At 65.3% G+C, this 47,489-nt stretch carries 35 protein-coding genes; 15 read left to right on the top strand and 20 right to left on the bottom strand.

Annotation, left to right across the window (positions count from 1 at the left end; genetic code table 11):
- Window positions 1-493 precede the first annotated feature (493 nt).
- Window positions 494-15,541, top strand: coding sequence for an Ig-like domain-containing protein (locus FYB76_RS25185; RefSeq protein ID WP_154135436.1), 15,048 nt, complete (start codon window positions 494-496; stop codon window positions 15,539-15,541).
- Window positions 15,542-15,785: 244 nt separating this feature from the next.
- On the opposite strand, the gene FYB76_RS25180 is transcribed toward FYB76_RS25185, so the two are convergent.
- Window positions 15,786-16,883, bottom strand: a complete 1,098-nt coding sequence (locus tag FYB76_RS25180; RefSeq protein ID WP_154135435.1) for a hypothetical protein — start codon at window positions 16,881-16,883, stop codon at window positions 15,786-15,788.
- A gap of 322 nt (window positions 16,884-17,205) precedes the next feature.
- Here FYB76_RS25180 and FYB76_RS25175 point away from each other — a divergent pair, with 322 nt between their 5' ends.
- Window positions 17,206-17,868, top strand: coding sequence for an HAD family phosphatase (locus FYB76_RS25175; protein ID WP_154135438.1), 663 nt, complete (start codon window positions 17,206-17,208; stop codon window positions 17,866-17,868).
- A 10-nt stretch (window positions 17,869-17,878) separates the two neighbouring features.
- Here FYB76_RS25175 and FYB76_RS25170 read toward each other — a convergent pair whose 3' ends face one another.
- Complete coding sequence (locus FYB76_RS25170; RefSeq protein ID WP_370516416.1) at window positions 17,879-18,454, bottom strand: TMEM175 family protein; 576 nt, start codon at window positions 18,452-18,454, stop codon at window positions 17,879-17,881.
- Entirely contained in the window at window positions 18,451-19,149 is a 699-nt protein-coding gene (locus FYB76_RS25165; RefSeq protein WP_088756597.1) for a YoaK family protein, read from the bottom strand. The genes FYB76_RS25170 and FYB76_RS25165 overlap by 4 nt, the downstream gene beginning before the upstream one ends.
- Window positions 19,150-19,465: 316 nt before the next feature.
- Between FYB76_RS25165 and FYB76_RS27050 the strand changes: the two genes are divergently transcribed.
- From FYB76_RS27050 to FYB76_RS25150, 3 genes are all read left to right on the top strand, one after another.
- A complete protein-coding gene (locus FYB76_RS27050) occupies window positions 19,466-20,086 on the top strand; it encodes a response regulator transcription factor (RefSeq protein WP_088756598.1) in 621 nt (206 codons plus the stop codon).
- 209 nt (window positions 20,087-20,295) lie between these two features.
- Window positions 20,296-20,823 (top strand): hypothetical protein, encoded by a 528-nt coding sequence (locus FYB76_RS25155; RefSeq protein WP_154135433.1) that lies wholly within the window; start codon window positions 20,296-20,298, stop codon window positions 20,821-20,823.
- Between the two features lie 9 nt (window positions 20,824-20,832).
- Window positions 20,833-21,261 carry a hypothetical protein gene (locus tag FYB76_RS25150; RefSeq protein ID WP_154135432.1) on the top strand — a complete coding sequence of 143 codons (429 nt, stop codon included), beginning with the start codon at window positions 20,833-20,835 and terminating at the stop codon, window positions 21,259-21,261.
- Between the two features lie 64 nt (window positions 21,262-21,325).
- Here the strand turns inward: FYB76_RS25150 and FYB76_RS25145 are convergent, their stop codons facing one another.
- The 5 genes from FYB76_RS25145 to FYB76_RS25125 form a co-directional block, all read right to left on the bottom strand.
- Window positions 21,326-22,156, bottom strand: coding sequence for an AraC family transcriptional regulator (locus FYB76_RS25145; protein ID WP_154135431.1), 831 nt, complete (start codon window positions 22,154-22,156; stop codon window positions 21,326-21,328).
- A 176-nt stretch (window positions 22,157-22,332) separates the two neighbouring features.
- Window positions 22,333-22,866 (bottom strand): Dps family protein, encoded by a 534-nt coding sequence (locus FYB76_RS25140; RefSeq protein WP_088756631.1) that lies wholly within the window; start codon window positions 22,864-22,866, stop codon window positions 22,333-22,335.
- A gap of 5 nt (window positions 22,867-22,871) precedes the next feature.
- On the bottom strand, window positions 22,872-23,699 hold the full coding sequence (locus FYB76_RS25135) for an alpha/beta fold hydrolase (protein WP_088756602.1): 828 nt from the start codon (window positions 23,697-23,699) through the stop codon (window positions 22,872-22,874).
- 123 nt (window positions 23,700-23,822) lie between these two features.
- The gene (locus FYB76_RS25130) at window positions 23,823-24,245 is read right to left on the bottom strand and encodes a DoxX family protein (protein ID WP_088756603.1); all 423 of its coding nucleotides are present in this window, start codon (window positions 24,243-24,245) and stop codon (window positions 23,823-23,825) included.
- 12 nt (window positions 24,246-24,257) lie between these two features.
- Window positions 24,258-26,141 carry an amidohydrolase gene (locus tag FYB76_RS25125; protein ID WP_154135430.1) on the bottom strand — a complete coding sequence of 628 codons (1,884 nt, stop codon included), beginning with the start codon at window positions 26,139-26,141 and terminating at the stop codon, window positions 24,258-24,260.
- Between the two features lie 296 nt (window positions 26,142-26,437).
- On the opposite strand from FYB76_RS25125, the gene FYB76_RS25120 reads away from it, so the two are divergent.
- The 5 genes from FYB76_RS25120 to FYB76_RS25100 all read left to right on the top strand — a co-directional run bounded on the left by FYB76_RS25120 (window position 26,438) and on the right by FYB76_RS25100 (window position 29,676).
- On the top strand, window positions 26,438-27,127 hold the full coding sequence (locus tag FYB76_RS25120) for a hydrolase (protein WP_088756605.1): 690 nt from the start codon (window positions 26,438-26,440) through the stop codon (window positions 27,125-27,127).
- Between the two features lie 84 nt (window positions 27,128-27,211).
- The gene (locus FYB76_RS25115; RefSeq protein WP_088756606.1) at window positions 27,212-27,379 is read left to right on the top strand and encodes a DUF1427 family protein; all 168 of its coding nucleotides are present in this window, start codon (window positions 27,212-27,214) and stop codon (window positions 27,377-27,379) included.
- Window positions 27,380-27,392: 13 nt separating this feature from the next.
- Window positions 27,393-27,635 (top strand): DUF1427 family protein, encoded by a 243-nt coding sequence (locus tag FYB76_RS25110; RefSeq protein ID WP_088756607.1) that lies wholly within the window; start codon window positions 27,393-27,395, stop codon window positions 27,633-27,635.
- Between the two features lie 18 nt (window positions 27,636-27,653).
- A complete protein-coding gene (locus tag FYB76_RS25105; protein WP_229297095.1) occupies window positions 27,654-28,049 on the top strand; it encodes a response regulator transcription factor in 396 nt (131 codons plus the stop codon).
- Between the two features lie 67 nt (window positions 28,050-28,116).
- Entirely contained in the window at window positions 28,117-29,676 is a 1,560-nt protein-coding gene (locus tag FYB76_RS25100; RefSeq protein ID WP_154135428.1) for a sensor histidine kinase, read from the top strand.
- 9 nt (window positions 29,677-29,685) lie between these two features.
- On the opposite strand, the gene FYB76_RS25095 is transcribed toward FYB76_RS25100, so the two are convergent.
- The 4 genes from FYB76_RS25095 to FYB76_RS25080 form a co-directional block, all read right to left on the bottom strand.
- Window positions 29,686-30,588 carry an AraC family transcriptional regulator gene (locus FYB76_RS25095; protein ID WP_154135427.1) on the bottom strand — a complete coding sequence of 301 codons (903 nt, stop codon included), beginning with the start codon at window positions 30,586-30,588 and terminating at the stop codon, window positions 29,686-29,688.
- A gap of 115 nt (window positions 30,589-30,703) precedes the next feature.
- Entirely contained in the window at window positions 30,704-31,342 is a 639-nt protein-coding gene (locus tag FYB76_RS25090; RefSeq protein WP_154135426.1) for an FMN-binding negative transcriptional regulator, read from the bottom strand.
- Window positions 31,343-31,373: 31 nt separating this feature from the next.
- On the bottom strand, window positions 31,374-31,958 hold the full coding sequence (locus FYB76_RS25085) for a nucleotidyltransferase family protein (protein WP_154135425.1): 585 nt from the start codon (window positions 31,956-31,958) through the stop codon (window positions 31,374-31,376).
- A gap of 7 nt (window positions 31,959-31,965) precedes the next feature.
- Window positions 31,966-32,415, bottom strand: coding sequence for a PACE efflux transporter (locus FYB76_RS25080; protein WP_088756612.1), 450 nt, complete (start codon window positions 32,413-32,415; stop codon window positions 31,966-31,968).
- 139 nt (window positions 32,416-32,554) lie between these two features.
- On the opposite strand from FYB76_RS25080, the gene FYB76_RS25075 reads away from it, so the two are divergent.
- Window positions 32,555-33,460, top strand: a complete 906-nt coding sequence (locus tag FYB76_RS25075; RefSeq protein ID WP_088756613.1) for a LysR family transcriptional regulator — start codon at window positions 32,555-32,557, stop codon at window positions 33,458-33,460.
- Between the two features lie 174 nt (window positions 33,461-33,634).
- On the opposite strand, the gene FYB76_RS25070 is transcribed toward FYB76_RS25075, so the two are convergent.
- Window positions 33,635-34,606 (bottom strand): 3-hydroxyacyl-CoA dehydrogenase NAD-binding domain-containing protein, encoded by a 972-nt coding sequence (locus FYB76_RS25070; RefSeq protein ID WP_154135424.1) that lies wholly within the window; start codon window positions 34,604-34,606, stop codon window positions 33,635-33,637.
- Window positions 34,607-34,784: 178 nt separating this feature from the next.
- Here FYB76_RS25070 and FYB76_RS26745 point away from each other — a divergent pair, with 178 nt between their 5' ends.
- Both FYB76_RS26745 and FYB76_RS25065 read left to right on the top strand, forming a co-directional pair.
- Window positions 34,785-34,943: a hypothetical protein gene (locus FYB76_RS26745; RefSeq protein ID WP_167386317.1), complete on the top strand. Its 159-nt coding sequence runs from the start codon at window positions 34,785-34,787 to the stop codon at window positions 34,941-34,943.
- A 12-nt stretch (window positions 34,944-34,955) separates the two neighbouring features.
- Window positions 34,956-35,588 carry a hypothetical protein gene (locus FYB76_RS25065; RefSeq protein ID WP_088756615.1) on the top strand — a complete coding sequence of 211 codons (633 nt, stop codon included), beginning with the start codon at window positions 34,956-34,958 and terminating at the stop codon, window positions 35,586-35,588.
- Window positions 35,589-35,697: 109 nt separating this feature from the next.
- Here FYB76_RS25065 and FYB76_RS25060 read toward each other — a convergent pair whose 3' ends face one another.
- From FYB76_RS25060 to FYB76_RS25040, 5 genes are all read right to left on the bottom strand, one after another.
- The gene (locus tag FYB76_RS25060) at window positions 35,698-36,768 is read right to left on the bottom strand and encodes a porin (RefSeq protein ID WP_088756616.1); all 1,071 of its coding nucleotides are present in this window, start codon (window positions 36,766-36,768) and stop codon (window positions 35,698-35,700) included.
- A 217-nt stretch (window positions 36,769-36,985) separates the two neighbouring features.
- Window positions 36,986-38,074 carry an ABC transporter ATP-binding protein gene (locus tag FYB76_RS25055; protein ID WP_088756617.1) on the bottom strand — a complete coding sequence of 363 codons (1,089 nt, stop codon included), beginning with the start codon at window positions 38,072-38,074 and terminating at the stop codon, window positions 36,986-36,988.
- A 72-nt stretch (window positions 38,075-38,146) separates the two neighbouring features.
- Complete coding sequence (locus FYB76_RS25050; protein WP_154135423.1) at window positions 38,147-39,958, bottom strand: iron ABC transporter permease; 1,812 nt, start codon at window positions 39,956-39,958, stop codon at window positions 38,147-38,149.
- Between the two features lie 178 nt (window positions 39,959-40,136).
- Entirely contained in the window at window positions 40,137-41,243 is a 1,107-nt protein-coding gene (locus FYB76_RS25045) for an ABC transporter substrate-binding protein (protein WP_088756619.1), read from the bottom strand.
- Between the two features lie 79 nt (window positions 41,244-41,322).
- Window positions 41,323-42,303, bottom strand: coding sequence for a tripartite tricarboxylate transporter substrate binding protein (locus FYB76_RS25040; protein WP_154135422.1), 981 nt, complete (start codon window positions 42,301-42,303; stop codon window positions 41,323-41,325).
- A 290-nt stretch (window positions 42,304-42,593) separates the two neighbouring features.
- Between FYB76_RS25040 and FYB76_RS25035 the strand changes: the two genes are divergently transcribed.
- Together FYB76_RS25035 and FYB76_RS25030 are read left to right on the top strand one after the other, a co-directional pair.
- The gene (locus FYB76_RS25035) at window positions 42,594-43,268 is read left to right on the top strand and encodes a response regulator (RefSeq protein WP_088756621.1); all 675 of its coding nucleotides are present in this window, start codon (window positions 42,594-42,596) and stop codon (window positions 43,266-43,268) included.
- Window positions 43,268-44,725: a sensor histidine kinase gene (locus FYB76_RS25030; protein WP_088756622.1), complete on the top strand. Its 1,458-nt coding sequence runs from the start codon at window positions 43,268-43,270 to the stop codon at window positions 44,723-44,725. Before FYB76_RS25035 ends, FYB76_RS25030 begins: the two co-directional genes overlap by 1 nt.
- Before the next feature lie 16 nt (window positions 44,726-44,741).
- Here the strand turns inward: FYB76_RS25030 and FYB76_RS25025 are convergent, their stop codons facing one another.
- Window positions 44,742-46,511, bottom strand: a complete 1,770-nt coding sequence (locus FYB76_RS25025; protein ID WP_154135421.1) for a methyl-accepting chemotaxis protein — start codon at window positions 46,509-46,511, stop codon at window positions 44,742-44,744.
- A gap of 240 nt (window positions 46,512-46,751) precedes the next feature.
- Window positions 46,752-47,489: aromatic amino acid ammonia-lyase (locus tag FYB76_RS25020; protein WP_195724719.1), on the bottom strand; the 738-nt coding region annotated here is incomplete at its 5' end.

Below are 47,489 nucleotides of genomic sequence, written 5' to 3'. Positions count from 1 at the left end.
CACCGCCCCCCGATGCGCCCCGCCTTGCCCCCAAGGCCAGTATTTCTGATCGCTCGTCATCTTGTTTTGACGGGTTGCAGGCATGGTTCGGCGCACTTTTGGAAGCGCCCAAAACATATGCTTCTAGGCCAAATAAATCGAATTTCTTCGAGAGTCCGGCGACGACTCGCCACGGATAATTTCCGCCGTTAATCTACGCCGTGGCGGAAGTACAGGTCATGCGCAGCGTTCGCGGTCAGCTCAAAAGAACATGAGACAAGGCTGGCCGGCCGCTGCAAAAAACTGCTTCAGCTCCCTCCACCGGGACAGGCTTCGCCCCACTGATCCGAGAGCAGACCCTTGGTCCGGACAGTCCTGTCCCGGCCGCAATGATCGTCATGCCTGCCCACCGGGCGGTAGCGTGGCCTCTGCCGTCCTGCGGCCGGCGTAGTCGTGATCAACATGCATGCCCGATGACGCGATCAGGCATGTCTTCAACGACAGAACAGCCAACATGAGCATTACCGTATTGAACCTGACCGAAGCCAGCACCCTGCTGCGCACCATCAACCGGCGCGACATCAAGGACGTGCGCGCCATCGACCTGGACCTGGCACTGGTCCTGGAGAACGGCCACAAGATCATCATCAGCCGGGGCGCCGTGGCGGCGGTTAACTCGCCGCAGCTGGTCCTGGAATTCGCCGATGGCGACGTGATCCTGGGCGAGGTCTTCGAGAAACTGAACCACATCGAAGTCCCGCCCGATGCCGCCGTTACCGTCACCTCCAAGGAGATCAAGCGCTATGGCATCAAGCGCGTGGTCAAGGCCAAGGACGCCAGCAAAGACAACAGCGAGGAGCAAGCCGACGCCAGGCCGGAGATCGAGGACGGCAAGCCGGCAGCCGCGCTGGCCGATGAGGGCGCCCTCAAGCAGCCGGCCGACATCGGCGGGATGATCCAGAAATCCGACCTCACATCGTCCTCGCTGAACGATTCGGGTAACGACAAGGCAGGCCAGGCCGGCAGCGGCGGGGTCTCCTGGCCGCTGGTGGCCGGCGGACTGGGCCTGCTGGCGGCAGCCGCCGGAGGCGGTGGTGGCGGCGGCGGTAGTGGTGGCGGAGCTGGCAGTGGCAGCACCGGCAACGCTGCCACGCCCGCCAAACCGCCCGCCACGCTCTCCGGTGCGACGGCCCTGGGCCCGCTCAACAATGCCACCATCACCGCCTACGATAGCCAGGGCAACGTGATCGGCAAACCGGTTCAGATCGTCAATGGCCGCTATTCGCTGGTGCTGGATCAGTCCGACTACAAGGGCCTGATCCTGCTGGCCGTGCGCGACAACACGCCCGGCGTGGCCGACAACTTTGCCGACGAAGCCACGCTGCGCGTGGCTGACCTCGGCAAAACCGTGCTGCGCTCGGTGGTGCTGGCCGACGGCAGCAGCCAGACCATCAACGTCACGGCGCTGACCGAACTGGCGGTGCTCAAGGCCGGCCTGGCATCGGGCCAGACCAACCTGGCCGCCAGCCAGATCGGCGCGCCCATCGTGGCCGCCGCCAACGCGGCAGTGAGCGCCCTGTTCAAGGTCAATGTCACCTCCGGCGCGCTGATCACCACCAGCATCACCGATGCGCAGGGCGCGGCCGTGGTCAACCCGGACTTCGCCAGCAACGCCAGCGTGACCGCCCGCAACTACGGCGCCGCCTTGAAGGCCATCGCCAATCTCCAGCAAACCGACCAGACCCGCTATGCCGATCAGGGCGCGGCCATCCAGAAGCTGGCCGACAGCCTGCAGTTCACCGACGCCCTGGCGACCCGGCTGCGCTGGAGCGATCCGGTCACCCAGGCCGATCTCTTCAACGAACGGCTCAACGCACTCGCCAACGACGTCACCCGGAACGCCGAGCAGCGCCAGCAGGCGCGCACCCTGCTGGATTCCTTGCAGAAGCTGCCCGACGGCAGCAGCGTGACCGACTATCTGCTGCAGAACCACGTGGGCATCCTCGAACCGACCATCCTGATCCGCAACACCACGCCGGGCGCTGCGCCGTGGCAGGCACCTGCGGCCGGTGGCACGCAGGTCCTGGACCAGGACGACCTCATCAACGGCAACCTGGCAGTGAAAGCGCCGCCCCAATCCAAGGTCGAAGTGACCCTGGTCGGTCGCGATGCGCAAGGGCAGGAGATCACCGTCAAGCTGCCTCCCAGCACTGCCGACAGCAACGGCATCGCCGTGCTCAGGCCGCCCCAGGCTGCCATCGACCTGTTCAAGCGGGTGACGCTGGAGCAGCCGGTCTCGGCACGGGTCACGGTGAGCGATGGCGACAACAGCCGCGTCAACGACAATGTGTGGAAGGGCAATACCGATGTACGTGTGGACCTCACCACCCCGCCCGGCCTGACCGACTTTGCCGTCAACAGGATCACGCTGGTCAACGACACCTTCTACAACGGCACCGAGTCGCTGCCCACCGCGTCCCCGGGCAATGACGACCAGGTCACCAGCGACGCCGCCGTGCGCGTGGTGCTCAGCCGCGTACTCAAGTTTGGCGAGCGCCTGGAGTTCCAGGTCGCCACCGGCCTCGACCCCGACAACGCACCACGTTACGGCGACTGGTTCTCCCCCACCGACCTCACCGCCGCTGCGCCGGACAGCAACGGCCGGGTCCGCTACACCGCGCCCAAGCTCACCAACAGCGAGGGACCGGTCTGGATCAAGGCGCGCATCCTGCGCACCGCCGCCCAATCGGGTGTCGCCCAGGGCAGCGCACGCGAACTGGAAACGCCCCTGCGCCTGACGCTGGACAAGACCGCCCCCGCCCAGGTGCAACTGGCCATGGCCGCCAACCGCGACGATGGCGTGAGCAATGACGATGGCATTGCCATCCAGAGCGGCGTCACCCTCACCCCGCGCCTGCCCTTCGAGAGCGGCGCCGAAGTCCATCTGCGCCTGCTGGCCGGCAGCGGCACCGATGGAACCACGCTGCAACTGGTGCATGCCAACGGTGATCAGGTCGCGCTCACGCCGGGCAGCTGGTTCCGCTGGCAAAGCGGCGACCAGCTGCGACTGCTGGGCCAGACCCCGCAGGGCAACGGCAAGGCGCGCCTGCAGGTGCGCCAGATCGACGCGGCCGGCAACTTCACCGACAGTACCCAGACTTTCATCGCCGACAGCACCCGCGTGATCGAGCAGATCGTGCTGGTGGCCAGTCGCGAACAGGCGCTCAACCAGGCCAAAGCCGCCGTCATCGCAGCACAGGAAGCGTTTGACAAGGCCAGCGCGGCGGACAAGGCGGCCCGTCAAACCGCGTTGACGGCCGCCCAGACCCGACTGCAGGAAGCGCAGGTTGCGCGCGACCTGGCGCCGGAACAAGCCATGCTCGGCCTGCGCAAGAGCGACGGCACCACCCGGCTGTCGGACCTCCTGGGAACCCCTGTCGATACGGCGCTGCTGCCGGCCATCCTGCGTGCCGTGGCCGCCACCGGGGACCCGGAGCAGGTCAATGACACCGCCAGCCTGAGAACTTTGGTCAACAACGTGGTCACCGCCGCCACGGCCGTCCTGACCAAGGCCTCGGTCTTTGGCGAGAACGACACCAACCCGGCGCTGACCACGGCCGACTTCGAGCGCCTGGCCATCCCCGGCACCGATCAGCCGGCCACCCTCACGCTCGCCAACGCCGCCCTGAAGACCCTGCCGGCCAGCCGCAGCAATACCGTGGCCGCACTGCACGCCATCGTGGAGGCCGCCGCGCGCGTAGCTGCGGTGGCCGATGGCACCCCCGGCAACACCGCCGATGCCGCCCTGCCCACCGGGGCCGATTACACCGTACTGGGCGTGAGCACGGCGCTCAGCCCAGCCGCCGCGCGCGTGGTGGGCCAGGTCATCGATGGCCGGCCGCTCAATGACGTGGCCACCACGGCTGCGCTGGAGGCCATCGCCGCAGCCGCCCAGCGGGTGACGCAGCATGCGGCCGGCATCAACCTGCCCACGCCGCTGACGGCGCAGGACTTCAGCGCCCTGGGCGTTCTCGGGGTCACCGCTGACAATGTGGCGCGCCTGGCCGACGCCTTGCGCGATGTGCCGGCTTCGCTGCGCCCGGGCAAGGTCGATGGCCTGGTCGATACCCTGGCCGAGATCCGCGCCGTGGTCGCGTTCGACCTGGGCACGCTGCAAGTGCTGATGAACTACGCCCAGCACCTGAGCCCCATCGACCCGACCAATCCGTCGCTGACCCAGCCCACGCTGGCGCAGTACAACCATGCGCTGCTGCAGGTCGCCGGCAATGAGGTCACGGCCGTCAACCTGGCCTCGATCAACGATGCCGTCTTCAAGGTCGGGGTGGCAGCGGTCGATTCCTGGAGCAAGATCGCCGCCCTGGTCAAGTCGTACAACCTGATCCTGGGTGCCGCCGATGGCGTGGCCAACAGTACCGCACTGCCCGTGGAGGCCGACTACAGCCGGGTTGGTGTCACGAGCCTGAAAAACCGATTCCCGGGTCCGGCCGATGCGCCCGCGCAAAGCAATGCCATCACCCTGCTGGGCAATGTCATCGACCGCAGCAACCGCGATGAGGTCGACACCGTGGCCAAGCTCGACAGCCTGGCCGACATCGTCAGCCGTGTCATCCGCATTGCCGCCGGCAAGACCGATACCTTGAGCGCGGACGAGTGGAAACGCCTGCACGTGAGCCCGGAACTGTCGGCCGACCAGTTGCGCATCGTCCTGCCGGCCATTGCCGCCACCGCCGATGACGGCAGCGAAGTCACTACCCTGGCCACCTTGGCGACCCGCGCCACCAATGCCCTGGCCAGTGCCGGCCGGATCGCCGACTATGCCGCCGACGACAGCGCCAGCCCTCCGCTGCTGGCCGACTACAAGAACATCGGCGTGAGCGGCGTGGACGACACCCTGCTGGTGGGTGCCATCAATTCCGCCCTGGCCAGCCCGACCATCGGCGCCGAGCAGGTGCGTCTGCCGTCGCAGGTGCAGGGCATCGTCAACGCCTATCGCGTCATCCTGGGGCAGATCGGCAATGCCAATGGCACCCGGCCGACGCCGCAGGCAGCCCACTATGAAGCCCTTGGCGTCACTGCGCCGCAAGGCGCCGCCAGCCTGGGCCTGCTCAACTCCGCCCTGGCCGCCAATGGCAGGCAACGTGAAGAAATTGACACGGTCAGCAAGTTGCTGCCCTTCATCCGCGCCAGCGACACCATCCTCCACATCGCCGCCGACAACCTCGGCGACCTGCCCGCCACCGCCGCCGGCCGCGCCACGGCCTTGCAGGCGGCCCTGGCACAACTGGGCGTGGGCAGCTTGCAAACCGACAGCATGGCCGCCGTCCTGGCCGCGCTGCGGGCCAGCCCGGATGATGGCAGCGGCGTCGATACTCTGGCCGAACTGCAGACCCTGGCCGATACCGCCCGCATCGCCCAAACCCGCATCAAGGCCTATGCCGAGGATGCCACGCAGACCGCGCCGACCCTGGCCGATTACGCCGCCATGGGCATCACCGGCGCGGACCAGGTCGGCGTGAGCGCCCTCAATTCCATCCTGGCCGGCCCCCGCATCGGCGCAGCGAAGGTGGCCAGCCCCGAGCTGCTGCAGGGGATTGTCGATGCCTACGCCCGCATCCTGGCCGAGGCCAACGAAACCGCGGCCAACGGGCTGGACCTGGTGCCCGATGCCACGCCCGGCAGCGATCCGCTGGCAGAGCATTACATCACCGTAGGCGCGACCATCTGGGGCATCAGCGATCCGGCTGGCCCCAGCGACAAGGTGGCGCCACACCTGAGCCTGCTCAATGACGTCCTCAAGCGCAAGAGCCGCGACCAGGTCGACAGCCTCGCCAAGCTGGAGGCGCTGGGCGCGGCGGTGGCCGTGTTCCTGGACCAGCATGGCGTGGACACGCTGGACGCCGCCGGCCGCCAGGCATGGGCCGACGCTGCGCGCCTGCTGGGCCTGCGCAATCTGGTGGTCAACACCGAGAGCGGCAACCTGGAGGCGCTGCTGCAGGCCCTGCGCAGCAAGCCCGCCGACCAGATCGATACGGTGGCCGAACTGCAAGCCTTGATTGATGGCAGCAACGACGCGCTCGCCGCCATCGTCGCCTACGCCAACGACAGCAACGCCAATCCGCCGCCGAGCCTGGCCGACTATGCCGCCACCGGCATCGCGGCCGGCGCGGACGGGGTAACGGTGGATGTGAACAATCTTTCCAGCATCAATGCCGCCGTGGCCAAACTGAACGGACCCGATGTCAATACGCGCAGCAAGCTCAAGACCGTGGTCCAGTCCTACAACGCCATCCTGGCCGCTGCCGACGGCACCCGCGGCGACGACTCCGGCGCCAACTTGCAGGCCAGCCATTACCGCGCCATCGGCGTGAGCCTGGACAACCTGGCCAGCACCACCCCGAGCAGCCCCATCGATCCCGACAAGCTGGCCTTGTTCAACAGCGTGGTCGGTGCGCAGAGCAAAACGGGCGTGGGCACGCCGGAACGACTGGAGAAACTGGCCGCCACCGCCGGCGACCTGATCCGCCTGGCCCGCGAGAGCGCGGCCGATCCGGTCTCGGCCCAATCCGGCCTGACCCTGGGCCTGGCCTGGCTGCAGAAGCTGGGGCTGGACGTGCTCATCGATGAGCCCACGCGGCAGGCTTTCCTGGACGCGGTACGGGTCAAGGGCAATGCCGTCGATCCGGCCACCCGTGCCCCGCGCTCGGATGACAGCGCCGCGACCCATGATGTGAGTGGCGTAAACAGCATCGAGAAGCTGGCCGCCATCGCCAGCGGCTACGCCAAGGTGCTGGGCCATGCGCGCAATGCCACCGGCCCCGCGCCGCTGGCCGCGGATTACCAGGCCATCGGCGTGCAGCTGCCGGCCGTCAATGCGCCCCAGGCCCTGCAATTGTTGAACAGCGTCATCCACGCCCAGCCGGATACGGCCAAGATCAACACCATCGCCGGACTGAACCGGCTGGCGCTGACGGTGGAGCAGTTGATGCAGGTGGCGGCCGTAGCGCCGCTGCCCAACACCGCACCGCCGCACTATCCGGCACCGGCCAGCCCGCTCACCGTGGCCGAGCTGCAATGGCTGGGGGTCGGCGCAGTCAATGTCGACAACCTCGCGTTCCTGCTCAACAAGCTGCAGAGCACCGCTGACGACGGCAGTGCCCTGGTTTCGCTGGCTGCCCTGCAAAGCCTGGCCGATGCCGCCGCCAGCGCGCGCAACCGCATCGTCAAGCTGGCCCAGGACAACAGCGGCGAGCAGGTCACGGCCGCCGATCTGCAGGCCATCGGCCTGAGCCTGCCGGTCAATGGCAGCAACAGCAACGCCGAATACCTCAAGCTCTTCAACGAGGCCCTGCAATCGGCGGCCATCGACGGCAGCCGTGCCAACACACCGGCGCTGCTGCAGACCATCATCGATGCCGCCCAGCGCGTGGTCGACAGCACAGCCGGCCACACACCACAATCGGCCACGCCGCCCACCGCTGCCGACCTGGTGGCGCTGGGCCTGCCGCAGAGTGAAGTACAGGGAGCCGGTCCGGCTGCCATGAGCCTGCTCATCGACAGCATCACCGCCCGCCCCTTCGTCGAACTGGGCCGCGACCATGCCGGTACTGCCCTGCCCTTGCCGGGCAAGCTGCGCCACCTGCTGGGCGTGATCGGTACGCTGCGCACGCTGGCCGCCACCGGCACGATCAGCACCGGCCTGGACGCCGCCGAGCTGCAGGAACTGGGCGTGACCCTGACCACCTATACCGATGCCAGCGGCATCGCCGGTCACCACTTGCCGGCCGTGCTCTCGGCCATTGCCGCCAGCCGCAGCGACGGCAGCGAAGTCGCTCGCCTGGCCAGCCTGCAAACCCTGGCCACACGCGCCGGCGCAGCCCAGGAAAAGATCCGGCAATACGCCGACGAAACAAGTCTGCCCAATGCCCCTGCCCCCACCGCCGAGGACTACCGCGCCATCGGCCTGGTCCACAGCGACGCCGATGCCAGCGGCGTGCGCGCCGCGCTGGTCAGCGCCGAGCGCGTCGGTGCCATCAATGCCGCCCTGCACGGGGCCGGCATCACGGCCGCCCAGGCCGATACCCCGGCCGAAGTCAAACGCGTCGTGCTGGCCTACAACGCCATCCTCGACAGCGCCAACGGCCATGCCGGCGACACCGGCGTGGCCCTCACCGCCCAGCAGTTCCGCGATATCGGCGTCAGCATTGCCGGGGTGACCCAGCCCGGCGGCGGTGGCAATGCCAAGGATGCGGCCATCTTCTCGCTGCTCACATCACTCATCGACAGCGTGCAGGCAGACGCGGTCGCCACGCCCGCCAAAATCGAGGCGCTGGGTGCTACCGTGGGCAAATTCATCGGCCTGGCCGGCGCGCAGAACCAGGCGGCCAGCAATACGCCTGGCATCGCCGAGTTCAACACCATGGGGGTGACTGCCCTCAGTGCGGAAGAACGCGATGTCCTGGTGACCGTGCTGCAGACCAAGGCGCTGGTCGACATCGACACCCTGGCTGAACTGCAGGGCATAGCCACCAGCGTACGCGCCGCCTACGGCCGCGTGATCAGCTACGCCAACACCAATAGTGGCGATGCCCCCACCCTGGCCGACTACCAGGCACTGGCCATCACCGGCATCAGTGACAGCGCCGGCCACCGCGAGGCCGTCAATGCCGCGCTGGCCAGCAGCATAGTCACCGGCACCACCATCGCCAGGCTCCCTGCGCTGCAAGCTGTGGTCGATTCCTACCGGCTGCTGTTGCAGCAAGCCGATGGCACCGCCGACAACACCCCGACGGCCAACCTGGCCAAGCTGGCCGACTTCGAGCGTATCGGCGTGGACATGAGCACGCTCAAGGCGCTCGACAGCAGCAACCCGGGCGCTACCGCCAATGCAGTACAGCTGCTCAGTTCCCTGGTCGACAGCCGCAGCGCCAGCGCGGTCGACACGCCACTGGAAATCCAACAGTTAGTTGCATTGGTAAACAAACTCGCGCTGGCTGAACAAGGCGTGAACACGGCGCCGCTGCAGGCCGCCGACTTTGCCCTGATCGGCCTGACCGTGGACGCCGCCGCCCTCGCGCAGATCAGCCAGATGCTGCAGGCCCTGCCCGACAGCGGCAGCGCGCTCAACACCTTCAGCCAGTTGCGCACCCTGGTGCTGAGCGTGACCGGCGTGCCGAGCTGGAACGTGGTGGCCGGCGACGACATGATCAACCTGGCCGAGCGCCAGGCCGGCGTGACCCTCAGTGGCAGCGCCGGACAGCATGACGTACTTACGCTGTTCTATCCGGATGGCACGGTCATGAGGAGCGGCATCACCGTGACCAGCGCAGGAAACGGCCGGTGGAGCTGGAGCTACACCCTCACCAACGCGGACTGGGCGCGCCTGAACGCCGACAACGCCGATGGCGTGGAGAAGGTCTTGCAACTGCAGGCCCGCAACACCATGACCAACGTGGAGTCGATCAAGGTGGCGCACAAGGTGGTCATCGACACCGTGGCCCCGCCCGCCAACCTGCAGATCAGGCTGGATCAGGACACCGGCAGCTCTGCCACCGATGGCATCACCAGCCAGGGCAAGGTCAATGTCAGCAATCTGGCTGCGGGTGCGCAGTGGGAATACCGGATCGACAATGGTCCCTTCCAGACCGGCTCAGGCAACAGCTTCCAGGTCACGCAACAGGGCGCACACACCCTGACCGTGCGCCAGTTCGACAGCGCCGGCAACCGCAGTGCCGGACAAACCCTGGGCATGACGCTGGACACGATGGCCCCGCCCGCACCGGCCATCACCCTGGCTACGGTGGGCGGCACCGTCAACGAGCTGCCGGTGACCAACAACGACACCATCCGCCTCACCGGCCTGGAAGCCAACGCCACCTGGCAATGGCGCCTGAACCGCAACGACTTCACCGACAACCCGGACTGGACCAACGGCAGCGGCAGCAACTTCAACCCGGTCGGCACGGCTGCCAACCAGAACCGCAACGTGTACCTGGAAGTGCGCCAGCTGGACCAGGCCGGCAATGCCAGCAGCGTCAGCCGCCTGAGCTTCACGCTCGATACCACGCCACCTGCGGCGCCCCGGCTGGTCCTGGCCGGTGCGCGCGGCGACGCGGCCAGCGGTCTGTTCAGCAACAACCGTACGATCGATATCGAAGGCCTGGAAGCGCTGGGACGCTGGGAGTATTCGCTCAACGGCGGCACCAGCTTCACTGCCGGCAGCGGCACCCGCCTGACCCTGCCGGCCGGCGATGGCCAGAAGAGCGTGATCGTGCGCCAGTACGACCTGGCGGGCAACCGTACCGACAGCGCAGCGCTGAACTTCACGCTGGATACGGCCAGGCCCAACGCACCCACGGCGCGCCTGCGCAGCGACACCGGCAGCAGCGCCACGGATGGCCTCACCAACGATGGCACGATCCGCATCGAAGGACTGGAGCCCGGTGCCACCTGGGAGTACAGCCTGGACAACGGCCAGAACTGGTCGGCCCAGGGCATCGCCAGCGACAACACGCTCAGCTTCACCGACAACGGTAGCGCCCGAAGCCTGCTGGTGCGCCAGACCGACCGCGCCGGCAACGTCAGCGCGCCCAGCAGCAAGCTGGACTTCACGGTCGATACCACGCTGCCGCGTGTGCCGCGCCTGGCCCTGGTCAACAACACCAGCGGTGACGAAGTGCTGCGCCTGACCAAGGACGGTGGCGTCAACGTGCTGGACCTGGATGCAGGCAACGCCTGGCAATACAGCACCGACGGCGGCACCACCTGGACCAATGGCAGCGGCAACAGGTTCACCGTCACCGGTGATGGCGACAAGCAGTTGCGGGTACGGCAGACCGATGCGGCAGGCAATACCAGTACCAGCGCGGTACTGACCATGCGGCTGGACACCACCGCCCCGGTCAAGCCGGGCGTGGCCTCGCTGGTCAGCGACAGCGGCACGCTCGGCACTGACCTGCTCACCAACGATGGACGCCTGCGGGCCCCGGTCGCCAGCGAAGCCGGTCTGCGCTTCGAGTACAGTGTCGACAGCGGCCTCACCTGGAACGACATCAGCCAGCCCGTCAAGGGCACGCGGGACGGCGGCAGCGATGGCGAGAAGAGCGTGCTGCTGCGCAGCCGCGATGCCGCCGGCAATGTCAGCGTGTCCAGCGACGTGTTCCGCTTCACGCTCGATACGCGCGCACCGGACAAGCCGCAGGCCCCAAGACTGGCGAGCGACACGGGCGAATCCAACAGCGATGGCATCACCAGCAATGGCCAGATCGTGCCGAGCGGTCCGGTCGAACCGACGGCGAGTTTCGAATACAGCGTCGACGGCAGCGAATGGCTCAGTCTGTCCACCCCCATCAAGGGCAGGAAGGACGGCGGCATGGACGGCCTCAAGAACGTGCGCCTGCGGGTCAAGGACACCGCCGGCAACACCAGCGAGCCCAGCAATGCCTTCAGCTTCACGCTGGACACGACTCCGCCTCCCAAGGCGACCCTGGCGCTGGCCAAGCCCCCGGTCGGTGGCAGCACCGATGATGGCACGGTGCGCGTGGCCAACCTCGAAGCCGGGTCGCGCTGGGAATACAGTGCCGATGGCGGTTCCACCTGGAGCGTCGGCACGGGCGACAGCTTCAAGGTCAAGGGTGCCATTGATGGCGGCGGCAATACCGATGGCGCCAAGAGCGTGAAGGTGCGGCAGACCGACAAGGCCGGCAACACCAGCGAGAGCGATGTGCTGCAACTGAACCTGGTCACCCGTATCGAAGCCCCGACCGTGAGCGTGGTCTCGCCATTGAAGACACTGGCCGATGGCACGGTGCTGGTGGATGCGGCCAGCGGCCCCAACAAGACGGTGACGCTGGAGCTTGCCGGACGGCGCGGCAGCGTGGCGATATTGACACGCGAGGACGGCACCGAGATCGAGCGCAAGAACTTCGACAACTTCGGCAAGGCCAGCTTCAATCTCAATCGCAGCCTCACCGTGAGCGGCCTGAAAACCGTGACCGGTGGCAGCACCGCGGCCAATGCGGTCTATACCCTGCTGTCCTCGGATGAAGTGCTGGCCCTGCGCAATGGCGGCGGCCTTCCCTTCAGCGCGGCCTACCTGGCCACGGGCGCTGCGCTCATCGATCTGAGCAAGCCGGTCTACAGCAGCGGCAGCGGCGCCTCTGACTGGTTCGTCTGGTCGGCCATCGGTGGCGGCTACGTGATCTCGCGCAAGAACGACAGCAGCCAATGGTTCCGCGAAGCGCCATCGAGCCAGCCGGCCCAGACACCGGAAGCAGTCGCCAGTTGGCTGGCCGTCGACAGCAGCGCCAGCCTGGTGGCCTCGGAGATGCTGCGCAACAATGGCGTCAGCAGCCACCAGACCCGGATCGACGGGGTGAGCCTGGTCAATGCCAACGGCACGCGCGATGCGGCCTGGGGTTACAAGGTCAAACAGATCGATGCCCAGGGCAGGAGCAGCGAAGTGGCCGACCTCAAGCTGCGCATGGTCACCAATCTGCCGCCGCAACTGGACCTGGACGCCGTCACCGAGGGCGTACAGGCCAGCCGCAGCATCACCGTTACCAGTGCCGAAGTGGCCACCGGCAACGGCGTGTCCCTGATGCCGCAACTGGCCGCCGTGAAGGCCAACGACATCCGCTTCATCGAACTGGTCTCCGACAATGCCGGTGCCTCGCCGGTGGACTCGCTGATCCTGGATCGCGCGGTCGGCATCAACAACAACCTGGCACAGGTCGACAACAGGAGCATTGGCGGGGTAGCGGGCCTGAGCTACAAGTTCGTGACGATCGCCAACAAGAGCACGGTGACCATCACCAAGACCGATGGCAGCGCCTTCACCGGTGACCAGGTGCACGATGTTCTGCAAGCCCTGCGCCTGCAGAACATCGGCTTGAGCAACGAAGTGAGGAGCCGCAGCATCGACATCGCGCTGGGTGACGGCAGCGGTCATCGCAGCGTGGACCTGAACCGGGTGACGGTGCGCACCGATGGCACCGGATTGTCGGTCGACCTGAACCCCCTTCAGGCTGGCGTGCAGACGGCCGGGACCCGGTATGTCAACTCGAGCGCCAAGCTCCTCTCCGATATGGCCGGGGGCGAGCGTTTCGTGGAGAACATGGTGGCGCCCTCGGCAGCCAACACGGCCGAGATCCAGTTGCGTTTCCCCGACTTCAATGGCAGTACGGATCGCGTGATCTTCGCCAACTTCTTCGAGAGCAGTCCGGCTCAGCCCAATGTCTTCTTCGGCGACATCGGCGGAGTGACGGGCATCCTCTGGTTCCTGCCAGCCGACAAACCCGGACTGACCGTGATCAGAAAGCGACAGAACGGCGCCACGCTCAGCGGGGCCGAGGTCAAGGCCATCCTGGAAGCCATCAAGATCCGCAGCCTCAACCCGGAAAACGGCCTGGAACGCAGCATGGACATCACCCTGGTCAGTGCCACCTCGAGCGGAGCTGCATTGGGAGGCACGACATCGCGCGCCACGCTGGTGCTCGATACCGCCGCCCCGGTGCTGGACCTGGACGCCAACACTCCCGGCATCCAGGGGCAGCGCAGCCAGTCCGTCACGCTGGACCAGGCCACCAGCGGCGTGCCGCTGATCAAGGGCGCGATGGCGGCGCCCGTTGCCAACGACATCGCCATGGTGCGCCTGACCCTGCCGGGCGGCAACGATGCCAGCAACGACAACCTGATCCTGGGCGGTACGCGCTTCACCACGCGCAGCAACATCGACTTCAGCGGCAGCCTGGGCGGGGTGAACGGGGTGGAACTGCATTACGTGGCCGGCACGCGCCTGGCCACCATCAGCCGCACCGGAGGGGGAGCGCTTGATGGCCTGCAGGTCAAGGCCATCCTCGAATCGCTCAGGTACAGCTTCGCGCCGCCGGCCGTGGGACGCGTCATACCCATCGAAGTGGTGGACCGGGCCAGCAACGTGGGTCGGGCCGAAGTGGTGCTGTCGCTGGACAATATCGTGCCGACCCAGCTGAGCACGACCTTGCTGCCGGGGTCGCAGAAAGCCTACGGGGTGGCGAAGATGGAAGATGTCTTCGGCAATCCCAACTTCCCGCCCACCACCCCGCATAACCTGAACCGTTTGGAAGGCGCGGCCTTGCTTCCCCTGCCCAGCGGTTTTGCCAACGCAGCCAGCTTCCTGGCGGCGATCCGGGGCATCTCGGCCGAATGGGGCGGCACCCTCATCATCGACGATGCCAACCGTAGCAACCCCAACCTGAAGAGCTACCAGCGCTTCAATCAATCCATCGCTCCCGGTCAAGAAGTGGCCGTCATGCAGCAAGGCGCGGGCAGCAACGTGCTGGGGACCTGGCTCAACTTCACGCTGGTCCGGCAAGCGGGCAAGGCGAGCGATGATGTCTTCATCAACCACCGGGGCAGCTTCATACTGGACCGCAAGGACTTGTATGAAGCCACACCCGCGCAGGACAAGAGCCGCGCCGGCATCGACCTGGCCAATATCGGCCTGCTCTACCAGATCGACACCAACGCACCCAACCGGACCCCGACCATCCAGGTCGGCTACGACGGCAGCCGCGCCGCCGTGGGTGACGTGGTGGCGCTGTTCGAGGGCAATACGGTACTGGCCCGCAAGGTACTGACCAGTGACGACATCGGCCCCGGCAACAAGACCGTGAACCTGACCGTGGCACAAAGCCTGGCAGCGGGCGAGCATGACATCGTGACACGCTATGTCGATACGGCGGGCAATACGGTCGTCGGCGCCACGCAGCGTGTCTCGGTGGCGGCCGGCAGCAACCCGGTCACGCTCACCGAGCTGTCGGTACGCGGCAGCAAGCAGGCCCCGGCCGCAAGCCAGGCGCTCAATGGGTCGGACAACGGCTATGCGGTCGTCAACGATCTCGATACCACGCAAGCCTCCGGGCATGCAGCGAGCGGTCCGGTGATCTCCGGCAAGGTGGGTGGCGGAAGCGCCAGCGACCGCTACGTGGTGACCATCGAAATGGGCGGCAAGGTGCTGGCCTTCGGCGAGGCCGCTGCAGGCGACTTCTCCATCACCCTGCCGGCCGGGGCGCTGGCACCGGGCCTGTACCGTGACCTCACCGTCACGGCCTCACGCTCGGGCGGTGCAGCGCTCGGCCAGAGCGCCGTCGTGCAGGGACTCAAGCTGGGCTGGTACTGGGCCGCGCAATCGAGCGGGGATATCCTGGGGGGCAACGGCAACGATGAGATCGCACTCGGTTCGACCCGCTCCAGCACGGCTACCTTCGTGCAGACGGGCGCCGGTCAGGACAAGATCATCGTCGGTTCCTACGGCCGCACCGAGAACCTGGCGGCGACCGTGAGCGACTTCACGGTGGGGGTGGACAAGGTGGAGGTCTTCAACCAGACCCTCACCCAGGCCAACCTGTCCAGTTTCGTCAGGGCCTCGGCCGGTGCCAATCCGAACGACACGCGCCTGGTGATCGATCTGGATGGCGCCGGACCGGGTACGCTGACCTATACCCTGATGTTGCAGAACGTGGTGTACAACAACCTCAATACGGCCAGCATCTTCGGCCTGTAAGCGGACCCGGGGCGGGTGTCGCCATTTGACAGATGCTTCACCCGTCCTGAGCCTTCTCCTTCCAACCCATGACAAAGGGCGGCCCTCCGGCCGCCCTTTGTCATTTCCTTCACCGAAGCCCTCAGAACAGCAGGATCAGCAGCAGGATGATGGGGATGGGAATCCCCAAGAGCCAGAGCAGAATGGCGCCCATGTCAGTCTCCTATGAAAGTTGGGATGCGGATGTGTGGCCGGTTGCGCCGCTTCAGCGCAGTTCCGGTTCGGCGACGCGGTGAGCGTGGAGCTCGTGATGCAGGACCGGTTCGCCGTAGAGTTCGTTGCGGTCACGCAGGCGGCCGCCGTAGGTAGCCAGCAGGCTGGCCACGAAGGCACCGCACAACAGCGCCAGGAACATCCACAGCGAGGCATAGGCGGCAGCCTTGCGGGCAGCATCAGCGGCTTCCTTGGCCTTGGTAGCGGCCTGCTCCAGGTTGCGCTGGTAGGCGGCGAAGGTGTCGGCCACACGCTTCTCGGCATCGGCTTGCGACAGGCCCGTGTGGCGTGCTACCAGCTGGCCCAGGTAGCGCTTGTCGTTGTCGGCCAGCTGCTGGTTGGCCAGCGAATAACCGAAGACGCGGACCACTTCCATGCGCTGGGCCGAGGTCAGCTCACGGCCATCGGCGGGAGTCGGTGCGGCCAGCGGGGCGGCCGGGGCGGCGGTGCCGGCATCGCTGCCGGCAGCTGGGGGCACCGGTGCGGCAGGCGCTGCACTGGTGCTGGCAGTGCCGCTGGTGGTGCCGCTGCGGAACATCGAATCGATGAAGTAACCCGAAGCACGGTCAGCCAGGTTGCCGGCCTGTTGCGCACCCTCAGGGCCCATGGCCGCGGCCGTCGCTGCAGCGCCGGTACCCAGTACGCCACCGGCGGCACCCAGGGTCTTGGCCCCGCCCGAGATCACGCTGCCCACGGCCGAGCCCAGCAGGGCGGCGGTGGCCAGCGAGGCCACGGCCCAGGCCAGCAGACCATGTGCGGTATCGCGGAAATAGACTTCACGGGTATGCAGGCCAGCCCATTTCACGCGCAGGCGGCCGGCCAGGAAACCACCGATGGCCGAGGCTGCGATCTGGGTGAAGAGCAGCCACCCCGCCGTGGAGTAACCGATGGCCTTGGCCGAAACGCCCTCGCCGGACCACGGCGAGATCGACGAGAAGCCCAGGCCAAAGCCCAGCATCACCAGGATGAAGGACAAGGCCGCCGCTGCGAAAGCGCCGGCCAGGATGGCGCCCCACGAGACGCCGGAGCCGTTGTTGTTGACGGCCTCGATGCTGGCCGGTGGAAGGGGGTGGATGGTTGAGGTGGTCATGAGTCTCCTCGCGATTCTTGATGGATTGATCTCTGCGACGTGCGCAGGGCTGGGGGCATTGCCACGCACAGACTGTAGGCGCGCACCAGCGGCGGCGCCATCGGCGGAGTTCGGCAGGTGGCGTAGGAGAGCAGGAGCAGTGCGAGTCGGCGTGCAGGAAAGCAGTCAGAACCGCGGGCAGAAATCCGTGCAGAAACGCGTAACGAACAAGTTGCAGAAAGGCGGACCGGAAACTGCACAGCAGCGGCCCCCCGGGTCTTATAGAATGAGCGCCTCACTCAACGGCGCCAGCTCGCGCTACCCGACCTTGCTACGGATTACCATGGCCAACACTGCGATCACCCATTTCCTGTTCGACCTCGACGGCACCCTCATGGACAGCGATGCCCTGCATCACGCGGCCTTCAACACCATCCTGTCGCGCTGGAACCGTTCGGTCGATGTGGAGTACTACAAGACCCACATCATGGGTGCCTCCAACGCCATGATCTTCAACCACCTGTTCCCCGGCATGCCGGCCTCGGAGTACCAGCCGCTGGCCGAAGAAAAGGAACAGCTGTTCCGCTCGCAGCTGGACCAGCAGGTCGCGCCCACGCCCGGCATCGAACGCCTGCTTGACCATATCGCCCGCATCGGCGGCCGTTCGGCAGTCGTCACCAATGCCCCGCGCGCCAATGCCGAGCTGATGTTGAAGGCCACCGGCCTGGCCGGCCGCTTCGATACGCTGGTCATCGGCGATGAACTGGAACGCGCCAAACCCGATCCCCTGCCCTACCTGACCGCGCTGCAACTGCTGGGCGGCAAACCTGGGCAGGCAGTGGCCTTCGAGGATTCGAGTTCGGGGGTGAAAGCCGCCAGCAGTGCGCAGGTCTGGACCTTCGGCATGCTGGGTGGACTGGATGAGGCGCGCTTGCGCGCCGCCGGCGCCCACGCGGTGATCCGCGACTTCAACGGCCAGGCGCTGTGGGACAAGATAGGCGGATAAGTCCGCGCCCTCAGCGCGGGCGGGCCGCCTCGAAGTGATGGTCCGGCAGGAACCACAGCAGGGCCAGCAACACGTAGATGGCGGTGGCCCCCAGCGGGGTGGCCAGTGACAGCGGAATGGCCACCGCATAGAGCAGGATGGAGAGCGCATTCTTGCGGCCATGACCCAGCAAAGCGGCCAGCGAAGGATGCGCCGCCTCGCTGTGGCGCAGCGCGCGTTTCAACAGCAGGAAAGCTATCGAACACATCAGCAGCACCACGCCGTAGCAGGCCACGGGTGCGCTCTGGCGATGATGGTTGGCCACCCACGAAGTCACGAAGGGCAGCAGCGACAGCCAGAACAGCAGGTGCAGGTTGGCCCACAGCACGCGCCGGTCGACCTGCGTGGCCAGCTGCAGCAGGTGATGGTGGTTGACCCAGTAGATGCCGATGTAGACGAAGCTCAATACATAGCTCAGCAGCGGCGGCATGAGCGGGGCCAGGTCGGCCAGGCTGGCGCCCTGCGGTGTCTGCAAGCCCAGCACCATGATGGTGATGGCAATGGCGATGACGCCATCGCTGAAGGCTTCCAGGCGCGACTTGTTCACGGGGCCGCCTTGGCCGGCAGGGGCTGGCGCCATTCCCACACCACCATCGCCACCAGGATCAGCACCGGCACGATCAGCCCGGCGAAGCCGACCAGGTGATAGGCGAACGCGGCGGCGATGGCACCGATGCCGAAGGAGAGTACCGGCCACACGAACTTGATGCAGCGCTCGGTGGTACCGGCATCGGCCGCGCCGCGCAGCATGTCCACCACGTCGATCACCACTTGCGTGACGTTGCCCGTCATCAGCGAGGTCGGTGCCAGGTGCGCCAGCAGCAGGCGGCTGATGGCGCTGTGTACGCCCATGGAGGCGGTACCCAGCAGGCCGGAAGCCATCACCCAGCCCGCCGTGGGCGACTGCACCGGGGTGGCGGCGATGCCGCAGAGCATGAATCCGATCAGCAAAACCAACTGCAGCAGCAGCGACCAGCCCAGTGCCCGGCCATTGCGGCGCTGGATGGAAGCGATGAAGACGCGCGCCACCGCCACACCGAGGATGAAGGCCGGGAAGGCCAGGAATTTCAGGAGGATGGACATCTGCCCGCTATCGGCCAGGGCCGCACCGATGAGGATGAAGTTGCCCGTCACGTGTGCCGTGAACAGGCCAAACAGGGCGATGAAACCCAGCGTATCGACATAGGCGGCGAGAAAGGCCAGTCCCGAGGACTGGAGGCGGTTGCGTTGTGCGGCATTCATGAGGTGTATCGCTTCAGAGGGGCGGGCCTGTGACCTTAGCACCGCAGCGGCCGTGCGCCCATTATCCCTGTGGATAAGACAGCGCTTGCGAAACGCGCTAAATCATTGCCGGATCAGCAACGAGAAGACCTTGATGTATGCAACAAAGGCATTTTTTACAAAAAACAGCACATTTGTACAATCCAAAGCCGGGCTGAATGCAGATCATGGCAGCACTGCAAGGCCAAGGATGCCCGCGCTTTCCGGAGCGTGCGGAGTTCGCCATGAACGGCCCTGCTGGTGCAAGCATTTTCTCAACTGGCAGACGGATTTCAATATGGAAAGCACCGTATACGTCGTCGACGACGACGGGATGGTCAGGACCGCCCTGTTGAGACTCTTGGCCTCGGCCGGCATGAAGGCGCGGGGCTTTGCCTCGGCCGAAGAATTCCTGCAGGAAGCCCTGCCCGGCGAGCCCTGCTGCCTGCTGCTGGACATGAAGATGCCGGGTTCGGACGGCTTCGAGGTTGTGCGGCGGCTGGAGCACCGTGGCGATGCGATTCCGATCATCTTCATTTCCGGCTACGGCACCATTCCCGCCACGGTACAGGCGATGAAAGCGGGCGCCCATGAATTCCTGACCAAGCCTGTCGAGGAGGAGCGTCTGCTGGGCGCGGTACGGGAGGCCCTGGCGCTGGCCAGCCGCCAGTTGCACCTGCGGGTGGAGCATGCGGCCAATGCCTCGCGCCTGGAAACGCTGACCCCACGTGAGCGCGAAGTCCTGGAACTGGCCATCGGCGGCCTGCTCAACAAGCAGATCGCCACCGAGCTGGGCATCAGCGAAATCACCGTCAAGGTCCACAAGCGCCGCGTGATGGACAAGATGCAGACCAAGACCCTGGCCGACCTGGTGCGGGCGGCCGAGCGCTTGCAGATTCATTCGGCGCGGCAGCGGTGAGCCGGCATTCTGAAGGGCTGGCCGGTAGCCGCCTGTACCAGACCCAGGCAGACCGTATGGGCACGCATGCCGGGAGGCGATTGCCTTCGAAGGCCTTCGAAACTGACCCGCTTTTGCCGCGCTCCTGAACACATCGCATCTTCCCATCAGTAACCTGTGCGGCTCTGATAGCAGCCCGGGCGGTCTCCAGCACCGCCCGCACAACCACGATGGGCAATCTCAAGAACATCATTGGCGCGAGCGGTGAATACCTGTGCGGCATTGAACTCATGCGTCCGGTCATTGCATCGGCTTGCCTTCCTCGCGGCTTCCTGCCCGGAGAAGGCGGCTGCTTGTTCGAGGCGCTTCATTTCGGCGGAAAGGAACCGACCTATGACTATGTCGTGTATCTGCTGGATGCGACTGCACGCCGTCTCGGGCCCTTCTTTTTCCTCCAGGTCAAAACTACGCTCAAGCCTCCCGACATCACCGGCGCCTATGCCATGCGTTTCAGTGCGGCAGCAGTAGCACGTGCGCACGCCATGAAGACACCTTTCTTCGTGGGCCTCGTTGATCGCAGTAGCGCACGGCGGGAAAAGATCTATGTAAAGGGGATAGCCGCGCGCCAATCAAAGGGGATCGCAAGTCTTGCTCCACTGCATGACCTGGCCGAAGACGCAGTCAAGATCGCCATCTACAACGAGGTCTGCCGCGTCTGGGCGCTTCGCAACAATCCGTCCCTGACACAGCTCATCTGAGGAGTCGCCATGCCACGTTCGCGTCGTCATCAAATCGCACACCAATTTGCCGAGGGGCTTGTTGCGCAAATGCTGCAGCGTTCCGGCAGTGAATTTTTCCACGTGACACCTTCCCGATCGGCGGGGCATGCAGACCTTCTGGTAAGCCACGGTGACGGACTATGCGGCATCGAGGTGAGGTATGAAGAGCACGCCGAAGGTATCGAGCGAATCTGGACCGAATGGAAAGACGTCGTCCGCACGTCCGGCATCAAGCAGCGCTCTGCGCTAGCGCGAACGATGAAGGCGATACGAGGGGAGACCAAGACAAATCAGTCGCATCCCGATGTCCATCTGGTCATCGTGACCGGCACGGGAGACAGGATCTATGCGGAGCAGATCATCGCGCCACTGTTGACGCCGGATGATCGTAGCCATATTTCCATCCTGGGCGAATGAGCCTGGCATGGCCCTAGGGCCTGTTCACATTCAATCTGCGAGTGCGGTTGATTGTGAACAGGCCCTAGCCTTGCGCCCTCACCCACCTCATCGGCCCCACCCCCATCACCTGCTTGAACACCCGGCTGAAATGACTCTGGTCCGAAAAGCCGCATTCCAGCGCGATGACTGACATGCCCTTGCCGCTCTCGCGCAGCAGGCGGCAGGCCAGGGCAATGCGCTGGCGCTGCAGCCAAGCGTGCGGCGGCAGGCCGAAGCTGAGCTTGAAGGCGCGCGAGAAATGCGCCCGCGACAAGCCGCATTGCGCCGCCAGCTCGGCCAGCGTCAGGCGCTGTCCCAGGTGCGCCAGCATGTAGTCGCGCACCCGCGCCTGCTGCCATCCGGCCAAGCGGCCGCTGCTGCGCGGCGCGGGCTGGCCGCCGTAGTGCTGCGCCAGGTGCGTGTGCAGGGCCAGCGTGACGGTGTCGACAAAGACCGTGTCGCCATCGTTGGCGGCCTCCCCCAGCATGGGCAACATCGCCTGCACCAGGTGCCAGACCACCGGATCGCGTACCGCCTGCCGCGGCTGCAAGGCGCTGATGCGGCGCCCGCCCTCCTCGCTCCACTGTTCAATGGTGGCGCGCGGCAACTGCAGGCGCACGTTGTCGTAGGACGAGAGATGCTGGCAGCGCCACTGCTCGCGCAGGTCGGTGATGGCCATGTCGCCCACGCGGTGGCCGCCCGCATGTACCAGCTGCTGGCCGCGCCAGAGCTTGTGGTGGCGAAAATCCTGCAACTGCACGATGACCGAAAAGGCCTCATCGCCCGGGATGTCGAGCACCGGCGGCTGCGCTGGCGCAACCGGCTGGGCTGCACGGGCCAGCATGATGTCGTCCTGCAGGCGGAGGCGCTTCATGAAAGGAGACGGCAAGGGGTGGATCCGACAAAAAAAGATTGGAAATGAACGGAAATATGGCGACCCGCTTCGCTGCCCGGCAGCCGGCCGGCCCATCGGCAACGGGGTGAAGGAAAACGCAAAAAAGGCAGAGCCGTCAAGCTCTGCCTTCCGCCACCAGCTTCAACGCTGGCCACTTACATCGAGGTCCGCCCCGACTCGAACAGGAACCAGGCACGTTGCTCGGCCTCATCGATCCAGTTCTCCAGCAGGCTGGCGGTGGCCACGTCGCCGTGCTCATCGCACAGCGCATGGGTGGCCATCATGAAACCGACCAGGCGCAGGTTGTCCTCGCGCAGTTCGGCCAGCATGTCGGAGGGCGTGACGAAGTCGGCATCGTTGTCGGCCAGCCGCTGCAGTCGGCCGACATGACCGGTGGAACGCAAGGTGGTCGCGCCAATCTTGCGGACCCGCTCGGCCACCGCATCGGTGATGGCGATGATCTGCCCGGACTGGTCGTCCAGCAGCAGGTGGTAGTCACGGAAATGCGGTCCCGACATGTGCCAGTGGAAATTCTTCGTCTTCAGGTACAGCGCGAAGATGTCCGCCAGCAGCATGGTCAGGGCGCCACCGATTTCCTGCGTGGCCAGCTCCGAGAGTGCACCGGGCGTGGCCAGCGGTGCCAGCCGGCGCTTTTCCAGCTGCTGGCGTTGGGTTGCGTCCAGGCTCATGGTGCTCACCCCTTCAGGAAGGCCAGCAGGTCTTCATTGATCTGGTCCTTGTGGGTGGCGCACAGGGCGTGCGGAGCGCCGCCATAGATCTTCAGCTGCGCGCCCGGCACCATCTCGGCCACCAGCTTGCCGGTGGTCTGGAAGGGGACGATCTGGTCGTCGTCACCGTGGATCACCAGGGTGGGGAAGTTGAATTTCTTGATGTCTTCACGGAAGTCGGTGCCGGAGAAGGCGGTCACGCAATCCAGCGTGCCCTTGAGCGAAGCCAGCATGGCGATGTTGAAGGTCTGCGCGAGCACGCCGGCGCTGACCGCATTGGCCTTGCCCGGACGATTGGTGCCGAAGAAGACGGCGGCGAAATCGCTGATGAATTGCGCGCGGTCCTTGAGCAGGCCCTCATTGATGCCGGCAAAGACTTCGGCCGGCACGCCCTGCGGGAAGTCCGGCGCCTGGCCGAAGATCGGGGTCACCGCGCCCAGCAGCGCGGCCTTGGCCACGCGCTTGGTGCCATGGCGGCCGATGTAGCGGGCCACGTCGCCGCCGCCCATGGAGAAGCCGACCAGGGTCGCACCCTGCAGGTCCAGCTTGTCCATCAGCTCGGCCAGGTCATCGGCGAAGGTGTCGTAGTTGTAACCGCTCCAGGGCTGGCTGGAACGACCGAAGCCACGGCGATCGTAGGCGATGACGCGATAGCCGCGCTCGGCCAGGAAGTTCATCTGGTATTCCCACATGTCACCGTCCAGCGGCCAGCCGTGGCCGAAGACGACCGGTTGGCCGCTGCCCCAGTCCTTGTAATAGATTTCGGTGCCGTCGCGGGTAGTGATGGTGCTCATGGTGTAACTCCTTGTGAGATGGTGTGGAGAGGCAGTACAGGGGACAGCCGCCGCCCCGCAGATGGCAGGGCGGCTTGATAAAGATGAGGCAGGGAAAGAGACCGCAGTAAAGCGCCCGAATTCCTACTGCTGAGCCGGGGCATTGCCCAGTCGCCACTGGCCGGGCCCGCACAGCGCGATGGCCGTGAAGATCACCAGCAGCAGCCAGCCGAACTGGCCCTCGGCGATGCTCCAGCCGGGATGCACCGCCAGCATGGCCACCAGCAGCACGCCGATGATGGGCAGGCAGGCCAGGCGGGTGAACAGGCCCAGGGCGATCAACACCGGGCACACCGCTTCGGCCAGGATGGCGGACCAGAGCGATACCGTCGGACCGAGGCCAAAGGGATCCTCGATGACGGTCAGCTCATGCGCGTAATGCATGAGCTTGGGCAAGCCATGCACGTAGAACAGCATGAAGCTGCCCGCTACCCGCAGGAACAGCAAACCCAGGTCCAGGGGCGGGACCGGGAAACCGGTCCGGCGAGCGGGATGGTGCGCTTGCATGGTCGCCCCCGATCAGAACGCGAAGCAGCTGCAACCCAACGCGCCCCAGAAACCGGCGAAGTTGGAGACCGGAACGCTGGACTTGCGCGCCACGTCATGGGAGTGACCATGCACGCCGCACGAACCCGCGCAGGCATGCGGCAGCGCGGTCTTCTTCTGGCGGGCGGCAGCAGTCTTGGCGACGGCGCGATAGTGTCCCGGCACCTTGGCCACCGGAGACCATTCGGGCAAGACCGGGATCTCACCCGGACCATGCGAGGAGAACGGTCCGGCACCATAGACCACCTTGCCATCGACTACGGTCATGACCGATTCGATGGCCTTGATGTCGTCTTCATGCACGCTGAAGAAGTCCGCCGACAGCACCGCCAGGTCGGCCAGTTGGCCTGCCTGGATGCGGCCCTTCTTGGCCTGTTCGCTGGAGAACCAGGCGCTGCCTGCGGTCCACAGTTCCAGCGCGGTCTCGCGCGGCAGCCGGCCGGCCGTGCCATACAGCTTGGTGCCGCCCACGGTGCGGCCCGAGACCAGCCAGTACAGTGCAGTCCAGGGGTTGTAGCTGGCCACGCGGGTGGCATCGGTGCCGGCACCGACCGGCACGCCCATCTCCAGCATCTTGGCCACCGGCGGGGTGTATTCGGCCGCCTCGGCACCGTAGCGGTCGATGAAGTATTCGCCCTGGAAGGCCATGCGATGCTGGATGGCAATGCCGCCGCCCAGCGCCTTGACGCGCTCGATGTTGCGCACCGTGATGGTCTCGGCGTGGTCGAACATCCAGTGCAGGCCATCGAAGGGGATGTCGCGGTTGACCTTCTCGAACACGTCCAGCATGCGCGAGATCGATTCGTCATAGGTGGCGTGCAGGCGGAACGGCCAGCGGTTCGAGACCAGGTGGCGCACCACGCGCTCCAGTTCGTCTTCCATGCCCTCGGCCAGGTCAGGGCGCGGCTCCAGGAAATCCTCGAAGTCGGCTGCCGAGAACACCAGCATTTCACCGGCGCCGTTATGGCGCAGGAAGTCGTCGCCGTCACCGGGCTTGACCATCCCGGTCCACTTCTGGAAGTCGGCCAGTTCGGCCCCCTTGCTCTGGGTGAACAGGTTGTAGGCGATGCGGATGGTCAGTTGTCCGTCGGCGGCGAGCTTGTTGATGATCTGGTAGTCGTCCGGGTAGTTCTGGAAACCGCCGCCGGCATCGATGGCGCTGGTCACGCCCAGGCGGTTCAACTCGCGCATGAACTGGCGGGTCGAGTTGACCTGGTATTCCTGCGGCAGGGTCGGGCCCTTGGCCAGGGTGGCATACAGGATCATGGCATTGGGGCGGGCGATCAGCATGCCGGTCGGATTGCCCGAGGCGTCGCGCACGATCTCGCCACCCGGCGGATTGGGCGTGTCCTTGGTATAGCCCACCGCCCGCAGCGCGGCGCGATTGAGCAGCGCACGGTCATACAGGTGCAGCACGAAGACCGGGGTATCGGGGGCGGCCGCGTTCAATTCTTCCAGGGTAGGCATGCGCTTTTCGGCGAACTGGAATTCGGTCCAGCCGCCCACCACGCGCACCCATTGCGGATGCGGGGTACGGGCCGCCTGGTCCTTCAACATGCGCAGTGCATCAGCCAGGGAAGGCACGCCTTCCCAGCGCAGTTCCAGGTTGTAGTTCAGGCCACCACGGATGAGGTGCAGGTGGGAGTCATTCAGGCCGGGGATAACGGTGCGTCCGCCCAGGTCGATGACCTGGGTGGTGGCTTGCTTCAAACGCATCACGTCGGCGGCGCTGCCGACTTCAATGAATTTGCCGCCGCCGATGGCGACGGCCTCGGCGATGGGGTTTTGCTTGTCGACGGTGTGGAACTTGCCGTTCAACAAAATCAGGTCAGGGGTCACGCTGGCTGCGGTGGTCATGGAGGCTCCGGGCATGGGCTAGAACGATGAAGAGGGCGGATTGCGCATGGTGTGGCGTCGCCAATGCGAACCGGAACCCATCTCATGCGCTTTTGTTGGTGCTTTTGTTGGTGATGGCAGTGTGCAAAAACGCGCTGCCAGCGTCTAGCTATACGAACAGATAATGGCAACGCCCTGCCCGCTTGCCTATGATCGCTTCCGGCAGCCTCACTCCCCTGCCGTGCCGCTGCGCACCGTCTCTCCCCGGCCATCGCAGCGGCTGACACTCCCACATACACTCCACCTATGGAATCATCATGACCACCAATACCAAACTCGACGTGCTGACCCCGACCAACTCCCAGCTCATCATCATCGATCACCAGCCGCAAATGGCCTTTGGCGTGCAGTCGATCGACCGCCAGGTCCTCAAGAACAACGTCGTCGCCCTGGCCAAGTCGGCCAAGGTGTTCAACATCCCGACCATCATCACCACCGTGGAAACCCAGGGCTTCTCCGGCTACACCTATCCGGAACTGCTGTCGGTCTTCCCCGATCACGACATCCTGGAACGCACCTCGATGAACTCCTGGGATGACCAGAAGGTGCGCGACGCCCTCAAGGCCAACGGCAAGAAGAAGGTGGTCGTGGCTGGCCTGTGGACCGAAGTCTGCAACAACAGCTTCGCCCTGTGCGCCATGGCCGAAGGCGACTACGAGATCTACATGGTGGCCGACGCCTCCGGCGGCACCTCCAAGGAAGCCCACGACTACGCCATGCAGCGCATGATCCAGGCCGGCGTCATCCCCGTGACCTGGCAGCAGGTGATGCTGGAATGGCAGCGTGACTGGGCCCGCAAGGAAACCTACAACGCCGTCATGGACATCGTGCGCGAACACTCGGGTGCCTACGGCATGGGCGTGGACTACGCCTACACCATGGTGCACAAGGCCGAGCAGCGCCCGCACGGCAACCAGAAAACCCTGGCACCGGTGCCGGCCAAGTAAGCCATCCCGGTCTTTGACACCGCCGCGCTCCCGCCATGCATCGGCCGGGCGCGGCGTTGTCCCATCTTCACGAGGAGCCGGGCCATGTCCGCTTATCTGATTTCCCTGGGCGCCGGCATCCTGATCGGTGTCGTCTATGCGCTCTTCAAGGTGCGCTCCCCCGCGCCCCCAGGCATTGCCTTGATCGGCCTGTTGGGCATGGTGCTGGCCGAGCGCATGGTCAACGGCCTGGGCCCCCTCTTGGGCCACTGATGCTGGAGCACGCATGAAACCCTACCTGATTTCCCTCCTGATGGGCCTGCTGGCCGGCCTGATCTACGCTGCCCTGCACGTGCAATCACCGGCACCACCCATCATCGCCCTGTTGGGCCTGCTGGGCATGTTGATCGGCGAGCAACTGGTGCCCATCGTGCGCCGCAAGCTGGCCGGTGAACCGCTGAGCGCATCATGGTTCCACCGCGAGTGCATGCCCAAGATCACCGGCACGCCGCCGCCGGACGGCCAATAAACCACCTGGCAGACGATGATGAGCGAAGAGGAAAACACGCCACCATCCCAACGCACCATCGCAGTGATCGATGACGATCTCGGGGTCCGCGCTGCCTTGTGCAACCTGCTGGATTCGGCCGGGTACCGCCATTGCAGTTTCGACTGCGGCGAAGATTTCCTCACCAGCAGCTGCCTGCCGGTGGCGGCTTGCGCCATCGTGGACCTGAACCTGCCGGGGATGAGCGGCTTCGAACTGGCCGAGCAATTGCGTCTCCTGCGCCCCGACCTGCCGGTACTGTTCATCTCGGCGCAGGCCGCGGCGCTGCAGCGCCAGCGCGCCACCGACATGGGCCTGGCGCTGCTGGCCAAGCCGGTCGATGCCGATACCCTGCTGGTGCTGCTGACGGCCACCCTGCTCTACGGCCCACCGTAACGCACATCCGGCGCGCCAATGCGGCACAATGCGGCCTTGACCCCGCCATCCTTGCCTGGAGACCCCCTTGCCGTCCGATCCGCGTCCTTCCGATGACGACGACGCCCTGCTGCACACCTTGTGCGACTTGTCGGCGCTGCTTGACCCCATCCTGCTGCAACCCGCCATCACCCGCGCAATGTGCCGCCTCGGGGCTGCGCGGCGCTGCCTGCTGCTGCGCCATGAGGCGGGCCTGGCGCTGATCCAGGCCGAAGCGCGCTACGATGGTTTGCACGTCTGCAACAGCCAGCGCTACTGCATCGCCCAGCCCGCCGACCTGCAGGGTGCCAAGCTGACCCTGGTGCTGAACCACCGCGGCCAGGTGCTGGGCGAGTTGCTGCTGTATTACGACGATGCGCCCGGCGCGGCCATGCTGCGGCGGGTGCAGCATCTGGCCGCCCACGCCGCAGTGGCCCTCTCCAATGCCACCGAGCACGCCCGGGCACTACTGGAAAAGGAACAATTGCTGGTGGCCGAACGCGAACTGCGCACCAGCCAGGAACTGCTCAAGCAAGGCGAGCGCTTCAACCATACCGGCAGCATGCGCTACCTGGTGCGCGAAGACCTGATGTTCTGCTCCGACGAGCTGTGCCGCATCTATGGCCTGCCGCCAGGACGCAAGTGCATCACCTATGACGAATTCGCGGCCATCATGCATCCTGATGACCGCCAGGAAGTCATCGAGACCGTCAATGCCGCCGTCGCCATGGGCGGCACCATTCGCGTGGAACACCGCATCTGCCGCCAGGATACGGGCGAGGTGCGTTACCTTTCCGGGATCGGCAAACCGGTATGGATGGATGGCACCTTCACCGAATACATGGGCACGGCCACCGACATCACCGTACGGCGCCAGGCCGAGTATGCGATCCGTGCGGCCCAGGTGGACATGGAGCGCGTGGCACGCGCCAATACGGTCGGCCAGCTGACGGCGTCGATCGCCCACGAGATCAACCAGCCGCTGATGTCCATCGTTTCCAATGCCGGGGCCAGCCTGCGCTGGCTGAACCGGCCCCAGCCCGATCTGGAGCATGCACGCGCCAGCCTGCGCGACATCATCAGCGAAGGCCAGCGCGCCGGCGGCATCATCAGCAGCTTGCAAAATCTCACCCGCAATCGCTCACCCCAGTTCGAGCGCCTGAACCTGCACGCGCTGATCCGCCATACCCTCATGCTCTCGCGCAGCGAGCTGGAGCAGCGCGAAGTGACCCTCGCGCTATCCCTTGGACCCGCCGACGTCCACGTGCTGGGCGATACGGTGCAATTGCAGCAGGTACTGCTGAACCTGGTGGTCAATGCCATCGATGCCATGGCGGCGGTCCCCGAAAATGCCCGCACGCTCGCCATCAGCGCCAGCTGCTGCAACGAGGAGCGGGTGGAAGTGCAGGTACGCGATAGCGGCGAGGGCATCTGTGCCGAGGCCATGCCGCGCATCTTCGACGCCTTCTACACCACCAAGGAAAACGGCATGGGCATGGGCCTGGCGATCTGCCGCTCCATCATCGAGACCCATCGTGGAAGATTGCGTGTGGCCGCCGCCGTGCCGCAGGGCAGCGTGTTCAGCTTCGACCTGCCGCGCGTGCCCTGAAGCCGCCGGTCAGCGCAGCCGGCGGCGCCAGGCACCCGGCGTACTGCCCACGATCTGGGAGAACACGCGGCTGAAGTGACTCTGGTCGTAGAAATTGCAGGCTACGGCAATCTCGGCCAGCGACAGCGTGGTATGGCGCAGGTATTCGCGTGCCATCTCCACGCGCTGGGTCATGAGCCACTGGTGGGGGGTGTGGCCGGTCGTGGCCTTGAATGCCCGCAGGAAATAACTGGCCGACATATTGCATTCACGGGCGATTTCCGGGAGGGACAGCTGGTCCTGGCCCTTCAGCAACAGCATCTGCTTGGCGCGCTCCTCATGCACGCGCGACAGGCGCACATTGACCGGCGATGGCAGGCCGGCACCGCCATAGCGTTTGAGCAGGTGGGTGCCCATGGCCAGGCCGAGCTGGTCGACGAAGAGCTGGCTGTCGGTATCCGGCAGCGCCAGTGCCGGGGCCAGGGCGGCCGCCAGATGCGCCAGCACCGGATCATCCTGGCCGGTGACCGTGGCAAGGCCGCTGACCTTGCGGACGCGCAGGTCATCGTTGACCGTGGCAAACCACGACAGTGGCAGTTCCACCAGCAGGAAATCGAAGGGCCCTTGCAGGTCGGCGCGGTAGTCTTCGGAAAAATCGCGGGTATAGACGGCGCCGCGTCCGAAATCGAACTGCGCGCCCTGGCGCCCGCGGAAGATGCTGCGGCGATGATGCTGGGCCATCGAGATGCCCACCAGGAAGCCCCGGTCAGAGGCCGGTGTATAGACTTGCGAGACCTCGCGGCTCTCGACCCGCTTGCGATAGAAGCTGAACTGGCTGCCCTGCAGTTCCTGGCTCTGCTTGAGCGTGGTGGCCGAGCAGCCCAGCGAATCACTGCGCACGGCAAGCATGGCGGGAGCGGACACGGCATTCATGGGTGACCTCGATCAAATCGGCAAGTCCGGAAAGGGTGTGCGGCAGCCCTCTGGCCGGATTGTACACAGCCGCGCATCCTTGCGGGCAGGAACAGCGCACCCTCGTTGTCCGGGCTCATGATTGCTTGCGGGCAGCCTCGGCCAGCATGGCCTGGCCGATCTCTTCATGGCCGCGCTCGACCAGGGTCCGGCCGGCGCCTTCGATATCGCGCACCTCCTTGTTCTGGCTCAGCTTGCGCTTGCCCTCCAGGCGCGTGATCTCGATCTCGATGCCGACGATGGCCTTGAGCAGGGTGTCGGTGAAATCGGCCGGGGCGTCGGACATCTTCCATGGCTTGGCCTCGTCGGCCTCGTGGGTGCGGGTCAGGCGCGCCACCACGCCGCGCAGGTAGCGCTCGTCATCGTGGATGGTGACGCGGCCATGGGCATGCGCCACGCTGTAGTTCCAGGTCGGCACCTGGCGATGCGCCTCGTGCTTGCTGGGATACCAGCTCGGCGAGACGTAGGCGTCGCCCGCCGAAAACACCACCAGCACTGAATCGCCATCGGCCAGCTCGCGCCACAGCGGATTGGCGCGCGCCACGTGCAGGTGCAGCGTGCCCAGCGCACCCCGGGCGGGATCGAGATGGCAGGGAAGGTGGTTGGCATCGAGCCCGCCGGCCGTGTGCGAGACCAGCACACCGAAGGGATGTTCAGTGATCAACTGATGCAGGCTGGCAATATCCTGATCGGCGAAATGCGCGGGAATGTACATGGCATGATCGTCCGCTGGGTTGAGTAGCGAACTATTCTATAGCATCCTCATCATCGACGGGAACAAGTTGTGGCCAGCGTTGCAGCCAGCCACGCTCCCCGACGCGGGCGGCAAACTGTGCCTTTTTGCGATGGGCGAAAGCACCGGCCGGCCGCAACAGCCCCTGCCACAGGTCCTGCAAGCCCAGCGGAGCGGCCACCTCGATGCCGCCCTGCTCCGTGAGCCGCACCGCAACGGCCGTGGCCGTCTCGGGCCAGTAGCGCAGTGCGTCGATGGCATTGGCGTAGGGCGCATCGCCATTGCGCAGATGCATGCGCGCCTGGTTGCGCACCGACCATTGCGGACCGGGACAGAGCGCAGCCAACCGTGCCTCTTGTTGGGCGTCATGCTCTGGTGAACTGTGCAGGGGGTCGAACCAGATCACGTCGATGTCACTGTGCGGTACTTGGGCCGGTCGCCCATGCAAGGCATCCCACACCGCATTGCGCACGAAACCCGCACCGATCCAGGCATCCGGCAATGCCAGGCTGCGCACGGCCCGCAGCAGGTGCAGACGATGCGCGTCAGCGGCAATGAGCTGCTGCAGGCGACGAATCAGGGGATCGGCCACGGACATCGCGGTGTCAGCGCGCCTGGGCCGCCTGGCTGCTGACCGGCATGGCCGAGCTGGGCAGGCCGAAGATGCGATCAAAGCCGAGGTTGAACAGGTACGTATAGATCATGAAGAAGACGATCAGCCCGAAGTCCAGCACCAGCGCCTCCCACAGGCTGATGCCCAGCCACCAGGCGAACAGCGGCACCAGCATCACGACCAGGCCACCCTCGAAGCCCAGGGCGTGGGCGGCACGGCGTGCGAAATTGCGGCCACGGCGCGGCTGGCGCGCTTCCCAGCGTTCGAAGAGACCGTTGAAGATGAAATTCCACACGAAGGCAATGGTCGACGAGGCCACGGCGGCCGCCGACGCATGGCCACTGTCGTGCCCCGCGAAGACGCTCAGCCCGACGGTGGTGAAAATGATGGCCAGCCCCTCGAAGAGGCAGGCATAGACCAGCTTGCGTTTGAATCCTTGCATGATGTGCTCCTGAAGACTGCGACGGGCCAGTGCTGGCCGCGCGATGGAAAGCATTCTATGATGAAGTTTTTGATGAATGAAGTCGGCTTCTTTCAGTTTTACTGACAGGTCAACCGACCGCATTGCATAAGGAACGGCAATGGCTTTCTCAAGTGACAACGTCCGGGTGTTCCTGGCCGTGCTCGACAGCGGTTCATTCTCTGCGGCTGCGCGCCAGCTGGGCCGTGTGCCCTCTTCGGTCAGCATGACCATCAGCCAGCTGGAAGCCGAACTCGACCTGGTGCTGTTCGACCGCACCGCACGCGACGCCCGCCCCACCGAGCTGGCGCGCGCGCTGGAGCCGGACGCGCGCCTGCTGGCCAGCACCCTGCGCCAGCTCGACGCCCATGCCCTGGCCATGCACCAGGGGCTGGAACGCAAGCTCACGCTGGCGGTGGCGCCGGAACTGCTATCGGTACCCTGGGCCAAGCCGCTGGCGGTGCTGGCCCAGGAGTTCCCCTCGCTGGAGGTGGAGGTATTGTCCTCGCCCCAGGCCGACGCCATGCGCATGCTCTATGACGATACGGCGCAGCTGGCGCTGGTCTTCGAGCGCCACGCCGGCAATGACCGCGAGGCCTTCCAGGAATTCAGCAGCGAGATGATGGTGGCGGTGATCGCGCCCGACCATCCGGCGCGGCTGCGCAAGAAGCGCAAGCTGCGCTATGAGGACCTGTACGACATCCGCCAGATCGCCGTGGCCAGCCGCGATGCCAGCATCTCGGACCCGCGCTTCTTCCTGGCGCGCCACCTCTGGCGCACCGACAACCACCTGGCCACGCTGTCGCTGGTGCGCGAGGGACTGGGCTGGGCCTACCTGCCGCACAGCCTGGTACAGGCGCAGATCGAAGCCGGCACGCTGGTGGTCATCGACTTCGACAACATCAGCAACCAGCAGCGCATGTGGGTGGATGTAGTGTGGAACAAGGACCGGCCCCTGGGACTGGGAGCGCAACGCTTCATTGCCCTCATGCGCGACATGGCGCCGAGCCGGCGCAAGCGCAAATGAGGCCGCAAGCCATACAGACAGGCCGGAAAATCGTTCGGACTGGGGAGGCCTGCCAGGGTCGGCGCGAAGGCGCTACCCAGTCCGAATGCTGATTTTCCTGCAAAGGACAGCCTTTCATTTTTCTAAGTTTTTTTGGAGAGCTGCCTTAGAGAACAAATTCCAAAAACTTAGTTTTCATGGAATGAACCTGGTCTTGCCCTTGGCCGCCAGCAACTGCACCAGCAACTGGTCACGCTCGGCTGCGATGTCGGCAGATGTCTTCCCGCTCATCTGCTCCTGCACCCCCGAACGAATCTGCGCCTTGAGCGCATCGGAGATGGACGGCGTCCCCAGGTCGGCCCACCAGCTTTCGATCGGTGGCCCCAGGTGATCCAGCATGTGGCCGATGCCGCCCTCCCCGCCCGACATGTGCAGGTTGAGATAGGGGCCCATCAAGGCCCAGCGCAGGCCGGGGCCGTAGGCGATGGCCGTATCGATGTCCTCGGTGCTGGCCACGCCCTGTTCGACCAGGTGGAAGGCCTCGCGCCACAGCGCCGCCTGGAGGCGGTTGGCGATGTGTCCCTTGACCTCCTTGCGCACGTGGATGGCCTTCTTGCCGATGGCGGAGTAGAAGTCCAGCGCGGCCTGCACTGCCTCCGGCGAGGTTTGTACACCGCCGATCACTTCCACCAGCGGGATCAGGTGCGGTGGATTGAAGGGATGGCCCAGCACCACCCGGCCGGGATGGCGGCAGGCGGCCTGCACCTTGCTCATCAGCAGCCCGGATGAACTGGACGCCAGCACCACGTGGGCCGGCAGGGCTGCGTCCATGCGCCGGAACAGGTCGATCTTGAGGTCTTCCCGCTCGGGGCCGTTCTCCTGCACGAAGTCCGCACCGTCGAGCGCCTCCTCCAGCGAGTCAGAGAAGCGCAGGCGCTCGGGGGAGGCGCCCGGCGCCAGTCCCAGCAGCTCCAGGCTGGGCCAGTGGCGCGCCACGGCGGCACGCAGCTTGGCTTGCGCGTCCGGCATCGGGTCGGTGGCCGAGACCTCCAGCCCCCGCGCCAGGAAATAGGCGGCCCAACTGGCACCGATCACGCCGGTGCCCACCACCGCCACCCGGCGCACCTCCTGTTGGCCGGGCTGGCTGCCGCTTGCTGATACTTGCATCTGTGTCTCCTCTGTTGATGGGCTCCAATGAAGCCGGGTCGGTTTTGAATATTCTTGGTAAATCTCGATTTTATTCGAGGTTTTAGCGCGAGATTTGCGCGGGCATTCGGCTACGATTGGCATCAAAGCACATAAACAAATTCCCGGATATGAATCGGGATCAACTCCGGGTCACCTCATGTTTCTCTATCTTCCGCTACTGCTGGCCTTCCTGACCGTTCTCGGGATTGCGCTCGGCTGGAAATCAATAAGCAACAAGCTATGGTTGGCATGCACCATCGTCACCTTGTGGTGGTTCAGCCAGACACCCCAGGGCTCCCTGGGTTTCCTCCTGTGATGGCAGCGTGTCATGGACCGTTCCGTCGTCTTCACCCCGCGTGAACCCGTCCTGCCCGGCGGGCTTTTCCTCAATTGCCTGTGCCTGCTGGCCATCAGCGGCTGCCTGGGCCTGCTGCTGTACCTCCAGGTGGTGCTGCCGCTGCCGCCCAACCCGCTACGCCAGCTGCAATGTACCGGGGTCATCCTGACCGGCATCGGCTTCATGCGCAACCTGCGCTTCGGCATCAAGAGCGCGCACTATGGCGTGGCACTGGTCGGGGCGCTGCTGACCGGGCTGCTGGCCCTGCGCCAGATCTCGCTGGAAGCCCTGGCCGGCCAGTCGCCCACGGGGCCGCTGTTGCAGGGCATGCACCTGCATACCTGGTCAGCCCTGTTTGCACTGGCGGCGATCCTGACCATCGCGGCCCTGCTGGGCGTCAAGAGCGCCGAATATCCGGCCACCCTGCTGCTGCTGCAAAGCGAAGAAAGGCAGGATCAACCGCGCCGCATCCCCTGGGGCAGGATCGCCGTGAGCACCATCTTCCTGGTGCTGGTGGCCGCACACCTGGTCGCCAGCCTCAACGACTGCACGCGCGCCAGCTGCGCCGCAGGCTTGCTCGATCGCCTGATGCTGCCATCGATACCGCTGCCGAAACCCCAATGAAAAAAACGGCGCACCCTGCCAAAGCAAGGGTGCGCCGGTCAATGACGGCTCAAGACTATCATGGCCCGCACACCAACCACGTGTGCCGGGCCAGGGGACTACACGGACATCAGAAGCGGTGCTGCATGCCCAGGGTCATGCCGAACTGGCTGGTGCCAAAGCCCACGTCATCACGCGAGAGGCCGACCAGCTGGTTGTTCTTGGCCTTGGCATAGGCCGTGCTCAGGTACAGGTCGGTGCGCTTGGACATGGCGTACTTCAGGCGCAGCGAGTACATGATGGGATCGGCATCGTTGGCCACGTTCTTGATGTTCTGGTAGTAGATCGCACCGATCACGCTCATGGCCGGCGTGAACTTCCAGGTCACGCCACCCCAGTAGAAATCGCTGCGCTGGTCAGCCGCACCGGTGGCCAGGGCCTTCTTGTAGTAGCGATAGCCGAGGTTGAACTTCCAGGCATCCGAGAGCTGGTAGCCCGCAGCCAGGTGGGCGCTGGTGGCGCGGTCATAGGGCGCGTTGGCGGTGGTCACGCTGTTGTTGCGGTCATAGGTGGCCGCCACGCTGAACGGGCCCGAACCCCAGCCCAGGCCGACGCCGTACTTGGCGCCGTTGCGGGTCTCGCCGGCCACTTCGCCGAAGCCATACATGGCACCGACCTTCACGCCGGCGAATTCGCCCTGGTACTTGACCAGGTTGGACACGCCGGTGGGCATGCCATCCTTGCGGCCACCGGTGGCACCGGCCGAGGTCACCCAGGAGTAGCTGGCCGAGTAGCCCATCGGGTCGAAGGGCAGGATGAAGTCATAGGTGGTGGAGAAGGAGCGGCCCGCCACCACGCGACCGAAGCCGCCTTCCAGGCCGACGTTGGACTGGCGGTTGAAGAGCTGGTTGGCATCGCCGTCGAGGGCGCCGTTATCCAGCTTGAAGCCATTCTCCAGCTGGAATATGGCCTTCAGGCCGCCGCCCAGGTCTTCGGTGCCGCGAAAGCCGATGCGCGAGGTGTTCATCGTGCCCGAGCTCAGGCGCACCAGGCTGTTGCGGGCGGCATTGGCGTTGGTGACGTATTCCACGCCCGAATCGATCAGGCCATAGATGGTGACGGAGGTTTGCGCCTGGACCGAGGTCGTGGCGCACGCGGCGAAAGCGGCCAGGATGCTGGCAGCGAGATGATTTCTTTGCACTGAGGTCTCCTTGATGGAAAGCGTTGGATGGCGTCGGCACGGCCGTGCCGTACGACGTCTTCTGGTCATCCACCCGGTATCGTGATGATTTTTCCCGGGTGAGCGGGATGAGGACGGATGGCCCTCCCCGCTGGTTTTCATCGATGTGATGAACCGTCAAAAAACTAAGTTTTTGCAAACGGGAAACTTAGATCTCCCGTTCGGCTCACTTAGTTTTTCAGAATGCCCACAAGGCCTGTTCCGGCAGCGACAGCCAGTATTCGCCCTGGTCCAGGCGCTGCGGTGCGTAAGCGCGCAGGCCCACCGAACCGGCCGGTCCGCCCTCGACCTTGAACAGGCATTCCCAGCGGTCGCCCAGGTACATGCAGGTCGACAGCGGCAGGCGGATCGCATTGCCGGTCTGCTCGCCGGAGATGCGTACCTGCTCGACCCGGATGATGCCGGTCAGCTGCTCGCCGGGCTTGGCGTCCTCGCGTCCGCGCAGGGTCGCCACGGCCGTGCCGCCATCGAGCTTGACGGTCACGCGCTCGCCCTCGCGGCTGACCACCTCGGCGGCCAGCTTGTTGTTGCTGCCCATGAATTCGGCGGTAAAGAGGGTATTGGGGGTCTGGTACATGCTCTGCGGCGTGCCCTGCTGTTCGATGCGGCCATTGTTGAGCAGCAGGATGCGGTCTGAGATGGCCATGGCCTCGCCCTGGTCGTGGGTCACCATCAGTGCAGACAGGCCCAGGCGCACGATCAGTTCGCGCAGGAAGGCCCGGGCTTCCTCGCGCAGCTTGGCGTCGAGGTTGGAGAGCGGTTCGTCCAGCAGGATCACCTGCGGGTTGTAGACCAGCGCACGGGCGATGGCCACGCGCTGTTGCTGGCCACCGGACAATTGGTGCGGATAACGCTCGCCCAGGTGGCCCAGGCCCAGCTGCGACAGCACTTCCTTGACGCGCTTGGCGATCTCGGCCGAGGGCGTCTTGCGCAGCTTGAGGCCATAGGCAACGTTGTCGGCCACGGTCTTGTGCGGCCACAGCGCATAGGACTGGAACACCAGGCCCAGGTTGCGTTCTTCGGCCGGCATCTCGAAGTTGCGCGCGCCATCGAAAACGCGGCGGCTGCCGATGTCGATGGTGCCGGCCTTGGGTGACTCCAGCCCGGCGACCGCGCGCAGCAGCGTGGTCTTGCCGCTGCCGGAGGGGCCCAGCAGCGCCACCACTTCACCGCGCTGCAGTTGCATGGAAACACCCTTCAGGATGGGATTGGCAGATGCGCCGGTACCATAGTCCAGGTGCAGGTCGTTGACGGAAAGTTCAGTCATGATGATTCCTCAGGATGCTCTTGCTGTATCGGGAGGCCGGCACCCCTGTGCCGGCCGTGCTTGCGGTGCAGGTCAGTCGTGCAGCTTGACGCCGAAGCGCAGCGCAATGCCCAGGCCCACGGCCACCAGCGTGATGTTGATGAAGGACAGCGCGGCCACCAGTTCCACCGCGCCGGCGGCCCACATGGAGACGATCATCGAGCCGATCACCTCGGTACCGGGCGAGAGCAGGTAGACGCCGGTGGAGTACTCGCGCTCGAAGATCAGGAACACCATCAGCCAGGCGCCCACCAGGCCGTAGCGCACCAGCGGAATGGTGACGTCGCGGGTGACGCGGGAACGCGAGGCGCCGACCGCGCGGGCGGCTTCTTCCAGTTCCGGGCCGACCTGCAGCAGGGCGGTATTGATCAGGCGCAGGCCGTAGGCCATCCACACCACCGAGTACGCCAGCCAGACCGAGAAGATGGTCGAGCGCAGGCCGCGCAGGGCGGGGATGAAGCTGTCGACCAGCCACAGGGCGAGGGGGTTGTCGATGCCCTTCAGGGCCGAGTCCAGCAGCGAGGGCACGAACAGGAACACCCACAGGAAGGACAGGCCGGCCAGCAGGCCCGGCACCGCACGCGGCACCAGCACGCTGTAGTCGAGGAAGCGCGTCACGCCATCCTGCTTGCGGTGCATGGCCAGGGCGATGGCGGTGTAGCAGGCCACGGCCAGGGCGCCGCCGATCACGCCGATCAGCACCGTGTTGATGATGCCGCGCACCAGCGAGGGCTGGTCCCAGACGTTCAACAGGTTGTCGAAGGTCAGCACGTCCAGCAGGCTCACGCCATCACCCCAATGCGAGACGAAGGTGCGCAGGCCGATGCCCGAGAGCGGGATGATGACCGTGAAGAGCAGCCAGCCGGCGATGAGGGTGAAGGCCACCCAGCGCCACTTGCCCAGCGGCAGCGCCTTCTGGCGCGCGCCCTTGCCCTTGATGGCGACGAACTTGTTGGCCGAACGCAGCAGCCAGCGCTGCAGCATCACCAGCGGCATGGTCACCGCCACCAGGCACACGGCCACCGCTGCCATCAGGTGATACGACGGCGTACCCAGCTTGTTGGTGAGCTTGTAGAGATAGGTCGGCAGCACCAGGTGGCCTTCCGGATCACCCAGCACCAGCACCAGGCCGAACACTTCAAAGCCGAGGAAGAACACCAGCACGCCGGAGTAGGCCAGCGCCGGGGTGATCATCGGCAGCGAGACGTTGAGGGCCACCTGCAGCGGCGAGGCGCCGGCCACGCGGGCCGCCTCTTCCACATCCGAACCCAGGCTGCGCAGGGCGGCCGAGGCATACAGGTAGACGTGCGGCACGTGGGTCAGGCCGGCGATGATGACGATGCTGGTGAAGGAATAGATGTTCCACGGGTCGCCCTCGAAGCCGAACACCGACAGCAGGTTCTTGACCCACACCGTGTAGAAGCCGACCGGCCCCATCGAGACCACGTAGCCGAAGCCGATCACCATGGGCGAGACGAAGATGGGCACCATCAGTGCGGGGGCGATGAAGCTGCGGCCCGGCAGGTCGGTGCGCACCATCAGGAAGGCCAGCATGCCGCCCAGCGGCACGGCGATCAGGGCCAGGCCGGTGGCCAGCGTCAGGCCATTGACGAAGGCCTGGCGGAAGTCCGGGTCATCGAAGATGAAACGATAGGAATCCAAGGTCAGCGTCTTGACCGGCGCGAAGAACGGCGCCGACAGGAAGCTTTGATAGAAGATCAGCAGCAGCGGCACGAAGATGGCCAGGGCTGCCAGCGTCACGACCAGGCCGCGCGGCCAGTTCAGCCGGAAACGGCGGGCCGGCAGGGCTTGCTCGCTGCGCGGCAGCGTTGTGGTGGTTTGCATGGTGCGCCTCATGAGTGGGCAGATGGATCAGGACAGTCAGGACGGCGGCAGCATGACTGCAGCGCGCCGCCCGTGCAGGCAGCCGGAGCTGCACTGCGCAACAGCGATGGATCGGGTGATGAGCGCTCATCCGGAGGCGGACCAGGTACGGCAGGCACCGGTCCGCCACGGAAATGATTTACTTCTTGGTGGCTTCCTTCCACTGCTTCAGGAAGTCCAGGCGCTTCTTCTGGTCCAGGTAGTCCAGCAGTTCGGTGGACACCGGCATGGGCTTCAGGGACGCGCCCAGTTGCTTGGTCAGTTCGGCCGAGGTGGTGGCACCGGTGACGTCGCCACGAATGGCGAAGAGCTGCGCATCATTGGCGATGATGGTCTGGCCGCGCTTGGAGAGGATGTAGTCCACCCACAGCTTGGCGGCATTGAGGTTCTTGCCGGCCTTGTTGATGAAGATCACGCGCGAGAGCACCAGGTTGTAGTCCTTGGTGAAGGCCACGCCGATGGACGGGTCCTTCTTGGCGCGCACCAGGGCGTAGGGGCCGAGGATGTTGTAGCCGATCAGGTTTTCCCCCGAGGAGATGCGCTCGAGCATGGTGCCGGTCGAGGACTGCACGCGTGCAGCGACGCCACCCATGGCCTTGGCGAAGTCCCAGAATTGCGGGTTGTGCTTCAGGTCATAGGTCATCAGGCTGAAACCGACGCCGGACTTCTCGATGTCGTAGGTGGTGACCTTGTTCTTGAACTTGTCCTGCTTGCTGACCAAGAGCTTGGTGAACTCCTCGTGGGTGGTCGGCACTTCGGCTTCGGTCACCAGGCGCTTGTTGTAGACGATGGCGGCGGGCTCGAAGGTGGTGCCGTAGGCGGTGTCCTTCCAGTTGGCCCAGGCCGGCACGGCCGCGGCTTCCGGCGACTTGTAGGCCACGGCATAGCCTTCGGAGGCCAGCTTGACCTGCAGGTCCATGGAGGAGGACCACATCACGTCAGCCGTGGCGCCACCGGCGGCGGCTTCGGAGATGAAGCGGTTGTAGGCTTCGGTGGAGTTCATGTCGTTGTACTCGACCTTCACGCCCGGATAGAGCGCGCCGAAATCCTTGATCAGCGCTTCGGCGGCCTTGGAATCGGTGGTGCTGTAGATCACGACCTTGCCTTCCTTCTTGGCGCCGTCGATGATCTTGGCGTAATCGGCAGGATAGCCGGCCGGGGTGTCGGCATGGGCCACACCGCTGAAAGTGACGGGCAAAGCGAGGGCCAGGCCGAGCGCAATGCTCAGGCGACGTTTGTGCAACATGGATTCTCCTTGATGATGAAACGGACCTTGCGCCGGCCCGGCTGCAGGGCACGCCTGACGGCGTGTGCAACCTGGCTGGTCAGCGCACCAGGCCCAACTCCTGGGACTGCCTGCGATAGCGCGCAACGGTCTGCGCGATGTAATCCGAGAGCGGCTTGCCGGTCATGGCAAAGGGTTGCAAGCCACCGATGCTGCGCTGGCGATCAAAGGCGGGATCGGCCAATGCGCGATCGAAATACCGGACCCAGCGCTGGTAATCCGCCTCCGGCGCATGCGGGCTCATGTAGAAACCGCGGATGATGGGCCAGACCACGTCATAGCCCTGCTCGCGTGCCGTCGGTATGGCCTGCAGCGGTCCCGGCAGGCGTTGCTCGGACAGCACCGCCAAAATCCTCACCTTGCCCTCGGCGATGAAGTAGGCGGCCTCCGAGGTATCACCCGAAATCACCTGCACGTGTCCGGCCTGCAGGGCGGCAAACGAATCGCCGCCACCTTCGAGCGCGACAAAGCGGAACTGCTTCGGCGTGAACCCGGCTTGCTGTGCCAGCAGCGCCATCTTCAGCCAGTCCTGGCTGCCCACGGTCCCGGACAAGCCCACGGTGACCGCCGCGGGATCCTTGCGGATCGTCTCCAGCAACTGCTTCAGGTTGCGCCAGGGGGCATCGCTGCGCACGGCGATCATGCCGTGGTCGATGCCGATGCCGGCTACCCAGCGCACATCCCCCACATCAGCGCGGCCATATTTTCCCTGTGCCAGGCTCAACAGCGAGCCCCCCGAAAAAGCCACCAGCGTATCGGGGCCGCCGCGCCGCTGCGAGACCACCGAACTCCAGGCCACGGCACCGATGCCACCGGGCAGGTAAGCCAGCTTGAAGGCCTCCTTGCTGCCCTCTTCCTGCATGGCCCGGCGCAACAGCTTGCACGAGGCGTCCATGCCGCCGCCCGGCTTGGCCGGGACGATGCACTCGGTCGCCAGCGCGCACGGCATCGCACAGGCCAGCACACAAGCGGCCAGGAAGCGATACCAGCGCTGCCAACGATGCGAGCGGTCCGCCTTCATGGCGGTCAGCAGCAGCGGGAAACGAATGCGGGAAGAACGGATCCGGAACGGCCGGACCAGGGGGCGATCATGATGTGTCTCCTGCTTGGATTTTTTGATATGGGCGCATCGTACAAGAAAAGCCTTTCAGCCGGCTTTCAGCGAAGCTGTCAGTGTGGGATCGATGCTACGCAGTTTCCACAATGGCCGGAGGCGGACGTTTCAAAGGCGGCGGCGCATCTGTTAGCATCCGCGCTGGAGACAAGCCGTACCGCAACCCAAAAGGTTTAAAAAAGTAAAAGGGCCGCATCATGCGCATCCTGCTGGTCGAAGACCATATCGAACTTTCCCGCTGGCTGGCCAAGGCCCTGCGCGACGCCCACCTGACGGTGGAGTGCGCGCACAACGGCGCCGACGCCGACAGCCTGCTGCTCACACAAGAATACGCCCTGGTGATCCTGGACCTGACCCTGCCGCGCATGGATGGCCTGGAAGTCTTGAAACGCATGCGCGCTCGCGGCAGCCGCACGCCGGTGCTGATCCTGACCGCACGCGGCGGCCTGGCCGATCGCGTCAGTGGCCTCAACATGGGCGCCGACGACTACCTGGCCAAACCCTTCGAACTGGAAGAACTGGAAGCGCGCGTCAAAGCCCTGCTGCGCCGCTCGCAGAGCCAGGAAGCGGTCACCGTGGCCTGCGGTGCGCTGTGCTTCGATACGGTCTCGCGCACCTTCACCTATCACGGCGAACTGCTGGCGCTGACCCCGCGCGAACACGCGGTGCTGGAAGCGCTCATCATGCGCCAGGGCCATACCGTGCCCAAGGACAAGCTGTTCCAGCAGGTCTTTTCGCTGGACGACAATGCCAGCGTGGACGCCATCGAGATCTACATCCACCGCCTGCGCAAGAAGCTCGAACATGAGGGCGCCGGGCGCGTGGGCATCACCACCCTGCGCGGCCTGGGCTACCTGCTGCAGGCGGCGTGATGGCGCAGGCCACCCGTCGACTGGGCAACCTGCGCAGCCAGCTGGTGCGCTGGCTGCTGATCCCGCTGACATTGCTGGTGGCGCTGGATGCGGTCTCGGTCTACTACAACGCCCTGGAAGTGGCCGACCTGGCCTATGACCGCTCGCTGCTGGCCTCCACCCGCGCGCTGGCCGAACGGGTCTCCATCGTCGATGGCCATGTCACGGCCGACGTCCCCTACGTGGCGCTGGACAGCTTCGAGACCGATACCCTGGGCCGCATCTACTACAAGGTCACCGGCCTCAAGGGCGAGCTGGTCTCGGGCTATGAAGACCTGCCGCCGGTGCCGGCCAACGTCAAGCGCTCGGAAGTCTATCCGGCGCTGGTGCGCTTCTACCAGGCCGACTATCACAACCAGCCCATCCGCATCGCCGCGCTGCTGCAGCCGGTGTATGACGACAGCATGCGCGGCATCGCCCTGATCCAGGTCGGCGAGACCATGGAGGGCCGCAACGGCATGACGCGCAAGATCCTCTTCGATACCCTCTGGCGCCAGGGCACGCTGGTCACGGTAGCGGCGCTGCTGGTGTGGTTTGCGGTGCGCTTCGTGCTGCGTCCGGTCATGCAGCTCAAGGGCGAGGTGGAGTCGCGTGCACCGACCGACCTGTCCGGTTTCGACCCGGCGCTGGTGCACAAGGAAATGCGCCCGCTGGTGCAGGCCATGAATGGCTACATGGGCCGGCTGCAAGCCCTCATCAGCGCGCAGCGGCGCTTCATCGCCGATGCCTCGCACCAGTTGCGCACGCCGCTGACGGTCTTGAAGACGCAATCCGAACTGACCCTGCGCGAACTGCGGCGCACGCGGCTCGATCCGGCCGAGCTGCGCGAGCTGGTGGAGGGCATGGCACGCACCACCGATTCGGCGGTGCACCTGGCCAATCGCCTGCTGACGCTGGCGCGTGCCGAACATGGCGCGGCCGAGGGCGGCACCATGCGTGTCTCGCTCACCGATGCGGCGCGGCAGGTCGCGCTGGAGCTGTCGCAGCAGGCGGTGTCGCGCCGCATCGGCCTGGCCTTCGAGGAAGAGGGGGACATCGGTATCGAGGCCAATGCCCTGCTGCTGCATGAACTGATGGTGAACCTGCTCGACAATGCGATCCGCTATACGCCTGTGGGCGGCCAGGTCACCTTGCGCGTGCGCGCCGTGAGCCGTCCGGGCGAACCGACCGGCGCCCTGCTGGAGGTGGAAGACAACGGCCCCGGCATTGCCGAGGCCGAGCGCGAAAAAGTGTTCGAACCCTTCTACCGGGCCGGTGCCACCCAGCACGTCAATCCGGGGGGGACCGGCCTGGGGCTGGCGATCGTGCGCGAGATCGCCGCCATGCACAGGGCCACCGTCACGCTGGATGCACCGCTGCAAGGCAGCGGGCTGGTGGTGCGTATCGCCTTTCGGGGCGTGGTGGAACTGCGCACCTGAGTGCGCAAGACTTAGTTCAGAATTGTTCCCAATCCCCTTCATCGGCTGGCGGCGCCTTGCCGCCGCCCTTGGCGCCGGCTGACGCGGCCGGTTTCGCAGGCAGGGCCTTGGGTGCCGGTGCAGGTGCTGCCACAGCCGCTTTGGCCGGTGTAGCCGGCGCAGCAGGCGCGGCAGCCGTCGGCTTGCTGGCCGGCTTGGGTGGCGCGGGCTTGCGTGCGGGCTGCGCACGCGGCGTTTCATGGCTGCTGAGCTTGAAGATGCTCACCGTTTCCACCAACCGGCCCGACTGTTCCTGCAAGGACTGGGCAGCGGCGGCGGCCTGTTCTACCAGTGCGGCATTTTGCTGGGTCACTTCGTCCATCTGCACGATGGCGTGATTGATCTGTTCGATGCCGTCGCTCTGTTCGTGGCTGGCGGCCGAGATCTCGGCCACCACGTCGGTGACGCGGCGCACGCTGGCCACCACTTCGCTCATGGTGGCGCCGGCCTGCTCCACCAGACGGCTGCCGTTGTCCACGCGACTGACCGAATCATCGATCAGGGCCTTGATCTCCTTGGCGGCGGAGGCACTGCGCTGGGCCAGGGTACGGACTTCCGAGGCCACCACCGCAAAGCCGCGCCCCTGTTCGCCGGCACGCGCCGCTTCCACGGCGGCGTTCAGGGCCAGGATATTGGTCTGGAAGGCGATGCCATCAATGACGCTGATGATGTCGACGATCTTGCGCGAGGCTTCGTTGATCTCGCCCATGGTCTGCACCACCTGCCCCACCACGCTGCCGCCCTGTACTGCCACCTCGGAGGCGGTGGCGGCGAGGCTGTTGGCCTGGCGCGCGTTGTCGGCATTCTGCTTGACGGTGGAGGTCAGTTCTTCCATGGCCGAGGCGGTCTCTTCGAGCGCGCCGGCCTGTTCTTCGGTGCGGGAAGACAAGTCCAGGTTGCCGCTGGCGATTTCGGAGGAAGCCGTATTGATGGTGTCGCTGCCGGTGCGTACCTCGCTGACGATGCGGTGCAGGTTCTGGTTCATGGCCTTGAGCGACGCCAGCAGCTTGCCGGTTTCATCCCGGGTGGTCTCGCCGATCTGTATCGTCAGGTCGCCTTGCGCCACGGCGCTGGCCACGTCCACCGCTTCATTGAGTGGCCGCGTGATGGAACGGGTGACCCACCAGGCCGCCAGCACGCACAACAGGATGGCCACGGCCGACAGTTCCAGCATCAGGGCGATGGCCGAATCGCTGGTCTGCTGGCCTTCGACCACGCTTTCATCCATCAGCGTCTTCTGGAAGGCAGCGAAGTTGCTGAGGACTTCGAAGTAGCGATCCTGCTTGGGAATGACCTCATTGAAGAGTACCTCGCTGGCCTCTTCTTTCTTTTGCTGGCTGATCAGTTCACGCAGTTTGTCACGCGGCGTGTTGTAGGCGGCACGCGCATCCTGAATGGCCTTGAACAATTCCTTGCCGCGCGGCGTGCTGACCAGTTTCTCGATCTGGTTCAGGGCCTCGGTGGTCTTGGCGCTGTTGGCCGCAGCACGGTCGAGATAGCGCTTGGCCTCGTCGACATTGCGTCCCAGCAAGGCGTTGCGCAGGTTGCGCGCGGCCGAATTGACGTTCTCGCGGATCTCCATCACCAGCGCGATCTTCACGTAGCGGTCCTCGACCACGACGCGCGAAGCGTTGCTGATGCTGTGCAGGCTTTGCATGCCCACCCCCGTGATCAGGCACATGACCGCAACCAGGATGCCGAAGCAGGCCGCCAGGCGTACGCTGATCTTGATGTTCTTGATGTTCATTCCTGTTCCCCGATAGAGTGTGAGAGTGCCGGACTGCGCAGTGTGGCGGCGGACGCGCCGCCAGGCCATCAGGAAGATCCTGATGTGCACTCGCATTGCATACGCTGCCCTTGCCGCGCGGCAATCCGGTTCGCCGCGCCCAAAAACGAAAAAAGCTGCCGCTCAATCTTCTTGAACGTCAGCTTTTTGTCAGACTTGAGCCAGGGAGGTCAAATTCTCATGACACGGCTCGCATTGCCTTCACACCATCGTCCCGATGGCCGCGATGACCGCCTCCCGCACCGAACCGCTGACCACGAAGTCATGCGCAGCGCGCACGTCGTCATGGAACCAGCGATCGCCATCCAGACAGGCCGGGATCTGGCGGCGGATCTCCGCATAAGCCGCCTGCGTACCCTGTCCCAGCTGGAATTCCTTGAGCAAGTCTTCGGTCATGGTCAGCGCCTGCGCCGCCAGCAGCATTTCCACGCCGACGATGTATTGCGTGTTCTGCACCACGGTCATGGCCTTGCGGGCGCACCAGGTCGAGTTGGAGATATGGTCCTCGCTGTTGCCCTTGGAGGGGATGCTGTCGACGCTGCCTGGCATGCTCAGCGTACGATTTTCCATCACCAGCGAACTCATGGAACACTGCACCACCGGATAGCCGGTGTTGACGCCGCGCACGCCGCTCATCAGGTTGCGCGGCAGCCCCCACGACAAGGTCGGGTCGATCAGGCGCGCGATACGGCGTTCGCAGATGCTGCCCAGATCAGTGATCGCCATGGCCAGCAAGTCCATCGCCTGCGCCAGGTACTGGCCGTGGAAATTGCCACCGGAAATGATTTCGAAACCTTCGCCGTCCTCCTTGTTGAAGATCAGCGGATTGTCGGTGGCGGAGTTGGTTTCCTTCTCGATGATGGTGTCGATGTAGTCCAGCGCATCGAAGACCGGGCCATACACCTGCGGTGCGCAGCGCAGCGAGTACACATCCTGGAT

Source organism: Herbaspirillum sp. CAH-3 (assembly GCF_009668275.1).
Classification (GTDB): Bacteria; Pseudomonadota; Gammaproteobacteria; order Burkholderiales; family Burkholderiaceae_D; genus Herbaspirillum; species Herbaspirillum aquaticum.
The sequence above is the reverse complement of the archived record's forward strand: the minus strand, read 5'-3'. Positions and strand labels throughout refer to the sequence as shown.

Coding starts and splice junctions, on each gene's coding strand:
- FYB76_RS25180 (WP_154135435.1), bottom strand. CDS start 16,883: ATGACCACCTCAACCATCCACCCCCTTCCACCGGCCAGCATCGAGGCC.
- FYB76_RS25125 (WP_154135430.1), bottom strand. CDS start 26,141: ATGACCACCGCAGCCAGCGTGACCCCTGACCTGATTTTGTTGAACGGC.
- FYB76_RS27050 (WP_088756598.1), top strand. CDS start 19,466: ATGGAAAGCACCGTATACGTCGTCGACGACGACGGGATGGTCAGGACC.
- FYB76_RS26745 (WP_167386317.1), top strand. CDS start 34,785: ATGTTTCTCTATCTTCCGCTACTGCTGGCCTTCCTGACCGTTCTCGGG.
- FYB76_RS25050 (WP_154135423.1), bottom strand. CDS start 39,958: ATGCAAACCACCACAACGCTGCCGCGCAGCGAGCAAGCCCTGCCGGCC.
- FYB76_RS25095 (WP_154135427.1), bottom strand. CDS start 30,588: ATGAATGCCGTGTCCGCTCCCGCCATGCTTGCCGTGCGCAGTGATTCG.
- FYB76_RS25075 (WP_088756613.1), top strand. CDS start 32,555: ATGGCTTTCTCAAGTGACAACGTCCGGGTGTTCCTGGCCGTGCTCGAC.
- FYB76_RS25035 (WP_088756621.1), top strand. CDS start 42,594: ATGCGCATCCTGCTGGTCGAAGACCATATCGAACTTTCCCGCTGGCTG.
- FYB76_RS25185 (WP_154135436.1), top strand. CDS start 494: ATGAGCATTACCGTATTGAACCTGACCGAAGCCAGCACCCTGCTGCGC.
- FYB76_RS25055 (WP_088756617.1), bottom strand. CDS start 38,074: ATGACTGAACTTTCCGTCAACGACCTGCACCTGGACTATGGTACCGGC.
- FYB76_RS25175 (WP_154135438.1), top strand. CDS start 17,206: ATGGCCAACACTGCGATCACCCATTTCCTGTTCGACCTCGACGGCACC.
- FYB76_RS25105 (WP_229297095.1), top strand. CDS start 27,654: ATGAGCGAAGAGGAAAACACGCCACCATCCCAACGCACCATCGCAGTG.
- FYB76_RS25165 (WP_088756597.1), bottom strand. CDS start 19,149: ATGAATGCCGCACAACGCAACCGCCTCCAGTCCTCGGGACTGGCCTTT.
- FYB76_RS25115 (WP_088756606.1), top strand. CDS start 27,212: ATGTCCGCTTATCTGATTTCCCTGGGCGCCGGCATCCTGATCGGTGTC.
- FYB76_RS25145 (WP_154135431.1), bottom strand. CDS start 22,156: ATGAAGCGCCTCCGCCTGCAGGACGACATCATGCTGGCCCGTGCAGCC.
- FYB76_RS25155 (WP_154135433.1), top strand. CDS start 20,296: ATGGGCAATCTCAAGAACATCATTGGCGCGAGCGGTGAATACCTGTGC.
- FYB76_RS25030 (WP_088756622.1), top strand. CDS start 43,268: ATGGCGCAGGCCACCCGTCGACTGGGCAACCTGCGCAGCCAGCTGGTG.
- FYB76_RS25025 (WP_154135421.1), bottom strand. CDS start 46,511: ATGAACATCAAGAACATCAAGATCAGCGTACGCCTGGCGGCCTGCTTC.
- FYB76_RS25090 (WP_154135426.1), bottom strand. CDS start 31,342: ATGTACATTCCCGCGCATTTCGCCGATCAGGATATTGCCAGCCTGCAT.
- FYB76_RS25110 (WP_088756607.1), top strand. CDS start 27,393: ATGAAACCCTACCTGATTTCCCTCCTGATGGGCCTGCTGGCCGGCCTG.
- FYB76_RS25120 (WP_088756605.1), top strand. CDS start 26,438: ATGACCACCAATACCAAACTCGACGTGCTGACCCCGACCAACTCCCAG.
- FYB76_RS25065 (WP_088756615.1), top strand. CDS start 34,956: ATGGACCGTTCCGTCGTCTTCACCCCGCGTGAACCCGTCCTGCCCGGC.
- FYB76_RS25130 (WP_088756603.1), bottom strand. CDS start 24,245: ATGCAAGCGCACCATCCCGCTCGCCGGACCGGTTTCCCGGTCCCGCCC.
- FYB76_RS25040 (WP_154135422.1), bottom strand. CDS start 42,303: ATGAAGGCGGACCGCTCGCATCGTTGGCAGCGCTGGTATCGCTTCCTG.
- FYB76_RS25150 (WP_154135432.1), top strand. CDS start 20,833: ATGCCACGTTCGCGTCGTCATCAAATCGCACACCAATTTGCCGAGGGG.
- FYB76_RS25080 (WP_088756612.1), bottom strand. CDS start 32,415: ATGCAAGGATTCAAACGCAAGCTGGTCTATGCCTGCCTCTTCGAGGGG.
- FYB76_RS25140 (WP_088756631.1), bottom strand. CDS start 22,866: ATGAGCCTGGACGCAACCCAACGCCAGCAGCTGGAAAAGCGCCGGCTG.
- FYB76_RS25135 (WP_088756602.1), bottom strand. CDS start 23,699: ATGAGCACCATCACTACCCGCGACGGCACCGAAATCTATTACAAGGAC.
- FYB76_RS25070 (WP_154135424.1), bottom strand. CDS start 34,606: ATGCAAGTATCAGCAAGCGGCAGCCAGCCCGGCCAACAGGAGGTGCGC.
- FYB76_RS25045 (WP_088756619.1), bottom strand. CDS start 41,243: ATGTTGCACAAACGTCGCCTGAGCATTGCGCTCGGCCTGGCCCTCGCT.
- FYB76_RS25085 (WP_154135425.1), bottom strand. CDS start 31,958: ATGTCCGTGGCCGATCCCCTGATTCGTCGCCTGCAGCAGCTCATTGCC.